This window comes from Serinicoccus sediminis (assembly GCF_004153545.1).
Lineage (GTDB): Bacteria > Actinomycetota > Actinomycetes > Actinomycetales > Dermatophilaceae > Ornithinicoccus > Ornithinicoccus sediminis_A.
Window position 1 is genome coordinate 1 of the sequence record NZ_SDVA01000020.1, and the last position, 53,369, is coordinate 53,369.

Annotated in this window: 52 protein-coding genes and 1 pseudogene; 19 read left to right on the plus strand and 34 right to left on the minus strand. The window is 74.7% G+C overall.

The window, feature by feature from the left end:
• A pseudogene (locus EUS26_RS17595) lies at positions 1–973 on the plus strand (hypothetical protein); the annotation flags it as partial.
• 14 nt (positions 974–987) lie between these two features.
• On the opposite strand, the gene EUS26_RS14705 reads toward EUS26_RS17595, so the two are convergent.
• From EUS26_RS14705 to EUS26_RS14720, 4 genes are read right to left on the minus strand one after another with little or no spacing between them, the layout of a single operon-like run.
• Positions 988–2,151: an acyl-CoA dehydrogenase family protein gene (locus EUS26_RS14705; RefSeq protein WP_130014584.1), complete on the minus strand. Its 1,164-nt coding sequence runs from the start codon at positions 2,149–2,151 to the stop codon at positions 988–990.
• 44 nt (positions 2,152–2,195) lie between these two features.
• Positions 2,196–3,221: an LLM class F420-dependent oxidoreductase gene (locus EUS26_RS14710; RefSeq protein WP_130014585.1), complete on the minus strand. Its 1,026-nt coding sequence runs from the start codon at positions 3,219–3,221 to the stop codon at positions 2,196–2,198.
• Positions 3,222–3,241: 20 nt separating this feature from the next.
• Entirely contained in the window at positions 3,242–3,739 is a 498-nt protein-coding gene (purE, locus tag EUS26_RS14715; protein ID WP_130014632.1) for a 5-(carboxyamino)imidazole ribonucleotide mutase, read from the minus strand.
• 41 nt (positions 3,740–3,780) lie between these two features.
• Positions 3,781–4,998, minus strand: coding sequence for a 5-(carboxyamino)imidazole ribonucleotide synthase (locus EUS26_RS14720; protein WP_130014586.1), 1,218 nt, complete (start codon positions 4,996–4,998; stop codon positions 3,781–3,783).
• 42 nt (positions 4,999–5,040) lie between these two features.
• On the opposite strand from EUS26_RS14720, the gene EUS26_RS14725 reads away from it, so the two are divergent.
• Positions 5,041–5,562, plus strand: a complete 522-nt coding sequence (locus EUS26_RS14725) for a GtrA family protein (protein ID WP_130014587.1) — start codon at positions 5,041–5,043, stop codon at positions 5,560–5,562.
• Here the strand turns inward: EUS26_RS14725 and EUS26_RS14730 are convergent.
• From EUS26_RS14730 to EUS26_RS14745, 4 genes are read right to left on the minus strand one after another with little or no spacing between them, the layout of a single operon-like run.
• On the minus strand, positions 5,535–6,599 hold the full coding sequence (locus EUS26_RS14730) for a sensor histidine kinase (RefSeq protein WP_130014588.1): 1,065 nt from the start codon (positions 6,597–6,599) through the stop codon (positions 5,535–5,537). The two genes, EUS26_RS14725 and EUS26_RS14730, sit on opposite strands and share 28 nt — an antisense overlap.
• A gap of 5 nt (positions 6,600–6,604) precedes the next feature.
• Positions 6,605–7,309: a response regulator transcription factor gene (locus tag EUS26_RS14735; RefSeq protein ID WP_130014589.1), complete on the minus strand. Its 705-nt coding sequence runs from the start codon at positions 7,307–7,309 to the stop codon at positions 6,605–6,607.
• A 43-nt stretch (positions 7,310–7,352) separates the two neighbouring features.
• Positions 7,353–8,171: an enoyl-CoA hydratase/isomerase family protein gene (locus tag EUS26_RS14740; protein WP_130014590.1), complete on the minus strand. Its 819-nt coding sequence runs from the start codon at positions 8,169–8,171 to the stop codon at positions 7,353–7,355.
• The gene (locus EUS26_RS14745; RefSeq protein WP_130014591.1) at positions 8,119–8,934 is read right to left on the minus strand and encodes a biotin--[acetyl-CoA-carboxylase] ligase; all 816 of its coding nucleotides are present in this window, start codon (positions 8,932–8,934) and stop codon (positions 8,119–8,121) included. Before EUS26_RS14745 ends, EUS26_RS14740 begins: the two co-directional genes overlap by 53 nt.
• Positions 8,935–8,956: 22 nt before the next feature.
• Here EUS26_RS14745 and EUS26_RS14750 point away from each other — a divergent pair, with 22 nt between their 5' ends.
• Complete coding sequence (locus EUS26_RS14750; RefSeq protein ID WP_130014592.1) at positions 8,957–10,576, plus strand: acyl-CoA carboxylase subunit beta; 1,620 nt, start codon at positions 8,957–8,959, stop codon at positions 10,574–10,576.
• Positions 10,573–10,806: an acyl-CoA carboxylase subunit epsilon gene (locus EUS26_RS14755; RefSeq protein ID WP_130014593.1), complete on the plus strand. Its 234-nt coding sequence runs from the start codon at positions 10,573–10,575 to the stop codon at positions 10,804–10,806. The genes EUS26_RS14750 and EUS26_RS14755 overlap by 4 nt, the downstream gene beginning before the upstream one ends.
• Here EUS26_RS14755 and EUS26_RS14760 read toward each other — a convergent pair.
• The 4 genes from EUS26_RS14760 to EUS26_RS14775 all read right to left on the minus strand — a co-directional run bounded on the left by EUS26_RS14760 (position 10,803) and on the right by EUS26_RS14775 (position 14,835).
• Entirely contained in the window at positions 10,803–11,468 is a 666-nt protein-coding gene (locus tag EUS26_RS14760) for an MOSC domain-containing protein (protein ID WP_130014594.1), read from the minus strand. The genes EUS26_RS14755 and EUS26_RS14760 overlap by 4 nt on opposite strands.
• On the minus strand, positions 11,465–12,934 hold the full coding sequence (locus EUS26_RS14765) for a sodium/glutamate symporter (protein WP_130014595.1): 1,470 nt from the start codon (positions 12,932–12,934) through the stop codon (positions 11,465–11,467). The genes EUS26_RS14760 and EUS26_RS14765 overlap by 4 nt, the downstream gene beginning before the upstream one ends.
• Before the next feature lie 76 nt (positions 12,935–13,010).
• Positions 13,011–13,814, minus strand: coding sequence for a methyltransferase domain-containing protein (locus tag EUS26_RS14770; RefSeq protein WP_130014596.1), 804 nt, complete (start codon positions 13,812–13,814; stop codon positions 13,011–13,013).
• Positions 13,804–14,835: a hypothetical protein gene (locus EUS26_RS14775; protein ID WP_130014597.1), complete on the minus strand. Its 1,032-nt coding sequence runs from the start codon at positions 14,833–14,835 to the stop codon at positions 13,804–13,806. The genes EUS26_RS14770 and EUS26_RS14775 overlap by 11 nt, the downstream gene beginning before the upstream one ends.
• Positions 14,836–14,888: 53 nt before the next feature.
• Here EUS26_RS14775 and EUS26_RS14780 point away from each other — a divergent pair, with 53 nt between their 5' ends.
• The 3 genes from EUS26_RS14780 (at position 14,889) to EUS26_RS14790 (ending at position 18,581) form a co-directional block, all read left to right on the plus strand.
• Positions 14,889–16,574, plus strand: a complete 1,686-nt coding sequence (locus EUS26_RS14780) for a DUF885 domain-containing protein (RefSeq protein WP_130014598.1) — start codon at positions 14,889–14,891, stop codon at positions 16,572–16,574.
• On the plus strand, positions 16,571–17,278 hold the full coding sequence (locus EUS26_RS14785; RefSeq protein ID WP_238149015.1) for a GNAT family N-acetyltransferase: 708 nt from the start codon (positions 16,571–16,573) through the stop codon (positions 17,276–17,278). Before EUS26_RS14780 ends, EUS26_RS14785 begins: the two co-directional genes overlap by 4 nt.
• 661 nt (positions 17,279–17,939) lie before the next feature.
• On the plus strand, positions 17,940–18,581 hold the full coding sequence (locus EUS26_RS14790) for a Maf family protein (protein WP_130014599.1): 642 nt from the start codon (positions 17,940–17,942) through the stop codon (positions 18,579–18,581).
• Positions 18,582–18,662: 81 nt separating this feature from the next.
• Here EUS26_RS14790 and paaE read toward each other — a convergent pair whose 3' ends face one another.
• The 5 genes from paaE to paaA all read right to left on the minus strand — a co-directional run bounded on the left by paaE (position 18,663) and on the right by paaA (position 22,505).
• On the minus strand, positions 18,663–19,790 hold the full coding sequence (gene paaE / locus EUS26_RS14795) for a 1,2-phenylacetyl-CoA epoxidase subunit PaaE (RefSeq protein ID WP_130014600.1): 1,128 nt from the start codon (positions 19,788–19,790) through the stop codon (positions 18,663–18,665).
• Positions 19,791–19,880: 90 nt separating this feature from the next.
• Positions 19,881–20,414, minus strand: a complete 534-nt coding sequence (gene paaD / locus EUS26_RS14800; protein WP_420330021.1) for a 1,2-phenylacetyl-CoA epoxidase subunit PaaD — start codon at positions 20,412–20,414, stop codon at positions 19,881–19,883.
• The gene (gene paaC, locus EUS26_RS14805; protein ID WP_130014601.1) at positions 20,408–21,178 is read right to left on the minus strand and encodes a 1,2-phenylacetyl-CoA epoxidase subunit PaaC; all 771 of its coding nucleotides are present in this window, start codon (positions 21,176–21,178) and stop codon (positions 20,408–20,410) included. Before paaC ends, paaD begins: the two co-directional genes overlap by 7 nt.
• Positions 21,175–21,462: a 1,2-phenylacetyl-CoA epoxidase subunit PaaB gene (gene paaB / locus EUS26_RS14810; protein ID WP_130014602.1), complete on the minus strand. Its 288-nt coding sequence runs from the start codon at positions 21,460–21,462 to the stop codon at positions 21,175–21,177. Before paaB ends, paaC begins: the two co-directional genes overlap by 4 nt.
• Positions 21,459–22,505, minus strand: a complete 1,047-nt coding sequence (gene paaA / locus EUS26_RS14815) for a 1,2-phenylacetyl-CoA epoxidase subunit PaaA (protein ID WP_130014603.1) — start codon at positions 22,503–22,505, stop codon at positions 21,459–21,461. Before paaA ends, paaB begins: the two co-directional genes overlap by 4 nt.
• A 96-nt stretch (positions 22,506–22,601) precedes the next feature.
• Between paaA and EUS26_RS14820 the strand changes: the two genes are divergently transcribed.
• Both EUS26_RS14820 and EUS26_RS14825 read left to right on the plus strand, forming a co-directional pair.
• Positions 22,602–23,168: a GNAT family N-acetyltransferase gene (locus EUS26_RS14820; protein WP_130014604.1), complete on the plus strand. Its 567-nt coding sequence runs from the start codon at positions 22,602–22,604 to the stop codon at positions 23,166–23,168.
• Positions 23,169–23,175: 7 nt separating this feature from the next.
• A complete protein-coding gene (locus tag EUS26_RS14825) occupies positions 23,176–24,369 on the plus strand; it encodes a heparan-alpha-glucosaminide N-acetyltransferase domain-containing protein (RefSeq protein ID WP_130014605.1) in 1,194 nt (397 codons plus the stop codon).
• Positions 24,370–24,846: 477 nt separating this feature from the next.
• Here EUS26_RS14825 and EUS26_RS14830 read toward each other — a convergent pair whose 3' ends face one another.
• The gene (locus tag EUS26_RS14830) at positions 24,847–27,339 is read right to left on the minus strand and encodes a polyribonucleotide nucleotidyltransferase (protein WP_130014606.1); all 2,493 of its coding nucleotides are present in this window, start codon (positions 27,337–27,339) and stop codon (positions 24,847–24,849) included.
• Positions 27,340–27,478: 139 nt separating this feature from the next.
• Complete coding sequence (rpsO, locus tag EUS26_RS14835) at positions 27,479–27,748, minus strand: 30S ribosomal protein S15 (RefSeq protein ID WP_130014607.1); 270 nt, start codon at positions 27,746–27,748, stop codon at positions 27,479–27,481.
• On the opposite strand from rpsO, the gene EUS26_RS17600 reads away from it, so the two are divergent.
• The 3 genes from EUS26_RS17600 to EUS26_RS14845 are packed head-to-tail and all read left to right on the plus strand — an operon-like array spanning position 27,747 to position 29,603.
• Complete coding sequence (locus tag EUS26_RS17600; protein WP_272947974.1) at positions 27,747–27,872, plus strand: hypothetical protein; 126 nt, start codon at positions 27,747–27,749, stop codon at positions 27,870–27,872. The genes rpsO and EUS26_RS17600 overlap by 2 nt on opposite strands.
• A gap of 4 nt (positions 27,873–27,876) precedes the next feature.
• A complete protein-coding gene (locus EUS26_RS14840) occupies positions 27,877–28,872 on the plus strand; it encodes a DNA topoisomerase IB (protein ID WP_130014608.1) in 996 nt (331 codons plus the stop codon).
• The gene (locus EUS26_RS14845; protein WP_130014609.1) at positions 28,869–29,603 is read left to right on the plus strand and encodes a PIG-L deacetylase family protein; all 735 of its coding nucleotides are present in this window, start codon (positions 28,869–28,871) and stop codon (positions 29,601–29,603) included. Before EUS26_RS14840 ends, EUS26_RS14845 begins: the two co-directional genes overlap by 4 nt.
• A 307-nt stretch (positions 29,604–29,910) precedes the next feature.
• Here the strand turns inward: EUS26_RS14845 and EUS26_RS14850 are convergent, their stop codons facing one another.
• The 12 genes from EUS26_RS14850 to EUS26_RS14905 all read right to left on the minus strand — a co-directional run bounded on the left by EUS26_RS14850 (position 29,911) and on the right by EUS26_RS14905 (position 45,211).
• Complete coding sequence (locus EUS26_RS14850; RefSeq protein WP_130014610.1) at positions 29,911–30,870, minus strand: type IV toxin-antitoxin system AbiEi family antitoxin domain-containing protein; 960 nt, start codon at positions 30,868–30,870, stop codon at positions 29,911–29,913.
• A gap of 261 nt (positions 30,871–31,131) precedes the next feature.
• Positions 31,132–31,968: an Fpg/Nei family DNA glycosylase gene (locus EUS26_RS14855; RefSeq protein WP_130014611.1), complete on the minus strand. Its 837-nt coding sequence runs from the start codon at positions 31,966–31,968 to the stop codon at positions 31,132–31,134.
• A gap of 122 nt (positions 31,969–32,090) precedes the next feature.
• Entirely contained in the window at positions 32,091–34,874 is a 2,784-nt protein-coding gene (gene ppc / locus EUS26_RS14860) for a phosphoenolpyruvate carboxylase (RefSeq protein WP_130014612.1), read from the minus strand.
• Between the two features lie 9 nt (positions 34,875–34,883).
• The gene (locus EUS26_RS14865; RefSeq protein WP_130014613.1) at positions 34,884–35,420 is read right to left on the minus strand and encodes a GNAT family N-acetyltransferase; all 537 of its coding nucleotides are present in this window, start codon (positions 35,418–35,420) and stop codon (positions 34,884–34,886) included.
• Entirely contained in the window at positions 35,417–37,411 is a 1,995-nt protein-coding gene (gene mrdA, locus EUS26_RS14870) for a penicillin-binding protein 2 (protein WP_238149016.1), read from the minus strand. Before mrdA ends, EUS26_RS14865 begins: the two co-directional genes overlap by 4 nt.
• A gap of 71 nt (positions 37,412–37,482) precedes the next feature.
• Complete coding sequence (gene mreD, locus EUS26_RS14875; protein ID WP_130014615.1) at positions 37,483–37,968, minus strand: rod shape-determining protein MreD; 486 nt, start codon at positions 37,966–37,968, stop codon at positions 37,483–37,485.
• A complete protein-coding gene (gene mreC / locus EUS26_RS14880; protein WP_130014616.1) occupies positions 37,965–38,774 on the minus strand; it encodes a rod shape-determining protein MreC in 810 nt (269 codons plus the stop codon). Before mreC ends, mreD begins: the two co-directional genes overlap by 4 nt.
• On the minus strand, positions 38,771–39,820 hold the full coding sequence (mreB, locus tag EUS26_RS14885; protein ID WP_130014617.1) for a rod shape-determining protein: 1,050 nt from the start codon (positions 39,818–39,820) through the stop codon (positions 38,771–38,773). The genes mreC and mreB overlap by 4 nt, the downstream gene beginning before the upstream one ends.
• Positions 39,821–39,839: 19 nt before the next feature.
• A complete protein-coding gene (locus EUS26_RS14890; protein WP_130014618.1) occupies positions 39,840–42,407 on the minus strand; it encodes a CHAT domain-containing protein in 2,568 nt (855 codons plus the stop codon).
• 7 nt (positions 42,408–42,414) lie between these two features.
• Positions 42,415–42,915, minus strand: a complete 501-nt coding sequence (locus EUS26_RS14895; protein ID WP_165368641.1) for a hypothetical protein — start codon at positions 42,913–42,915, stop codon at positions 42,415–42,417.
• On the minus strand, positions 42,915–43,523 hold the full coding sequence (locus EUS26_RS14900) for an RNA polymerase sigma factor (RefSeq protein WP_165368642.1): 609 nt from the start codon (positions 43,521–43,523) through the stop codon (positions 42,915–42,917). The genes EUS26_RS14895 and EUS26_RS14900 overlap by 1 nt, the downstream gene beginning before the upstream one ends.
• Entirely contained in the window at positions 43,523–45,211 is a 1,689-nt protein-coding gene (locus tag EUS26_RS14905; RefSeq protein ID WP_130014621.1) for a S8 family serine peptidase, read from the minus strand. The genes EUS26_RS14900 and EUS26_RS14905 overlap by 1 nt, the downstream gene beginning before the upstream one ends.
• A gap of 173 nt (positions 45,212–45,384) precedes the next feature.
• Here EUS26_RS14905 and EUS26_RS14910 point away from each other — a divergent pair, with 173 nt between their 5' ends.
• Genes EUS26_RS14910 through EUS26_RS14925 form a run of 4 tightly spaced genes read left to right on the plus strand, consistent with a single transcriptional unit; the run spans position 45,385 to position 49,752 of the window.
• Positions 45,385–46,710 (plus strand): chymotrypsin family serine protease, encoded by a 1,326-nt coding sequence (locus EUS26_RS14910; protein ID WP_130014622.1) that lies wholly within the window; start codon positions 45,385–45,387, stop codon positions 46,708–46,710.
• Positions 46,707–47,609: a phosphotransferase family protein gene (locus tag EUS26_RS14915; protein WP_130014623.1), complete on the plus strand. Its 903-nt coding sequence runs from the start codon at positions 46,707–46,709 to the stop codon at positions 47,607–47,609. Before EUS26_RS14910 ends, EUS26_RS14915 begins: the two co-directional genes overlap by 4 nt.
• Positions 47,606–48,502, plus strand: coding sequence for a T3SS effector HopA1 family protein (locus EUS26_RS14920; RefSeq protein ID WP_130014624.1), 897 nt, complete (start codon positions 47,606–47,608; stop codon positions 48,500–48,502). The genes EUS26_RS14915 and EUS26_RS14920 overlap by 4 nt, the downstream gene beginning before the upstream one ends.
• Positions 48,499–49,752, plus strand: a complete 1,254-nt coding sequence (locus EUS26_RS14925; RefSeq protein WP_130014625.1) for a lanthionine synthetase LanC family protein — start codon at positions 48,499–48,501, stop codon at positions 49,750–49,752. The genes EUS26_RS14920 and EUS26_RS14925 overlap by 4 nt, the downstream gene beginning before the upstream one ends.
• A 51-nt stretch (positions 49,753–49,803) precedes the next feature.
• Here the strand turns inward: EUS26_RS14925 and ndk are convergent, their stop codons facing one another.
• Genes ndk through EUS26_RS14940 form a run of 3 tightly spaced genes read right to left on the minus strand, consistent with a single transcriptional unit; the run spans position 49,804 to position 51,498 of the window.
• Complete coding sequence (ndk, locus tag EUS26_RS14930; RefSeq protein ID WP_130014626.1) at positions 49,804–50,247, minus strand: nucleoside-diphosphate kinase; 444 nt, start codon at positions 50,245–50,247, stop codon at positions 49,804–49,806.
• A 36-nt stretch (positions 50,248–50,283) separates the two neighbouring features.
• Complete coding sequence (locus EUS26_RS14935; protein ID WP_130014627.1) at positions 50,284–51,114, minus strand: undecaprenyl-diphosphate phosphatase; 831 nt, start codon at positions 51,112–51,114, stop codon at positions 50,284–50,286.
• A 3-nt stretch (positions 51,115–51,117) separates the two neighbouring features.
• Positions 51,118–51,498 (minus strand): DUF4233 domain-containing protein, encoded by a 381-nt coding sequence (locus EUS26_RS14940; protein WP_165368643.1) that lies wholly within the window; start codon positions 51,496–51,498, stop codon positions 51,118–51,120.
• Positions 51,499–51,606: 108 nt separating this feature from the next.
• Between EUS26_RS14940 and EUS26_RS14945 the strand changes: the two genes are divergently transcribed.
• The 3 genes from EUS26_RS14945 to EUS26_RS14955 all read left to right on the plus strand — a co-directional run.
• Positions 51,607–52,239 carry a DUF3105 domain-containing protein gene (locus EUS26_RS14945; protein ID WP_130014629.1) on the plus strand — a complete coding sequence of 211 codons (633 nt, stop codon included), beginning with the start codon at positions 51,607–51,609 and terminating at the stop codon, positions 52,237–52,239.
• Positions 52,236–53,024, plus strand: a complete 789-nt coding sequence (locus EUS26_RS14950) for a DUF305 domain-containing protein (RefSeq protein ID WP_130014630.1) — start codon at positions 52,236–52,238, stop codon at positions 53,022–53,024. The genes EUS26_RS14945 and EUS26_RS14950 overlap by 4 nt, the downstream gene beginning before the upstream one ends.
• Positions 53,025–53,129: 105 nt before the next feature.
• Positions 53,130–53,369, plus strand: a 240-nt coding sequence (locus EUS26_RS14955; protein WP_130014631.1) for a BatC protein, incomplete at its 3' end; no start/stop codon positions are given.

Genomic DNA, 53,369 nt, shown 5'->3' on the forward strand with positions numbered 1-53,369 from the left:
GGGTGCGGCGGGCGCGGCGGGGGCCCGCGCCTGGGCCGCGGCGGCGTCCGCCCGGGGCGGGGACGACACCCAGGCGGTCCCGCACGCCGACCCCACCCGGACCTTCGCCCGGGCCACGCCCACCCCCGCGGCGGACCGTTCCCCCGAGCCGGCCCCTCCGCCGAGCTACCACCGTGAGCGCCCGTCGGGCACGCTGGGCCAGCGTGCCGGACGAGGTGGCACGGCGCCGCGCCGCGGCACGTGGCTGGGCTGGCTGGTCGCCGTACCCCTGGTGCTGCTGCTGGGGTGGCTGGTCTGGACCATCGCGACCGGCTCGGACGGCGGCGGTGCCTCGTCGGACGCCGGTGCGTCGTCACAGCCCGCCGGGACACCGGTCAGCGCCCAGGAGGCACGGGCCCTGGCCTCGGACTTCTACACCGCCCTCGAGCAGGAGGGGCTCTCGGCGGCCCGGGAGCTGACGACGCCCTCGGCCTTCATCGCGGACGACATCGCGGACGGGCTCGACTCCGTCGACGTGGCCGACCTGGAAGCCCAGGCGCGGGAAGACGGCACCGCGGTGGTGGACGCCGTGGTGACCTACACCTACGGCCCGGTGGTCATCGTGCAGGAGGAGACCCTGGGGGTCGAGCGCGAGGACGGGGTGCCCCGTATCTCGGTGCGCCAGGCGGTCGACCGCAGCCGGTCCGGTGCGCCGACCGACGGCCCCGGCCAGGGCGAGGGCACCGGGGACGGCGGCACGCAGGAGGGCGCCACCGAGGACGACCCGGTCGAGGAGCCCGCCGAGGGGTCGGGAGACGGCGGCACGGACGGCGCGGACCCGGGCGACGGTGCGGGGGACGGGGGGACCGGCGACGGCCAGGACGATGACGGCAACGGCAACGGCAACGGCCAGAGCAACAACGACGGCGACGGCCAGGACGACAACGGCAACAACGGTGGAAACGGGAACGGCCAGGACGACGGGGGCCGCTGAACCCGTGCCCCAGCTCAGCCCTTGAGCAGCTGGCGTGCCATGACGACGCGCTGGATCTGGTTGGTGCCCTCGTAGATCTGGGTGATCTTGGCGTCGCGCATCATCCGCTCCACCGGGAAGTCCCGGGTGTAGCCGTAGCCCCCGAGCAGCTGCACCGCGTCGGTGGTGATCTCCATGGCGACGTCGGAGGCGAAGCACTTGGCGGCCGCGCCGAAGAACGGCAGGTCGTCGTCCCCCCGCTCGGACTTGCTCGCGGCGACGTAGACCATCTGCCGGGCCGCCTCGAGCTTCATCCCCATGTCGGCGAGCATGAACTGCACGCCCTGGAAGTCGGCGACCGACCGGCCGAACTGCTGGCGCTCCTTGACGTAGCCGAGGGCGAAGTCCAAGGCGCCCTGGGCGATGCCCACGGCCTGCGCCCCGATGGTGACCCGGGTGTGGTCGAGCGTGCGCAGCGCGATCTTCAGCCCCTCCCCCAGGCCGCCCACCATGCGGTCGCCCGGGATCCGGCAGCCGTCGAAGAGCAGCTCGCGGGTGGGGCTGCCCTTGATGCCGAGCTTCTTCTCCGGCGTCCCGAAGGTGAAGCCCTCGTCGCCCTTCTCCACCACGAAGGCGGTGACGTTGCGACCGCGCGGGCCGTCCGGGTCGGTCACGGCCATGACGGTGTAGTACTCGCTGACCCCCGCGTTGGTGATCCACGACTTCTGCCCGGTCAGGACGAAGTCGTCCCCGTCGGCGACGGCCTTGCAGGTCATGCCTGCGGTGTCCGACCCGGCACCGGCCTCGGAGAGCCCGTAGGAGAACATCGCCTGCCCGGACGCCACGGCCGGGAGGTAGCGGGCCTTGACCTCGTCGCTGGCGGCCAGGATGAGCGGCATCGTCCCCAGCTTGTTGACCGCCGGGATGAGCGAGCTGCTGGCGCAGGCCCGGGCGACCTCCTCGATGACGATGCAGGTCGCCAGGGCGTCGGCGCCCACCCCGTCGTAGTCCTCGGCGATGTGCGGGGCGTGGAAGTCGGTCGCCACGAGGGCCTTCAGCGCCTCGTCGGGGAAGCGGCCCTCCTCGTCGACGGCGGCGGCGTGCGGCGCGATCTGCTCGTCCGCGACCTCGCGGACCGCCCCCCGCAGCGCCTCGTGATCCTCGTTGATCCGGAACAGGTCGAACTCGCTCGTGCTCATGGGAGGCAGCGTACCGGCCCGCCCAGGTGCACCTGACGTGCGCGTCAGCCGCCCAGGGCGGGGATGACCTCGCTCTCGAAGAGCTCGATGCCGGAGGTGTCGAAGGCGGCCTCGGGGAAGTAGGTGATGGCGTAGGTCATGCCGAGCCGTTCCAGGCCCTGCAGGGCCTCGACGACCTGCTCCGGGGTGCCCACGAGGGGTTGCGTGCGCAGGCTCTCGGCCTGGCCCCGGGCCGCCTCCTCGGACAACCCGGCCTGCCGGTACCGCTCGGCGACGTCGGTGAGGCGCTGCTCCACCTCGCCGGCGTCCCGGCCGATGACCACGTTGTAGTTGGCGCTGCGGACGATCTCCTCGGGGTCACGCCCCACCGCGGCGCAGTGCTCGGCCAGCACTGCGGACTTGTGCTCGAACCCCTCCGGGCTGCCGTCGAAGTTGGTGGCGTCGGCATACTCCGCGGCGATGCGCAGCGTCTTGCGCTCGCCGCCGCCGGCGACCCACACCGGTATGCCGTTGCGCGGGCTGCCGCCGAACCCCTCGGTGCTGCCCTGCAGCGGCCGGGGGAAGCACAGAGCACCGTCGACCTGGTAGTGCTCGCCGTCCAGCGTCGCCGACCCGGTGGTCCACATCTGCCGGAAGACGTCGACGCCCTCGCGCAGGCGCGCCAGCCGGTCGCCCGCGCCGGGGAAGCCGTAGCCGTAGGCCCGCCACTCGTGCTCGTACCAGCCCGCGCCGATACCCATGTCCACCCGGCCGCCCGAGATGACGTCCACGGTCGCGGCGACCTTGGCGAGGTAGGTCGGCTCGCGGTAGCTCATGCAGGTGCACATCTGGCCCAGCCGCACGCGTCCGGTGGTCGCGGCCAGCGCGGCCATGAGCGTCCAGGCCTCGTGGCAGGCCTCCTCGCTGGGCTCCGGCACGGTGTGCATGTGGTCGTAGACCCACACCGAGGTCCAGCCCTCCTCGGCGTCGGCGTGCTGCGCGACGTCGAGCATGGCGCCCCACTGCCGCTCCGGCGGGATCCCGACGAGGTCCATCCGCCAGCCCTGGGGTACGAAGAGTCCGAAGCGCATGACCCGACCCTACGCCGCGCTCAGGACGTCGGTCGGTCGGACCGTCGGGCGCGCAGCCGCTCGCCCTTGGCGTGCGCCTGGTCCCGGAGGTCGGCGGCGAAGGTGGCGAGCTGTCCCCGCAGCCGCTCGGCCCGCTCACCCTCGCCGGCGGCGAGCGTGCGGACGGCCAGCAGACCGGCGTTGCGGGCCCCGGCCACCGAGACGGTGGCGACCGGGATCCCGGCCGGCATCTGCACGATGGAGAGCAGGCTGTCCAGGCCGTCGAGGTGCCGGAGCGGCACCGGGACCCCGATGACGGGCAGCACGGTGACCGAGGCCAGCATCCCCGGAAGGTGGGCGGCGCCGCCGGCGCCCGCGACGATGACCCGCAGCCCCCGGTCGGCGGCGTCCCGGCCGTAGTCGACCATCTCGGTCGGCATGCGGTGGGCCGAGACGACGTCGGCCTCGTAGGGCACGTCGAACTCCTCCAGCACCTGCGCGGCGGCCTCCATGACGGGCCAGTCGCTGTCGCTGCCCATGACGACGCCGACGAGGGGCTGCCCGGGGCGGTCCGCGGTGCTCACTCGGTCACCACCCCCTGGAGGTAGTCGGCCGCGTGCCGGCTGCGCTCGCGCAGCTCCTCCAGCGTCACGAGGTCCCCGGGCTCGCCGCCGTAGACCGTGACGTGGCCCAGCTTGCGCCCCGGCCGCACGCCCTTGCCGTAGAGGTGCACCTTGAGCCCCGGGTCGCGCGCCAGCAGGTGCCGGTAGGTGGCGTAGAGCTCGGGGTAGTCGCCACCGAGCACGTTCGCCGAGGCCGTCCACGGCGCCCGCGCGGACGGGTCGCCGAGCGGCAGGTCGAGGACCGCGCGCAGGTGCTGCTCGAACTGGCTGGTCACCGAGCCGTCGATGCTCCAGTGGCCGCTGTTGTGCGGCCGCATGGCCAGCTCGTTGACGAGGTATGCCGGTGCCCCGGTCCGCGGGTCCCGCACCTCGAACGCCTCCACCGCCATGACGCCGGTCACGCCCAGCTCGCCGGCGAGGCGCAGCGCGCCCTCGCTCAGCGCGGCGGCGAGGTCCGGGTCCAGCGAGGGCGCCGGGGCCAGCACCTCGGTGTTGATGCCGCCCTCCTGCACCGTCTCCACCACCGGCCAGACCGCCGCCTGGCCCGAGGGGCTGCGGCCCACCATGACCGACAGCTCCCGGGAGAAGTCGACCGCCTCCTCGAGCAGGATGCCGTCCGCGAGCCCGCCCTCGCCGACACCGTCGAGCCAGGGGTCGAGGTCGGCCGGCTCCCGGCACACCAGGACCCCCTTGCCGTCGTAGCCGCCGCGCGGCGCCTTGGCGACCAGCGGCCAGCCCACCTCAGCACCGAACTCCTCGACGTCGGCCGCGGTGCGCGCCTGCGCCCAGCGCGGGCACGGCAGCCCCAGCTCGGTGAGGCGCCGCCGCATGGCCAGCTTGTCCTGCGCGAAGACGAGCGCCTGCGGGCCGGGGTGCAGGGCGACACCGGCGTCCTGCAGGGCCCTCAGCACCTCCTGGGGCACGTGCTCGTGGTCGAAGGTCACCACGTCGCACGCGCGCGCGAAGTCCAGCACCGCCTCGGTGTCGGTGTGCTCCCCGACCGGGCTGTGCGGCACCACGAGGGCCGCGCTGGAGGTCGGGCTCTCGGCGAGCACGGACAGGGTGACGGCGAGGTTGGTCGCCGGCGGCTGGCACATGCGGGCGAGCTGGCCGCCGCCGACGATGCCGACCACCGGGAAGCCGCCCTCGGCACGGACGGGGCTGGGTGAGGTCACGCCGGCCAGCCTACCCAGCCGACCCGCCTAGACTGCCGCCCCGTGACCCCTTCGACCGCCCCCGGGCTGGTGGCGCGCGCCCGCGCGACCTACCAGCTCCTCGTCGCCGAGCTCGCGAAGTTCGGCACCGTCGGGGCGGTCGTCTTCGTCCTCGACACGGTGCTCTACAACGTCCTCGTCTTCGGCGTGCCGGGGCTGGCCGAGGGGCCCATGGCGGGTTCGCCGCTGTGGGCCAAGGCGGTGGCGACCAGCGTGGCGACGGTCTGCTCGTGGGTCGGCAACCGCTGGTGGACCTTCCGGCACCGCCGCAGCGAGCCGGTCGCGCACGAGTTCGCCCTCTTCGTCGTCCTCAACGCGGTCGGGCTGCTCATCGCGGTCGGCTGCCTGGGTGTGTCCCGCTACGTCCTGGGGCTGGACAGCCAGCTCGCCGACAACGTCTCGGGCAACGGCATCGGTCTGGTGCTCGGCACGACGTTCCGGTTCTGGGCCTACCGGACGTTCGTGTTCCGCGGCGCGCTGCCGGGCGAGGAGACGGGTCAGGGCGTGTTCGCCAGGGGCAGGTAGCAGGCGAAGGTCGGCGGGAAGGCGCGGACGAGCTCGATCCGGCCCCCGATCGACTCGGCCGTCTCCCGGGCGACGGCGAGCCCCAGCCCGGTGCCCTGGCCGCTGGTGATGCCCCGGTCGAAGATGGTCCGGGCGAGGTCGCGCGGGATGCCCGGCCCCTGGTCGGAGACGGTGAAGACCGCGGAGGGGCCGGACCGGGCCACGTGCACCCGCACGTCGCCCCGGCCGTGCACGAGGGAGTTCTCCACGAGGGTGTTGAGCACCTGGGAGAGCACGGAGGCGCTGGCCTCCACGATGACGCCCCGCTCGCAGGTCAGCTCGATCGTCCGGCCCCGTCCCTCGAAGGCCGGGGTCCACTCCTCGTCGAGCCCGGCCAGCACCGCGTCCGCGGCGCTCACCGCGCCCCCGCTGGCGTGGCCGGCCCGGGTGCGCTGGAGCAGCTCGTCCACGACCCCGGTGAGCCGCCCCACCTGGCTGATGGCGATCTCGGCCTCGGCCCGCGCCACCGTGGCGTCGTCGGACTGGGCGATCTCCTCCAGCCGCAGCAGCAGGGCCGCGAGCGGGGTGCGGAGCTGGTGCGAGGCGTCCGCGGCGAAGGACCGCTCGAAGACCAGCGCCCGCGCGAAGGTGTGGTGGTGCCGGTCGACCTCGCGGGCCACGGCGTCGATCTCGGCGATGCCGGAGCGGAAGGGCTCCTGCTCGACGAGCCGGCCGGGCCGCGCCTGGGGGTCGAGGACGAAGCCGCCGGAGGCGAGCTCGTCGACCCGGTGGGCCAGCTGCCGCAGCGGCCGGGCGGTGGACTCGGCGGCCCGGTCCGCCAGGGAGCGGGCCACCGGGATGCCGATGGCCACGAGCACGGCGGCGGTGAGGACCAGCGTGCCGAGCAGCCACCAGTCGGGCAGGATCCCGTCACCGCTGCGCCAGCGGGTGGCCTGCGCCTCCCGCAGCAGCCACGCCACGAGCGTGCTGAGCAGCAGGGACACGCCGACGACGGTCAGCACGATGCGCGCCGCCAGCTCGCGCAGCACCTGGCGCACGGCGCTCAGTCCGCGGCGTCGGAGTCGGCGCCGTCGGGGTCGTTCTGGAAGCGGAAGCCCACCCCGCGGACCGTGACGATGTGCCGGGGGTCGTGGGCGTCGTCACCGATCTTGCGCCGCAGCACGGACACGTGCATGTCGAGGGTCTTGGTGGACCCGAACCAGGTGTCCCACACCTCGCGCATGAGCACCTCGCGGGAGACGACGCGCCCCTCCTCGCGCATGAGGACGCGCAGCAGGTCGAACTCCTTGGTCGTGAGCCGGACCTCGCGGTCGTGCAGGAAGACCCGCCGCGCCTCGATGTCCATCCGCAGCGCCGACCCCCCGGGTGACTGGGCGGAGGCGGGTCCGCGCCGCAGCAGGGCCCGCACCCGGGCGAGCAGCTCGCCCAGCCGGAACGGCTTGGTGACGTAGTCGTCGGCGCCGGCGTCCAGCCCGACGACGGTGTCCACCTCCTCGCTGCGGGCGGTGAGCATGAGGACCGGCATGCGCACGCCGGAGTCGCGCAGCGAACGGCATACCTCGACGCCGTCGAGCTGGGGCAGCCCGAGGTCGAGCACGAGGACGTCGTGCCCGACGTCACCGGTCGCCTCGGCCAGCGCCGAACGGCCGTTGGCCGCGACGGTGACCTCGTAGCCCTCACGCCGCAAGGCCCGGGCGAGCGGCTCGGAGATGGTCGGGTCGTCCTCGGCCAGCAGGACTCTGGTCACAGCGTCTCCCTCCACGTTGCTACCTGACAGTATGCGCTCTCATTCACCGGCCGGGCCACCGCGGGGCCCGCTTCTCGGCGAACGCCGCCACACCTTCGGCCCGGTCGCCGCTGAAGGCCGTGGCCCTCCAGGCGCCGTCCTCGATCTCCAGCCCGGCGGCCAGGTCGGTGCCCATCCCCAGCCGCATCGCGCGCTTGGCGTTGCGGACCGCGACCGGGGAGTTGGCCGCGATCGTGCCCGCCAGCTCCAGCGCCCGCTGCCGGGCCGAGCCCGCCTCGACGAGCTCGTCGACGACGCCGAGGTCGCGGCCCTCCTGCGCACCGAGCCGGCGGGCGGTGAAGATCATCGAGGCCGCCCGCGACCAGCCCACCCGCCGGGTGAGCAGCTGAGTGCCGCCGCCACCGGGGATGACGCCGACGCCCACCTCCGGCAGCGCGAGGGTGGCGCCTGCCCCGGCGACGATGAGGTCGCAGGACAGCGCGAGCTCCATCCCGCCGCCGAGGGCGTACCCCTCGACCGCGGCGACGGCCGGCACGGGGAGGTCGAGGACGCCCCGGTAGGCGAGCTTGGACACGAGGCGGTGGTCCATCATCTGCGCGTCGGTGAAGCCGTTGCGCTCCTTGAGGTCGGCGCCCACGCAGAAGGCCCGCTCGTGCGCGCTCGTCAGCACCACGGCACGGACGGAGGGGTCCGCGGCGAGGGCCGCGGTGGTGGCGGTGATCTCCCGGGCGAAGTCCGTGGAGATGGCGTTCATCGCCTCCGGGCGGTCGAGGGTCAGCTCGACCACCGACGGCTCCCCCTGCGCCGCCTCACCCCCCGCGGGTGCGTGGCGGGTCACCTGCAGCATCGTCGGTGCGTCCATGCGGGCGAGGGTACTGGTCGCGCAGGTGCTCGACGTCCCCGGCGTGGTGCGCGACGACGGCCCCGCCCACCTGCCGGACGAGCAGCGCGCCACCCTCGTCCAGGCCGACCGCCTCCCCGCGGACGGCGGCGCCGTCCGGGCGGTGCACGACGACAGGACGCCCCAGGGTCGCGCAGCGCTGGAGGTATGCCGTGCGCACCGGCCCCGCGTCACCGCGGGCGAGCGCGTCGTGCAGCTCCCGCAGCCGGTGCAGGTAGTCCTCCAGGAACCCCTCGCGCGCACCGTCGGGCAGCGGCGCCCCGCCCCGGGCCAGCCGCCAGGAGGTCGCCGTGGGCACCGGCAGCTGGTCGTCCTGGTGGTCCACGTTGACGCCCACCCCCACGACGAGGTCGCCCGTGTCGGCGACCTGGACGAGCACGCCGCAGAGCTTGCCGGAGGCCCGCCCGGTCTCCAGGAGGACGTCGTTGGGCCACTTCAGCACCGCGTCCACCGGCCAGCGGCTGGCCGCCAGGGCGTCCACCACCGCGACGCCCGCGGCCAGCGGGACCCAGCCGGCCGCAGCGGCGGGGACGGCCGACACCACGGCGCTGACCGCGAGGCAGGTCCCCGGTGGTGAGGACCAGCGGCGGCCGCGCCGGCCCTGCCCCGCGCTCTGGTGGTCGGCGACCACGACCCGACCCGGTCGGGGGTCGGCCATCGCCTCGACGTTGGTGGAGCCCACGCTCTCGTGCCGCTCCGGCGTGGCCCAGCGCAGTCGTGTCATGGCGCAAGGCTAAGTTGGGGGCATGACCGACCAGCTCAGCGCCGACAGCCAGGACGACGACGGTCCGGACCTGCGCACGACCGCCGGGCGGCTCGAGGACTACCGCGCGCGGGTGGACGAGGCCGTCCACGCCGGGTCCGAGAAGGCCGTCGAGAAGCAGCACGCCAAGGGCAAGCTCACCGCGCGGGAGCGCATCGACGCGCTGCTGGACGAGGGCAGCTTCACCGAGCTGGACGCCCTGGCGCGGCACCGGTCGACCGCGTTCGGGCAGGATCGCAACCGTCCCTACGGCGACGGCGTGGTGACCGGCTACGGCACCGTGGACGGTCGGCCCATCGCGGTCTTCGCCCAGGACTTCACCGTCTTCGGGGGCTCGCTGGGCGAGGTCTACGGCGAGAAGATCGTCAAGGTCATGGACCTCGCGATGAAGATCGGGTGCCCGGTCGTCGGCATCAACGACTCCGGCGGGGCGCGCATCCAGGAGGGTGTCGTGGCCCTCGGCCTCTACGCCGAGATCTTCCGCCGCAACGTGGACGCCTCGGGGGTCATCCCGCAGATCTCCCTGGTCATGGGGCCCTGTGCGGGCGGGGCCGTCTACTCCCCCGCCATCACCGACTTCGTGGTGATGGTGGACCAGACCTCCCACATGTTCATCACCGGTCCGGACGTCATCAAGACGGTCACCGGCGAGGACGTCACCTTCGAGGAGCTGGGCGGGGCGCGCACCCACAACTCCACGAGCGGCGTGGCCCACTACATGGCCAGCGACGAGGACGACGCCGTCGAGTACGTCAAGGAGCTGCTCGGCTACCTGCCCCAGAACAACCTCGAGGACCCCCCGGTCTACGACGAGGAGCCGGACGAGGAGGTCGGCGCGGCCGACGAGGAGCTCGACGTCCTCATCCCCGACTCCCCCGGTGTCCCCTACGACATCACCGAGGCCGTGCGGGCCGTGCTGGACGACGGCGACTTCCTGCAGGTCCAGGAGCTCTTCGCGCCCAACATCGTCGTGGGCTTCGGGCGGGTGGAGGGCCGCTCGGTCGGCGTCGTCGCCAACCAGCCGATGCAGCTGGCCGGGACCCTCGACATCGACGCCTCGGAGAAGGCCGCGCGCTTCGTGCGGACCTGCGACGCCTTCAACATCCCCATCCTCACCTTCGTCGACGTGCCGGGCTTCCTGCCGGGCACCGACCAGGAGTTCGGCGGCATCATCCGCCGCGGCGCCAAGCTGCTCTACGCCTACGCCGAGGCCACCGTGCCGCTGGTCACGGTCATCACCCGCAAGGCCTACGGCGGCGCCTACGACGTCATGGGGTCCAAGCACCTCGGCGCCGACATCAACCTGGCCTGGCCGACCGCGCAGATCGCCGTCATGGGAGCCCAGGGCGCCGCCAACATCCTCTACCGCCGCGAGCTCGCCCAGGTGCAGGCCGAGGGCGGCGACGTCGAGGCCGAGCGCGCCCGCCGCATCCGGGAGTACGAGGACACCCTGGCCAACCCCTACGTCGCGGCCGAGCGCGGCTACGTCGACGCGGTCATCGAGCCCTCGCACACCCGGGTCGAGGTGGCCCGGGCGCTGCGCCACCTGCGCACCAAGCGGTCCCACCGGGCGCCGCGCAAGCACGGGAACATCCCGCTGTGAGCACCGCCGACACCGACCAGCCGCAGCCCCCCGTCCTGCGCGTCGTGCGCGGTCGCCCGACGCCGGCGCAGCTGGCCGCGCTCACCGTGGTCCTCACTGCGGCCGGCGACGGGGAGCGGAGCGAGGGGGCCGACCCCCGCCGCACCCTGTGGACCGCCCGGGCGAGGTATGCCCGCCCGCGTCCCTCCGTGGGTCCGGGCGGGTGGCGCGCCTCCGCCCTCCCCCGCTAGACCGCCTCCCGCCGACCCACGCGCCGGGCCATGGCGTCGTGGTACCGCTCCGGCAGGCAGCCGGCGTCCAGCACCGCGCGCGCCGCGTCGAGGTCGCCCATGACCGCGGCGGAGGCCACCCGCAGGTCCACCCCGTGGCCGGGGGCGACGCCCAGCCCGACCGGGTCACCGGGCGAGATGCGGCCGGGGACGACGACCCGCAGGTAGGCGCCGCAGTCGCCGCGCTCGGTGAACCGGCGCACCCAGTGCCGCTCGCCCAGGTGCCGGGCGAAGGTGGCGCACGGCTGCCGGGGAAGGCTGACCTGCAGCGTGGCCGACCCGACCTGCAGGAGACGCCCGAGCTCGAGGGCCCCGAGGTCGATGCCGACCGTGGTGAGGTTCTCGCCGAAGCTGCCGTCGCGCAGCTCCCGGCCGAGCTCGGCCTCCCACCAGTCCAGCTCCTCGCGCGCCACGGCATACACCGCCTTGTCCGCGCCCCCGTGGTGCCGGGCGTCCCCGACGTGGTCCCCCACGGCCCCGGACCCGTCCCCGTGGGCGGGACCGGGCACGACCACGTCGATCCCCGCTACCGGGTGCTTGTCGATGCCGGTCGTCCGGGGGGTGCCGGGGTCGGGTCGGGGTCGGGCGAGGTTGGTGGAGCGGACGCGCGCCGCCCCGCTCATGTCGTGACGGCGTCGACGCCGTCGGCGCCCTTCTCCTGCAGCTCGCGCCGTTCGGCGTCGGCGCGGGGCCGGAAGTAGAACCACCCGGTGCCGAGCGCCACGAGGAAGAGCGCGAACATCACCGAGAAGAGCGGCCACGGCCCGGTGAGGGCGATGACGGGCACCGCCAGCGCCGTGACCAGCCCGCCACCGAAGAACGGCTCGAAGACGAGCTGCTTGTAGCCGAACGCCTCGAAGGCCGGGCTCTCGGCGTCCGGGTCGGTGATCCGCATGAGGATGAGGCCGGTGGCCGTGACGCCCATCGACTGGCCGAAGTCGCCGATGCCGCGCTCGAACCAGTAGCGGCCGATGATCCGCGGGGCGAACCACAAGAACAGCCCCACGTTGAGCGCGATGCCGGCCACCGCCAGCAGCAGGAACGAGCCGATGTTGGAGCCGATGGCCTCCAGCGACAGGGTGCCGATCGCGGCGACGATGAGGAAGTCGAGGGCCCAGCCCTGGATGCGCAGCATGATCTGGTGGTCGATGAGGTGGTCGACACCGAGCGCCGCCGCCGCGGCCTGGATCGCCACGCCGCCGAGCAGCGCCAGCGGGAAGAGCGGCACGAAGGCGAAGACCTCGAGCGGGGTGTCACCGTTGATGAGCACGCTGGAGTAGGTCTGGGCCTCGACCCACCGCAACGCCTCGAGGAAGCACCAGCCGATGAGGATCGCCACCGCCACCAGCGCCATGTGCAGCGACAGCGGCTCCACCGAGGAGGGCCGGCTGGTCATGGTGCCGGCGGGGTAGTACTCGTCCTTGCGGAACAGCCCCTTCTGCTCCTCGACCGAGGCCTGGACGTCGCCCTTGAGGATCTCGGTGCGTCCGGTCCGGACCCCCCAGTTGATGAGGGCGATGCCGATGACGACGCCGGCGACGATGCCGACGGTGGCCAGGCCGACCGCCAGGTCGGCCCCCTCGCCGTAGCCGAGGTCCTCCAGCACCGGCCGCATGCCGGCCGCGGTGCCGTGCCCGCCCTCGAAGCCCATCTCGATGAGGGCGCCGACCATCGGCTCGGCGGCGAGCAGCGGGACCAGCACGAGCGCCGCGAGCAGCAGCCCCACGACGTACTGGCCGGAGCCCATCGCCACGCCCAGGGCCAGCTGCGGACCGACGAGCTTGCCGGCGCGGCGGGGCGTGGGCAGGTCCTGGCCGAGGAACATCGTCGCGAAGACCACGCTGATGAGCAGGCCCGGCAGGGCGGTCCAGACGTCCAGCATCGGCTGGGTGAACAGCCCGTTCTCGCCGACCGGGCCACCGACGCGCCCGAGCACCTGCGGACCGAGCAGCAGGATGAGGAAGCCCCCGATGATCGAGCTGGGGAGGAAGAGCTTCTGCACCCACCCGACGTTGACCCTCACCACCTTGCCGAGGAGCAGGAAGAGCCCCAGCACGATGAGCGCGAATCCGATCTGGTCTGCGGACATGGCCGCCCTCCCTCAGTCTCGTGGTGCGGTCACCCTGGCACAGGTCCGTCCGCCGCCGCCAGCGACAGGCCGAGGGTCAGCCGGGGGTGTCCACCCGGGTGGCGACCGCGAAGACCCGCCGGAACGGCAGCACCACCCCCACGTCGGTGCGCGGGTATGCCGTGCGCAGGGCCGCGCGGAGCTCGTCGGCGAAGGTCTCGCGCAGGTCGGCGGGCAGCGCCTCGAGGGTGGGCCGGGCGCCGGTCGCGCTGACCCAGGTGAACACCGGGTCCGGGTCCTGGCCCGTGGGGTCGAGGACGTGCAGGTAGGTGCTCTCCCAGGCGTCCACGGTGCACCCCGCACCGGCCAGGACCCGCAGGTAGTCGCCCGGGTCGTGCGCGTGGGGCGTGGGCACCCCGGCCAGGTGGGCGGCATACCGGGGTCGTGCGGCCAGCTCCCGTCGCAGGGTGTGGCTGGGCTCGCCCATGTTGCCCGGCACCGTCATCGCGAGCACCCCGCCGGGGCGCAGCCGCGCCACCAGCTCCGGCAGCAGGTCGAGGTGCCCGGGCACCCACTGCAGGGTCGCCGTGGTGACGATCAGGTCGACCGGGTCCGGGTCCTCGCGGGCCCAGTCGACGAGGTCACCGACCTCGGCCCGGGCTGCGGTGCCGGCGACCGTCTCACGCGCGGTGCGCACCATCTCCGGCGAGGAGTCCAGGCCCAGCACCTCGGCGTCAGGCCACCGCTGCGCGAGCCGCCGCACCCCGTGCCCCGGCCCGCACCCCAGGTCGACGACGCGGCGCGGCGGCGTCGCCGGCACCCGGGCCAGGAGCTCGGCGAAGGGCCGGTCCCGCTCGTCGGCGTACCGCCGGTAGAGGTCGGGGTCCCAGTCAGCGCTCACCGGGGCCCCGCTCCCGCGCGGTGCGCTCCTGCACCCGCAGCGCCCGGTAGACCGCCCGCACGCCGACGGCGCGCTCCAGCTCGTGGGTGACGACCGAGAAGAACTGGTGGCGGTAGGTGTCGTCGGTCACCGCGCTGACGATGAAGTAGAGACCGGAGAAGGAGGCGAGGAAGAGCGAGACCTTGACCAGCTCGACCGAGACGCTCCCGAGGTAGGGCACGTGGCGCGTCTGCTCCAGACCGGTCCAGTTCAGCTGGGTCTGCTGCTGCATGATGATCGACCCGAAGACCAGCAGGAAGACGAAGACGGCCACGATGAGCGCGACCACCTGCACGAGCTGGATGGCCAGCAGCACGATGATGAGGTTCCACCGCTCGAAGCCGGTGACCCGGGCGTAGGACGCGGTGTCCACGGCCGGGTCCGCCGCCAGCCGGGCCTGCGTGGACTCCATGGGCGTGCCCCGGCAGGCGCGCTCCAGGAACGCCTCGTCCACCGCGTCGTCGGCCTTGTCGACCTCTTCCGGCAGCCGGATGAGCTGGAAGACGACGCCCACGCCCAGCAGCAGCAGGACGACGAGCCAGTGGGTGGCGAAGGGCAGGCTGGCGCTCATCTCCCACGCCTCGGCGTTGATGAAGAGGAAGGCCACGAAGAGCAGCAGCAGCGGCAGCGCCCGCATGGCGGTGCCGACCAGCAGCGGCACGCTGCGCACGGTGCGCCGCAGCGCGAAGGTGAGGATCGGGCGCGCGTGCAGGGCGGTTGAGGCATACCAGAGCACGGCGACGATGAGCAGCGTCAGCCACACCGCCGGGGCCGCGCTGACCTGCTGCGAGACCCACCCGAGCGCGCCGCCGAGCGCCGCCGTGACCACCACCACCAGCAGGAGCACCGGCAGGAGGTGGCGGGGCCGCAGGGCCGCCCGGGCGGCGGCCCGCTCGGCGGGCACGAAGTAGGACAGGCCGTGGGCGAGGAACCAGCGCTCGGTCTCCCGGCGCGGGTCGTCGGGTCGGGGTCGGCGGGCCACGAGCACAGGGTATGCGCGACCGGCCGGGACCCCGTGCACGGTAGGTTGCCGTGGTGACCACGCAGAGCCGCGAGCTGACCGACATCGACCGCATCGCCGAGGACCACCTGGACGCCATGGTGGCGCTGAGCCCGCTCGAGGCGACCTACCTGGGGGTGCCCGGCCGGGACGCCGAGATCGACGACCTGTCCCTCGAGGGGCTGCGGGCCCACCGCGAGCAGTGCGCGCGCACGCTGGCCGCCCTCGAGGGCGCCCGCCCCGTCGACGAGACCGACCGGGTGACCGTGGCCGCACTGCGTGAGCGGCTCGGGCTGGAGGTCGAGCAGCTCGACCTGGTCCTGGGCGGCCGGGCCCCGGTGGAGCTCAACGTCATCGCCTCCCCGCCCCAGGCGGTGCGCGACATCTTCGACCTCATGGCCAAGGACACCGAGGCGCACTGGGAGACGGTCGTCGCCCGGCTCCGGGCGGTGCCGGAGGCCCTGCGGCAGTACGCCTCCGCCCTCGCCTGGTCCGCCGGGCAGGGTCAGGTCGCGCCCGCGCGGCAGGTCCGCGCCGTGGCCGAGCAGTGCCGCGACCAGGCGGGCGACACCGCGAGCAGCTTCGACGCCCTCGCCGGGGAGGCGGCCGGTCAGCCGGAGGCGGTCCGCGCCGACCTCGCAGACGCGGTCACCGGCGCCAAGACCGCCTTCGGCGAGCTCGCGGCATACCTCGAGGACGAGCTGGCCGCGCTCGCGCCGGAGTCCGACGCCTGCGGCCAGGAGCGCTACCGGCTGCACTCGCGCGGCTTCCTCGGGGCCGACATCGACCTGGAGGAGACCTACCGCTGGGGGCAGGAGGAGCTGGCCCGCATCACCCGGCTCATGGAGGAGACCGCCGAGCAGATCCGCCCCGGCGCGAGCGTCGCGGAGGCGGTCGCGGTGCTCGACGAGGACCCGGCCTACGCCCTGGAGGGCACCGACGCCCTGCGCGAGTGGATGCAGGTCAAGGCCGACGAGGCGGTGGCCGAGCTGTCGGGCACCCAGTTCGACGTGCCCGAGCCGGTGCGGCGGATCGAGTGCATGATCGCGCCCAGCCAGACCGGTGGCATCTACTACACCGGGCCCAGCGAGGACTTCAGCCGGCCCGGCCGGATGTGGTGGTCGGTGCCCAAGGGGGTCACCCGCTTCTCCACCTGGCGCGAGCTCACCACCGTCTACCACGAGGGCGTGCCGGGCCACCACCTGCAGATCGGGCAGACGGTCTACCGCTCCGAGCTGCTGAACCGCTGGCGCCGCCTGGCGTCCTGGACCTCGGGCCACGGCGAGGGCTGGGCGCTCTACGCGGAGTGGCTCATGGCCGACCTGGGCCACATGGACGACCCGGGCAACCGGATGGGTCTGCTCGGCGGCCAGTCGCTGCGGGCGGCCCGGGTGGTCATCGACATCGGGGTGCACTGCGGCTTCGAGGCACCCGAGGAGGTCGGCGGCGGGGACTGGACCTACGACAAGGCGTGGCGCTTCCTCACGGCGCACGCGCACGAGAACGAGGAGTCGCTGCGCTTCGAGCTGGACCGTTACCTCGGCTGGCCCGGGCAGGCCCCGAGCTACAAGATCGGCGAGCGGCTGTGGCTGGAGCTGCGGGAGGAGTGCCGCCGCCGGGAGGGCGACGACTTCGACCTCAAGGCCTTCCACCGGCGCGCCCTGGACATCGGCGGTGTCGGCCTCGACACCCTGCGCGCGGCGGTGCTCGGGGAGCTGTGAGCGGCCGCCCCGGGCGGGCCGACGGCGCCGGGACCGCGCGGGGGGAGGACGGCGCTGCCCCACGACCCGCGGGTGCTCCTGCTCCACGACCCGAGGACGCCGCTGTCCCACGACCCGCCCGCGCCGCGCGGCCGGTCCCCGAGCGGGTCACGCGCCGGCTGGTCCTGCGCGCCTTCACCGAGGCCGACCGCGAGCCGTTCGCCGCGCTCAACGCCGACCCCGAGGTGACCCGCCACCTGCAGGGGCCGCTCAGCCGCGAGCGCTCGGACGCCTTCGTCGACCGGATCGCCGCGTGCTGGTCCGAGCGGGGCTACGGGTTGTGGGCGCTGGAGCGGCGCGACACCGGCGAGTTCCTCGGCTACACCGGGCTCTGGCCGGCGGACTTCCTGCCTGGCGGGCCTGGGGTCGAGGTGGGGTGGCGGCTCGCCCGCCCGGCGTGGGGTCAGGGCTACGCCCCCGAGGCGGCCCGGGAGGCGCTGCGCTTCGGATTCTCCGAGGTGGGGCTGGCGGAGATCGTGTCCTTCACGCCCGCCGTCAACACCGCCTCGCTGCGGGTCATGGCCAAGATCGGTCTGGTGCGCGACGCCAGCCGGGACTTCGACCACCCCCGGGTGGACCGCGCGGCATACCCCGATCTCGTCCGGCACCTCGTCCACGCCCTCGACGCCCCGACGTGGCGGGCCGGCGCCGACGACTCCGGCTGACCCGTGACACGGGCCCGCCCTGGGGGGCGGACGGGCGCGCCCGCCCTTCCCACCACGACACCCACGAGTCACACGCGCCCCGTCGTGCGGGGAAAGGCGCAGATGACGGCGTTATAGCCCCGGCGACGATCAACGTCCCCGCAGGGCGTTGCTGCCGTGACGGGTGCGGCGCGTGTGACGACTCCTGGCACAGCACGGCAGACCCCGATCTCGTCCGGCACCTCGTCCACGCCCTCGACGCCCCGACGTGGCGGGCCGGCGCCGGCGGCTCCGGCTGACCCGTGACACGGGCCCGCCCTGGGGCGCGGACGGGGCGCGCCCGCCCTCACCACCACGACACCCACGAGTCACACGCGCCCCGTCGTGCGGGGAAAGGCGCAGATGACAGCGTTATATCCCCGCCGACGATCAACGTCCCCGCAGGGCGTTGCTGCCGTGACGTCTGCGGCGCGTGTGACGACTCCTGGCACAGCACGGCGGGGTATGCCGCAGCACGAGCCAGCGGGCGACCGGACCCGCGGCAGCTGACCCGGCCGGCAGCGAGATCGGCGTCAGGTATGCGGTCGGGACACGCCACCCGGAGGGCCGCCGCTGCCGCGGGTGCGCCGCTCAGCGACGCGCCACCCGGGGGCTGGTGACGTCCGCGGGTAGGCTCTCGTCCGTGATCCCCCTCGTGCTCGCCTCGGCGTCCCCTGCCCGGCTCACCACCCTCACCCGCGCCGGTGTCACCCCGGAGGTCATCGTGTCCGGGGTGGACGAGGACGCCGCCCTAGCCGCGGCGCAGGAGCGGCACGGCGAGCTGGACCCGTCTGACGTCGCGCTCACCCTGGCCCGGGCCAAGGCCGAGCAGGTGAGCCGCGACCACGGGGTCGACGCGCTGGTCCTCGGCTGCGACTCGGTCCTGGAGCTCGACGGGCAGGTCTTCGGCAAGCCGCACTCCTCCCAGGTCGCCGTCGAGCGCTGGCAGGCCATGCGCGGCCGGTCGGGCATCCTGCACACCGGCCACTGGCTCATCGACGACCGTGAGGGCGCCGACGACTCCACGGGCACCGGTGCCACGCTGGGCGCCACCGCGTCGACCGTGGTGCACTTCGCCGACCTGACCGACGCCGAGATCGCGCACTACGTCGGCACCGGCGAGCCGCTGCACGTCGCCGGCGGCTTCACCGTCGACGGGCTGGGCGGCCCCTACGTCAGCGGCATCGAGGGCGACTACCACGGCGTGGTGGGGGTGAGCCTCCCGCTCCTGCGCGAGCTCCTGGGTCAGCTCGGTGTGGCCTGGCACGACCTACTCGGCGGCTGACCTCCGCCGAGACGTCCCCGGCACCGCACAGACCGCGAGCGGTGGGGGCACAGCCCCCGTGCCTCCTGGTGGGGCCTCCGGTCAGGCGTCGTAGTCGATGGTGACCTGCTCGGTCACCGGGTGCGACTGGCACATCAGCCGGTAGCCGCGCTCGACCTCGTCCGGCTCCAGGGCGTAGTTGCGCTCCATCCGCACCTCGCCGTCGACGACCTTGGCCCGGCAGGTGCCGCAGACGCCGCCGGTGCACGAGAAGGGCGCGTCCGGGCGCTCCCGCAGGGTGGCCGCGAGGATCGTCTCGGCGGCACTGGCCATCGGCACCGTGGTCGTGCGCCCGTCGAGGGTGACCGTGGCCACCGCCTCGGGCGGGGCGCCGGGGTCGCGGGGTGCCGCATCCTCCTCCGGCGCGGTGACGGGTGCACCGTCGCTGTCGACGTGGAAGATCTCCTGATGCACGTGCGCGGGGTCCACGTCGCGCTCGGCGAGCACCTGCTGCACCGTCTCGACCATGCCGAACGGCCCGCAGAGGTACCACTCGTCCACCTGGTCCTCGGGGACGAAGGTGGCCAGGAGCTGCTCGACCTTGGCCCGGTCGATGCGGCCGGTGAGCAGCTCGGCCTCCTGCGGCTCGCGGGAGAGCACGTTGAGCAGGGTGAACCGTCCCGGGAAGCGGTTCTTGAGGTCCATGAGCTCCTCGAGGAACATCACCGAGTCGGTCCGGCGGTTGCCGAAGACGAGGGTCACCCGCGAGAGCGGCTCCTCCTCGAGCACGGTGGTGAGCAGGGAGAGCACCGGGGTGATGCCGGACCCGGCGGCGATCCCGACGTGGTGCTTGGTGGCCGTCGGCTCGGTCGGGCAGACGAAGGACCCCATGGGGGTCATGACCTGCAGGGTGTCGCCGGGGTGCACGTGCTCGTTGAGCCACGTGGACATGAGGCCGCCGGGCACGGTCGCGGCCGCCACCCGGACCTCGCCGGTCTCCCGCGACCGGCCCCGGGAGATGCAGCAGGAGTAGGAGCGGCGCACGTCCTCGCCGTCGATGGTCGCCCGCACGGTGAGGTGCTGGCCGGGCTCGAAGGCGAACTCCTCGCGGAGCTCCTCGGGGACGACGAAGCTGAGGGCGATCGCCTGGTCGGTCAGGCGGTCGACCCGGCTCACCGTCAGGTCGTGGAACCTCGCGCGGCGCCGCGTCGGCTGCTGGATCAGGCTCATCGGTCTCCTCGCGCCCCAGCTGCGGGGGTGGTGGTCGGGGTCTGGGGCCGAGCCGCAGCTCGGGGGTGTCCGGGGGCGGGGCCCCGGGGTCTAGATCGTCTTGAACTCGTCGAACGGCTCGCGGCACGCGAGGCACCGGCGCAGGGCCTTGCAGGCGGTCGACCCGAACCGGGCCACCTCCTCGGTGTCGTCCGACCCGCACTGAGGGCAGGTCACGACCCGCAGCTGCAGCCCGACCGGCACCGGGCCGGGAGGCCCGGCGTGCGCCCGCTCACCCGTGGGCGGCGCGATCCCGAAGCGGCGCAGCTTGTCGCGGCCCTCCTCGCTCATCCAGTCGGTCGTCCACGCCGGAGACAGCCGGGTGACGACCTCGACCGGTATGCCGTGTGCCCGACCGGCCTCGGCGAGGGCGTCGGCCATGGCGTGCATCGCGGGGCAGCCGGAGTAGGTGGGCGTGATGGTGACGCGCATCCCGGGCCGGCCGTCGACGTCGGCGGTCTCGACCTGCCGGATGACGCCCAGGTCGTCGATGGTGATGACCGGGATCTCGGGATCGGGGACCGCGCGCATGTCCTGCTCCACCTGCGCGGCCAGGTCGGCGTCGAGCACGGCGGACCTCACCACGTGGCCCCGGGGTGGCTGCGGTGGAGGTGCTGCATCTCCGCGAGCAGGTAGCCCATGACCTCCGAGTGCACGCCCTCGCGTCCGCCCCGGGCGTGCCACCGCGGTGGGTCGGGCGGGGTGAGCGTGGCCTGCTCCAGGACGCCGGCGACGTAGCCGTTGACCGCGTCGGTCAGGCTCGAGGGCAGCACCCCGACGCCCTGCTCGGCGGCCCAGCGGGCGGCCTCGTGGTCCTCCCCCAGCTCGGCGACGTAGGGGTGGACCGCGACCAGCGCGGCCTGCATGCGCTCGTGGCTCTCCGGTGTGCCGTCCCCCAGCCGCAGGACCCACTGCGTCGCGTGGTCACGGTGGTAGTCGACCTCCTTGACCGCCTTGGCGGCGATCCCGGCGAGCGTCTCGTCGGTGGAGTCGAGCAGGGCGGCGTAGAGCTCGCGCTGGTAGGTCGAGAACCACAGCAGCCGCGCCATCTCGTGCGCGAAGTCGGCCCGCGGCTGCTCCACGAGCTGCACGTTGCGGAACTCGCGCTCGTCGCGCAGCATCGCCAGGTCGTCCTCGTCGCGGAGCGGGTCCGCGCCCTCGACCTCACCGGCCCGGGTGAGCAGGGACCGGGCCTGGCCGACGAGGTCGAGCCCGACGTTGCCGAGGGCCATGTCCTCCTCGATCTGCGGGGCGTGGGTCAGCCACTCCCCCAGGCGCTGGGCATACACGAGGGCGTCGTCGCCGAGCCCCAGCAGGTAGTGGACGTGGCGGACGTCGGTGCTGCTCACAGGTACTCCACGTCCTCCGGCACGTCGTAGAACGTGGGGTGCCGGTACACCTTGTCGGCCGCCGGGTCGAAGAAGCTGTCCCGCTCGTCCGGGCTGGAGGCGGTGATGTCCTCGGAGGCCACGACCCAGATCGAGACACCCTCCTGCCGCCGGGTGTAGAGGTCGCGGGCGTTGCGCAGCGCCATCTCACGGTCCGGCGCGTGCAGCGAGCCCGCGTGGACGTGCGACAGACCCCGCTTGGCCCGCACGAAGACCTCCCACAGGGGCCAGGTGGCCGAGCTCATGCGACCGCCTCGGACTGCTGGCGCGCGGCCTGCTTCGCGGCATACGCCGCCGCCGCCTCACGCACCCAGGCGCCGTCCTCGTGCGCCTGCACGCGGGTGCGGATCCGCTGCTCGTTGCACGGCCCGTCGCCCTTGAGCACCCGCCAGAACTCGTCCCAGTCGATGGGCCCGAAGTCCCAGTGGCCGCGCTCCTCGTTCCAGGCGAGGTCGGGGTCGGGCAGGGTGATGCCGAGCTTCTGCGCCTGCGGCACGGTCATGTCGACGAACTTCTGCCGCAGGTCGTCGTTGGAGAAGCGCTTGATGCCCCAGGCCATGCTCTGCGCGGTATGCCCGCCGCTGGCCTGCTCGCCGGTGTCCGGCGGGCCGAACATCTGCAGCGCCGGCCACCACCACCGGTCCGCGGCGTCCTGGGCCATCGCCTTCTGCTCCTCGGTCCCGCGCGACAGCGTCCACAGGATCTCGAAGCCCTGCCGCTGGTGGAACGACTCCTCCTTGCACACCCGGATCATCGCCCGGGCGTAGGGGCCGTAGGAGCATCGGCACAGCGGCACCTGGTTCATGATGGCGGCACCGTCCACCAGCCACCCGATGGCGCCGGCGTCGGCCCAGGTCAGGGTGGGGTAGTTGAAGATCGAGGAGTACTTCTGCTGGCCGGAGTGCAGCTTGTCGAGCAGCTCGGACCGGTCCACCCCGAGGGTCTCGGCCGCGGAGTAGAGGTAGAGCCCGTGCCCCGCCTCGTCCTGCACCTTGGCCATGAGGATCGCCTTGCGCCGCAGCGAGGGGGCGCGGGTGATCCAGTTGGCCTCGGGCTGCATCCCGATGATCTCCGAGTGCGCGTGCTGGGCCATCTGACGGATCAGCGTCTTGCGGTATGCCTCCGGCATGGCGTCGCGCGGCTCGACCCGCTGGTCCTCCTCGATGAGGCCGTCGAAGTAGGCGGCGAGCGCGTCGGTGTAGTCCGGCGTCTCGGCCGCGTTGAGGGGGTGCGGCGTGGTGGCGCGGCCGCCCGGGGCGTCCGCCTGGCCGAAGTCGTTGCCGTACATCTCTCCAGTGTGCCAGAGAACAGCCCGTCTGTATAACGGAACCGCCGTCATATGACGGTGAATCTGTAACATGCGGGTCGGTGCGAGACTGGGTCGGTGAGCCATCAGCACGAGCAGCCCCCGGCCGCCGACGCCAGCGTGCGCACCGCGCGACCCAACGACGCCCCCGCCGTGGGCCTCGTCCAGGCCTTCGTCTGGCAGCACGAGCTCGCCGACGTGCTGGACCAGGACGTCCTGGACGCGCTGACCGGACCCCGGTTCGCCGCCGCGTGGAGGCAGTCGCTGGAACACCCCCCGACGCCGCGCCACCGCCTGCTCGTGGCGTGCGCGGGCCCCCAGGTGACGGGGTATGTCGCGGTCGGCCCGGCCGACGACGAGCCGGGGCTCCCCGCGGACACCAGCGCCCTGCTGCTCGACGGCGGGGTCCACCCCGAGGCCCGGGCCGCCGGCCACGGATCGCGCCTGCTCAACGCGGCGGTGGACACCCTGCGCGCCGCCTACGACGAGCTCGAGGCCGTCGCGACGTGGGTGCTCGCCGAGGCCGGGCACACCCGGGCGTTCCTGCAGGAGGCCGGGTTCGAGCCGGACGGCGCGTGGCGGGACCGGATCGTCGGTGACGACGGGCGGACCGTCCGCGAGGTGCGCCTGGTCACATGGGCCTGAGCCGTCCATGACGACGACCCGCAGGCTGGTGGGGATCGACCTGGCGCGCACGCTCGCGCTGCTGGGCATGTTCGCTGCGCACCTGGCCACGCACGAGGGCGACGGCCCGGGCGGGGTGAGCTGGCTGTTCCAGCTCGTCGCGGGCCGGTCCTCGGCCCTCTTCGCGGTCCTGGCGGGCGTGAGCATCGCGCTGGCGGCCCCGCTCTCGGCGGTCCGGGCCGACCCGCGCCTGCACCGGCGGCGGCTGCTGGTGCGCTCGGCGCTCATCGCCGGGCTGGGCCTGCTCGTCGGCCTCCCCGGCTCGGGGATCGCGGTCATCCTCACCTACTACGGGCTGCTCTTCTGCTGCGCGCTGCCGGTGCTGCAGTGGCGGGCACGGCCGCTGGCCTGGCTCGCCCTGGGCTGGGGGCTGCTCAGCCCGCTCGTCAGCCTGCTCGTGCGCCAGGCGTTGCCTGGCCCCACCCTCGCCGTGCCCTCGGTGGCGTCCCTCCTCGTCGTCGGCCCGGTCCAGCTCCTCACCGAGCTGCTCGTCACCGGGTACTACCCGGTGCTGACCTGGGCGACGTACCTCTTCGCCGGGCTGGCAGTCGGGAGGTGGCTGCAGGCCCGCGACGGCGCGGACCGCACTGTCACGGGCTCACTGGTCCTGGGTGGTGCGGGCCTCGCCGCCCTCGCGCTCGGCGTCTCGGGGCTGCTCCTGCGCTCGGAGCAGGTGCGGGCGGCGCTGCTCGAGAGCGCGGGCCTCGCTGCCGATGCCTGGCCGGTGCTCGACGCCGACCGGCGGACGGGGTTCTACGGCACCCACCCGGAGGGGAGCGCCTGGTGGCTGGGGGTCTGGGCCCCGCACAGCGGCAGCGTGGTCGACCTCGCGCACACCACGGGCACCGCGCTGCTGGTGCTCGGCGGCTGTCTCGCCCTCGTCCGGGCCACCGCCGCGCTGCCGTGGTCGGTGCTGGCGGGGGCGGGTCGCGCGACGCTGACCCTCTACGTCGCCCACGTGCTCGTGCTGGCGACCCCGCTGGGCGACCAGGGGCCCCTGGCCCGGGAGACGAGCACCGGGCTCGTGCTGCACGGCCTGCTGGCCCTGGTCGCGGGCGCCCTGCTGGCGGCCAGCGGTCGACGCGGACCGCTGGAGGAGTTCGTGCACCGGAGCACGCACGGCCCCGCCGTGCCGTCGTCGCCGACCCGTCCACCCGGCTGACCTCAGCCGGACCGCGCCTCGCCGGGTCGCGAGCACCCTGCGCCAGCCAGCCGGCCGCACCGTCGGCACCTCGCCGTGCCCCGTCACGCCACGCCCGTTCACCTACCGTTCACTTTCGCGTCGGCTTGGGGTACTCTTGGTGAACAGAAGATGAACGACATACCCCGAAGACCTCGAAGGAGGTGGCCCCCATGGCGACTGTTCGCCCACTCCGGACCACGCGACCGACCCGGGCGCTCACCTGGGTCCCGGTGACCGATGCGACCGGCCGCACCCGCATGGAGATGCGCTGGCACGTCGGCGCCCCGGCGCCGCAGATCCGGCGCCGCGCCTCGGTCGCCTGACCAGGCGCACAGCCTCGGTCGCCTGACCAGGCGCACAGCCTCGGTCGCCTGACCAGGCGCACACCGGACATGACGAAGGGCGGGCCCGACCGGGCCCGCCCTTCGTCATGCGGTGCGTCTCGCGAGGTGCGGGTCAGCCCTCGTCGGAGCCGCTGTCGCCACCCTCGGAGCCGTTGCCGTTGCTCCCGCGGCCACGGCCGCCACGACGGCGACGCTGACGACGGGGCCGGTCGCCGCCCTCCTGGGCGTCACCGGACTCCTCGGTGCTGGTCGCCTCCTCGTCGGCCGGCTCGGCGGCCGTCTCCACCACCGGAGCGTCGGCGACGGGCTCGGCGACCGGGGCGTCGGCCACGGGCTCGGCCACGGGCTCGGCGACCGGCGCGGCGGACTCCGCCGCCGGTGCGGACGCGGCGGCCTGCTCCTCGGCGACGACCGCGGCGAGCGAGAGCTTGCCGCGCGGGTCGATCTCCTTGAGCTCGACCTGGACCTTCTGGCCCACGCCGAGCACGTCCTCGACCGCGTCGATGCGCTTGCCACCGACGAGCTTGCGGATCTCGGAGATGTGCAGCAGCCCGTCCTTGCCGGGGAGCAGCGAGATGAACGCCCCGAAGGTCGTCGTCTTCACCACGGTCCCGAGGAAGCGCTCGCCGACCTCCGGCATCTGCGGGTTGGCGATCGCGTTGATCGCCGCCCGCGCGGCCTCGGCCGACGGGCCGTCGGTCGCGCCGATGTAGACCGTGCCGTCGTCCTCGATGGAGATGTCGGCGCCGGTGTCCTCCTGGATCTGGTTGATCATCTTGCCCTTCGGGCCGATGACCTCACCGATCTTGTCCACCGGCACGCGCACCGAGATGACGCGCGGGGCGTAGGGGCTCATCTCGTCCGGGGCGTCGATGGCCTCGTTCATGACGTCGAGGATGTGCATCCGGGCGTCCCGGGCCTGGGTGAGCGCCCCGGCGAGCACGTCGGCGGGGATGCCGTCGAGCTTGGTGTCCAGCTGGATGGCGGTGACGAACTCCCGCGTCCCGGCGACCTTGAAGTCCATGTCGCCGAAGGCGTCCTCGGCACCGAGGATGTCGGTCAGCGCGGCATACCGCGTCGAGCCCTCGACCTCGGCCGAGACCAGGCCCATGGCAATGCCCGCGACCGGCGCGCGCAGCGGCACACCGGCGTTGAGCAGGGACATCGTGGACGCGCAGACCGAGCCCATCGAGGTGGAGCCGTTGGAGCCCAGCGCCTCGGAGACCTGCCGGATGGCGTAGGGGAACTCCTCGCGCGTCGGCAGCACCGGCATGAGCGCCCGCTCGGCGAGCGCGCCGTGGCCGATCTCGCGGCGCTTCGGGGAGCCGACGCGACCGGTCTCACCGGTGGAGAACGGCGGGAAGTTGTAGTTGTGCATGTAGCGCTTGCGGGACACCGGGGAGAGGGTGTCCAGCTGCTGCTCCATGCGCAGCATGTTGAGCGTGGTGACACCCATGATCTGGGTCTCGCCGCGCTCGAAGATGGCCGAGCCGTGGGCCCGGGGGATGACCTCGACCTCGGCGGACAGCGCGCGGATGTCCTTGAGGCCGCGGCCGTCGATGCGGACCTCGTCGCGCAGGATGCGCTCACGGATGAGCTTCTTCTGCACGGCGCGGTAGGCCGCGGACAGCTCCTTCTCACGACCGGCGAAGGCGGCGTCCGACGCGGCGTCATCGCCGGCCAGCCGGGTCATCATGGCGGCCTTGATCTCGTCGACGCGGTCGTCGCGCTCGGCCTTGCCCGCGATCTGCAGCGCCGTGGCGAGGTCACCGCTGGTGGCCTCCTCGACGGCGGCGTAGGCGTCGTCCTCGTAGTCGAGGAAGCGCGGGAACTCCTGGACCTCCTTGGCGGAGCCCTGGGCGAGCTGGGCCTGCGCCTCGCAGAGGGCCTTGATGAACTTCTTGGACTCCTCGAGGCCCTGGGCCACGACCTCCTCGGTCGGGGCCTGCTTGCCCTCGGACTTCACCAGGTCCCAGGTCGCCTCGGTGGACTCGGCCTCGACCATCATGATGGCCACGTCGTCACCGTCGACGACCCGCCCGGCGACGACCATGTCGAAGGTCGAGCGCTCGGCGTCGGAGAAGTTCGGGAACGCGACCCACTGGCCGTCGATGAGGGAGATGCGCACGCCACCGATGGGGCCGCTGAACGGCAGGCCCGAGATCTGGGTGGACGCGGACGCGGCGTTGATGGCGAGCACGTCGTACTGGTGCTCGGGGTCGAGGGACAGCACCGTGATGACGACCTGGACCTCGTTGCGCAGCCCCTTGGCGAAGGTCGGGCGCAGCGGGCGGTCGATGAGCCGGCAGGTGAGGACGGCGTCCGTCGACGGACGACCCTCACGCCGGAAGAAGCTGCCGGGGATCTTGCCCAGGGCATACATCTTCTCCTCGACGTCCACCGTGAGCGGGAAGAAGTCGAAGTGGTCCTTGGGGTGCTTGCCGGCCGTGGTGGTCGACAGCAGCATGGTCTCGTCGTCGAGGTAGGCGGTGACGGAGCCGCCGGCCTGCCTGGCCAGGCGCCCGGTCTCGAACCGGACGGTGCGGGTGCCGAAGCTGCCGTTGTCGATCGTGGCTTCGGCGAACGTGATCTCTGGACCCTCCATGGGCCCTCCTTTTCTCTTCACTCTCAGCGCGACGGGCATCGTCGTTGTGCCCGTCGGTCCTGCAGGCGGGGGACGCGGGTGGGCGCCCCCCTGACGCACGAAAGCGGCTCCCTCACGGGAACCGCTCTCGGTGCGAGACTCAGCGGCGCAGGCCGAGCCGCTTGATCAGCGACCGGTAGCGCTCGATGTCGATGTCCTCGAGGTAGCGCAGCAGACGCTTGCGCTTGCCGACCAGGAGCAGCAGCCCGCGGCGGCTGTGGTGGTCGTGCTTGTGCTCGCGGGCGTGCTCGGTGAGCTCGCGGATGCGGGCGGTCAGGAGCGCGACCTGCACCTCGGGCGAACCGGTGTCGCCCTCGGTCGTGGCGTACTCCTTGATGATGTCCTGCTTCGTGGCAGTCTCGATCGCCATGGGCGACTCCTTCGTGTTGTTGCGCGGCGCCAACCCGGGCCTGTTCACCGGGGCACTCTCGATCCGCGGCCGTCATGACGGCACGTTCCAGGTTATCAGCGCGCGCCGGAGCACCCTAATCTGAGCAGATGCCCCGGCTGCGCACCGTCTCCCCCGCCACCCCAGGCTGGACCCGCCGGCGCTCCGGGAAGGGGTTCTCCTACCTCGATGCGCAGGGCCGGCGGCTCGGCGCCGAGGAGGTCGCGCGGGTCAAGGCGCTGGTCATCCCGCCGGCGTGGAAGGACGTGTGGATCTGCCCGCACCCGTCCGGGCACCTGCAGGCGGTCGGCACCGACGACGCGGGTCGGCGTCAGTACCTCTACCACCCGGCCTGGCGCGAGCAGCGGGACAAGCTCAAGTTCGAGCGGGTCCTCAAGGCCGCCGCCCGGCTGCCGGCGGCGCGCAGGCGGATCACCCGCGACCTCGCGCTGGAGGGTATGCCGGTGCAGCGCGCCGAGGCGGTCGCGGTGCGCCTGCTCGACCTGGGCTACTTCCGCATCGGCAGCGACGTCTACACCGACGCCCACGGCAGCTTCGGACTGACCACGCTGGAGCGCCGGCACGTGCGGGCCCGGGGCGAGGTGCTGCTCTTCTCCTTCGTCGGCAAGTCGGGGGTGGAGCACCGGGTGCAGATCGACGACCGGGACGTCATCGCCGCGCTGGACCGGATGCGCCGGCGCCGCTCGGGGGCACGGCTGCTGGCCTACCAGGACGGGCGGCGCTGGGTCGACCTGGACGCCGCGGCGGTGAACGCCTACCTCGACGAGCTGCTGGGCGGGGAGCTGACGGCCAAGGACTTCCGCACCTGGCACGCGACCGTGCTCGCCGCGACCTCCCTGGCGCTGACCGAGGAGCAGGGTGACACGAGCGCCTCGCGACGCCGGGCGGTGCGGTCGGCGGTGGAGGAGGTGTCGGCATACCTCGGGAACACCCCCACGATCGCCCGGAACTCCTACATCGACCCGCGGGTCATCGACCTCTACGAGGAAGGCACCACCATCGCCGAGGCGGCACGCCGGCGGCACCGCTCCCCGGCGGCGAGGACGCGCGACCTGGAGCGCGCCGTGCTAGAGATGCTGTCATGAGCCTCACGACCTTCCCGGACGACTGGCAGCGAGCGCTGTGCGTCGTCGCGCACCCCGACGACCTGGAGTACGGCACCGCCGCCGCGGTGGCCCGGTGGACCGAGGAGGGCAAGGACGTCACCTACCTCCTCGTCACCCGCGGCGAGGCGGGGATCGCCACCATGGCCCCCTCCGAGGCCGGCCCGCTGCGCGAGCAGGAGGAGCGCGACGGCGCCCGCGAGGTCGGCGTCGAGGAGGTGCTGTTCCTCGAGGGGTTCTCCGACGGCGTCCTCGAGGCCGACCTCAGGCTGCGCCGTGAGCTGGCACGGGTCATCCGCGACGTCCGCCCCGAGGTCGTGACGACCCTCACCCACGCGGAGACCTTCCCGGGCGGCGGCCTCAACCAGGCCGACCACCGCGCGGTCGGGCTGAGCACCATCGACGCCGTCGCGGCCGCCGGCAACCGGTGGATCTTCCCCGAGCTGGTCACCGAGGGCCACGAGCCGTGGGACGGCGTGCGCTGGATCGCCTCGTCCGCGGGCCACACCCCCACCCACGAGGTCGACGTGACCAGCACGTTCGAGCGGGGGGTGGCCTCGCTGGAGGCCCATCGGGAGTACCTCGCCGCGCTCGGCGACGACTACCCCTCCCCCCGGGAGCTGCTCGGGATGATCCTGGGCGATCCGGACAGCACCCGCGAGGACGGGTCGCCCACCCGCTACCGCTGGGCCGCCCAGGTCTTCGAGCGCTGAGCCACCCCGCTGGTGGGCCGCTGCCTGCTCCGCCCGGCCCGGCCCCGGCTCTGCCCGGCCCGGCTCGTCGGCCGGCTCCCCCGGCCCAGCCTCACCCCTCGGACCTGAGCAGAGAAAAGTGCCCGACACCTGAGCTACTACCCATGCCTGGGCCACCTTTCTCTGCTCAGGAATGACGCCGCTCCCCATGGGCCACCTGAGCAGAGAAATGTGCCCGGCACGCAGGTTGCTGCACCTGTCTGGGCCACTCTTCTCTGCTCAGGTCCCTGCGGGGCGGGAGGCTCAGGTCTGGGCAGGGTGCCGGGGCTCAGGCCGGATGGCGGAGGGACGCGCGCTGGAGGGCCTCGCGGATCTTGGCCCGCACGAGCCCCGGCTTGGCCAGGTCTGCCCACGTGAGCCGCACGACCTCGTAGCCCAGCTCCCTGAGCCGGTCCTCGCGCAGCTTCTCAGCCACGAGCACGTCGCGGTCGTCGTACTTCACCCGGCCGTCGAACTCGATCAGGACGTTCGTGCCCCGGACCCGGAAGTCCGAGCGCGCCACCAGCCAGCCGGCGGGGTCGTGGATCTCGACCTGGCACTCCACCGCGATGTCCAGCAGGTGCAGCAGCCAGGCCGTGCGTGACTCCCCGGCGCTCTCCCGGCTGCCGTCGGCCAGGTCGGCCACCAGACGCGCTGCCGGCCGGTCACGCCGCAGGCACGACAGGTCGACCGCGGAGCTGAGCTCGTCCCGGGTGGCCGCGCCGACCCGCAGGGCCGAGTCCGCCGCGACCAGCCCGCACTCGGCGCCGTGGACGACGGCCTCCTGGAGACAGGCGAGGGCGGGCCGGACCACCGGCATACCGTCCTCCTCGGTGACCTGCTCCGCCGGCACCGGGGCGTGCACCCACAGGCCTCCGGAGCGATGCCCACGGCCGCAGCCCACGCGGCTCGCGTGGACCTCGTCGTCGCGTCCGTGCACGTCCAGACCCTGCACCACCAGCGCGCTGCGGTGGCTGAGAGCGACCCGCCCAGGGTCGGTGCCCAGAGAGGTCAGCGAGCCGGCGACCGCGAGCGCCCGCAGGCGGTGCCGCTCCCACGGGGGCGAGGCCTCCCACACCTGCCGGTCGACGAGGACCTCCCGGCGCAGGCGCAGGAGCACCCCCGCGGCGACCTGGCTCCTGATGACCGTGTCAGACACGCCGGCACGGTGCAGGTCAGCCGTGGTGAGCCCGTCCGGGTGCGCCTCCAGCAGCCGACGCACCCGCTCGTCCATCCTGTCCTCCCCCATGGGCCCAGCCTGCCGTGCCGCGACGGCTCGGGCCGGACTTGTCCACAGGCACCAGAACCGGACGGGAACCTGGGCAGAGAACGGTGCACCGGCGAGAACCTGAGCAGAGAAGGGCGTGCCAGGCAGGGGTTGCAGCACCTGCTCCGAGCACTCTTCTCTGCTCAGGTGCGCTCGGACGGGTGGGCACCCGGGCACTCGGGGCAGGGCGCCGCCGGGGGCGGGGGCGGGGCCCGGGGGCGGGGGGCGGGGGGCCGGGGGCTGTCAGGTGCGGCGCTGGCAGTTGCCGCACCAGAAGAGGTTGCGGCCGGCGAGCACCTTGTGCCGGACGGTGGATCCGCAGCGCAGGCAGGGCTGGCCGGTGCGCTTGTAGACCGCGAACTCGCGGGGCACCACGGGCTCCTCACCCCGGTGGAGGGCCGCGGCGGTGTCCTCCAGCACGTCGTCGAGCGTGATGATGGTGCCCGTGCGCACCCCGAGCGGCATGAGCCGCACGAGGTCGTCCCAGATGAGCTGCCACGACGCGCGCTTGAGCGTCTTCCCCGGCCGCAGCGGGTGCAGCCGGTGGCGCCACAGCACCTCGCAGCGGTAGATGTTGCCGACCCCCGCGAGCACGGTCTGGTCCATGAGCAGCTCGGCCACGGTCTTGCCCGAGCGCGTGATCGTGGGGTATGCCGCGTCCGGGTCGTTGAGGTCGCTCACCGGCTGCAGCGGGTCGGGTCCCTGCCGCAGGACCAGCCGGTCGACCTCCGCCTCGTCCACGACCTGGCAGGCCATGGGGCCGCGCAGGTCCGCGACGCGCGTCTCGGAGAGCAGGCGCAGGCGCACCTGCCCGGTCGCCGGGGGCTCCTGCCCCGCCGGCTCCACGGGCAGGACGAACCACTTGCCGATGAGGCCGAGGTGCACGTAGAGCGTCCGGCCACCGGCGAAGTCGACGAAGAGCAGCTTGCCGTGCGCCCACGAGCGCTCCAGCACGGACCCGTCCAGCTGCGCGGCCCCCTCGGCGAACCGCCCCTGGGGGCTGGTGACCGCGGGCGCGGTGCCGCCGAAAGCGTCGTCGAGCGAGCGAGCCAGGCGGTGCAGCGTGTGACCCTCGGGCATGGGCTGATGCTCTCAGGTGCCCGCCGGCCCCCGCCACGCAGCCCCGACGACCGGGACCGCTCAGAGCACCTCGCACGGTGCTGCGCAGGCCCCGTCAGCCGACGCCGGGTGGGACTCGAGCCTCAGCCGGTGTTGCGCAGGCCGGCGGCCACCCCGTTGACGGTGACGAGCAGCGCCCGCTGCAGCTCGTCCACCTCTTCCGCGGCCGCGCCCGCGTCGCCCTCCTCCGCCGGGCGCTCACGCAGCCGGCGCAGCAGCTCGACCTGCAGGTAGGAGATGGGGTCGAGGTAGTTGTCCCGCACCGCCAGCGTGCGCTTGAGCACCGGCTGGTCGTCGAGCAGGTGCTCCTCACCGGTGAGCCGCTTGAGCTCGGTCACGGTCAGCTCGAACTCGGCCCGGATGGTCTCGAAGATGTGCCGCAGCTCCTGCGGGACCAGCGTGTCGACGTAGTGCGCCGCGATCTCGAGGTCGGTCTTGGCCAGCGTCATCTCGACGTTGGAGAGGACCGAGCGGAAGAAGTGCCAGTGGGCCAGCATCTCGCCGAGCTCGGCCTCGTGGCCCGCCTCCCGCGCCGCCCGCAGCCCCGACCCGACCCCGAACCAGCCCGGGATGATCTGCCGCGTCTGGGTCCAGCCGAACACCCACGGGATGGCCCGCAGCCCGTCCAGCCCCTTCCCGGTGTCCGGGCGCTTGCTCGGGCGCGACCCGATGTTCAGCGCGCCGAGCTGGTCGACCGGGGTGGCCGCGACGAAGTAGTCCGGCAGATCCTCGTCGTCGATGAGCCGGCGGTATGCCGCGAAGGCGGCGTCGCTCGCGATGTCCATCACCGCGCCGTACCGGGTCCGCTCCTCGGCGGTGGTCCGCGGGTCCCGGTGCAGGGCGGAGGCGCGGAGCACCGCGGCCATCGACAGCTCGAGGTTCTCCTGCGCCAGCGCCGGCAGGGAGTACTTGTCGGAGATGACCTCGCCCTGCTCGGTGAACTTGATCTCGCCCTCGAGCACGCCGTTCGGCTGGGCCAGGATCGCGTCGTAGGTCGGGCCGCCGCCGCGACCGACCGAGCCCCCGCGACCGTGGAACAGCCGCAGCCGCACCCCGTGCCGGGCGGCGACGTCGCGCAGCGCCCGCTGCGCCCGGTGGATGCCCCACTGGCTGGTCAGCACCCCGGCCTGCTTGTTGGAGTCGGAGTAGCCGAGCATGACCTCCTGCACGTCCCCGCGCAGCCGGACCAGCTCCCGGTATGCCGGCGTGGACAGCATGGCGTCCACCAGCTCGGCCGCGCCGCGCAGCTCGTCGATGGTCTCCAGCAGCGGCGCGAAGCCGATGAGCGCGAAGGCACCCTCCCCACCGGTGTCGCCGTGCAGGTCGACCAGCCCGGCCTCACGAGCCAGCACCGCGGCCGCGAGGACGTCGTCCGGCCCCTGGGTCATCGAGATGATGTAGGTCTCCACGACGTCCGGGCCGTAGGTGGCCAGGGCCTCCCTGATCTCGTCGAAGACCGCCAGCGTCTGCACCCGCGGGGCGGCGCGGGTGAGCAACGGGCGGCGCGAGCCGAGCTCCTCCCCGAGCAGCTCGAGGCGCTGCTGCCGCTCGAGCGAGGCATACCCCTGCTCACCCGCGGCCCCGGCCGCGTCGAGCATGGGCGCGAGCGTCTCGTGATGCTTCTCGGAGTGCTCACGCACGTCCAGGGTCGCGAGGTGCAGCCCGGTGGACGCGATGGTGCGGGTGGCATGAGCCAGCCGCCCGTCGGCGACGAGGTCCCCCCCGTGCCGGCGCAGCGAGTCGGCCACCACCCGCAGGTCGGCCACGATCTCCTCGACGGAGGCGTAGTCGCGACCCTCCTCGTGCGCGGTCCCCGCGTCGAAGCGGCGGCGCGTGTTGAGCAGCTTGGCCCGCACGCAGGTCAGCTTGAGGCGGTACGGCTCCTGGGCGTTGAGCTCCAGCACCCGTTTGTCCAGCCCGGGCAGGTGCGCGAGGTCCTCGCGCACCGAGGCCATGAGCTCCTCCTCCACGTCGACGACCACGGTCGAGGACGAGATCTGCGAGATGAGCAGGTCGACGAGGGTGAGCGCCACCGTGATGGCGTGGGTGCCCTGCAGCCGCAGCACCTCCCGGGTGACGGCCGGGGTGACGTAGGGGTTGCCGTCGCGGTCGCCGCCGATCCAGCTCCCGAACCGGACGGGCGCGCGGCCGGGGTCCAGGCTCACGTCGTGCTCGGCCAGCAGGTCGGCGAGGTGCCCCAGCAGGGCGGGCATCGTCGTGGTCAGCACCTCGTCGAGGTAGTACATCGCGTTGCGGGCCTCGTCCATGGGCGTCGGACGGTTCTGCCGCAGCTCGTCGGTCTGCCAGATGAGGTCGACCAGCTCGCCGAGGTCGCGGTCCTGGCGGCGGCGCGCCAGGGTGTCCGGCTCGGTCGGGGTCGCGAGCAGGTCCGACAGGTGCCGGATCTTGGTGAGGACGCTGCGCCGGGAGGCCTCGGTGGGGTGCGCGGTGAAGACCGGGCGCACGTCGAGCTCGGTGACGCTGTCGGCCAGCAGCTCGCGCCCTCCGGCGTCGACGATGTCGCGCACCGCCGAGGTCAGCCACCCCTCCCGCTCCGGTCGGGCGGCGTGCGTCCGCACCCGGTGCACCTGCTCGGCGGCATTCGCCAGGTGGAAGTATGCCGAGAACGCGCGGACCAGGTCGGTCGCCTCGTCCAGCGGCAGCTCGGCCAGCACCTGGCGGACCTGGGCGGCGGCCTCCTCGTCACCCTCCTTGCTGGCCTTGGTCGCGAGCCGGACCTGCTCGACCGCGTCGAGCAGGTCCGGCCCGTGGTGGCGCACGAGGGACTGGCCCAGGAGGGTCGAGACGCGTCGGACGTCGGCGCGCAACTCGGGGCTGATCGGGTCGGTGGAGGTCGGTTCGCTCACGGGTCGACCCTACGGCAACCGCTGGCCCCCCTGCCCGGCGCTCCCGGGCTCCTCGACGTCCTCCTGCAGGGCCAGCTCCCACCAGTCGCACCCGTGCCACCGGCCGAACTTGCGGCCCACCCGGGTGAAGGCCCCGACCTGACGGAAGCCCAGCGCCCGGTGCAGGGCCGCGCTCCCGGGGTTCGGCGGGGTGGAGCCGGCGACCGCCGTGCCGTAGCCCAGCTCGCGCAGCCGGTCGAGCAGCGCCGTGTAGAGCGGGCGGCCGAGGCCCTGCCCGGCGGCGTGCGGCGCGAGGTAGATGCTCGTCTCGGCCGTGCGCGCGTAGGCGCTGCGGGCGCGGTAGCTGCCGGCGTAGGCATACCCGAGCACCTGACCGTCCCTCTCGGTGACGAGCCACGCGTGGGCCCGCTGCGCGGCGGCGATGCGCCGTTCGAGCTCCTCCGCGCCGGGCGGCTCGGTCTCGAAGGTGACGGCGGTGCCGGTGACGTAGGGCGCGTAGATCGCCGCGCAGGCACCGGCGTCGGTGGGTCGGGCGTCGCGGATCACGGCTCCACCTCCCGGAGGGTCTCCCAGATCTGTCGCACCGCCGGGGCGGCGACGTCGGACCCGATGCCGCCCTCCTCGACGACGACGAGCACGACGTACTCCGGCTCGTCGGCCGGGCCGTAGGAGGCGAACCACGAGGTGGCCTGCCGGCCGAAGGACTCCGCCGACCCGGTCTTGCCAGCCAGGGGGTAGTCCTCGGACGGCCAGCCGGCGAAGGCCGCCGCGCCCGTGCCCTCGGTGACGACGCCCTCGAGCCCCTCCCGCACGATGCGCCACGTGTCGTCGTCCAGCGAGACCCGGCCCTGCTCCGGCGCGGCGAGCTCCTCCACCACGGTGCCGTCCGGGCGCACCAGCGCGTCGGCCACCTGGGGCGTGACCAGGCGTCCCCCGTTGGCGACCGCGGCGTAGACCACGGCCATCTGCAGCGGGGTCGTCGCGACGTCGCCCTGGCCGATGGAGAAGTTCACCGCGTCGCCGGGGCGCCACCGGGCGCCGTCGACGCAGTTCTCCTGCGCCAGCTGCTCGAGGAACTCCCGTCGCTCCTCGTCCTCCACCTCCGGGTAGCCCTCGTCGGCACGTCGGCAGACGTCCTCCCGGGTGCTCTCCCAGTAGTCCTGCTTCCACTGCCGCGACGGCAGCGTGCCGGCCTCCTCACCGGGCACGTCCACCCCCGTCCGCCGCCCGAGCCCGAACCCCCGTGCCACGGCGAGGAAGCGGTCCCGCGCGTCGGCGTCCGCGCCGGCGTCCTGCAGGTCGCGCCAGTGGTCGTAGGCCCAGCGGTAGAAGGTCGTGTCGCACGAGACCTCGAGGACGCGACGCAGGCCGATCTCGCCGTAGGCCTCGGACTCGTAGTTGGTGAACCGCTGGCCGGCGATGGAGACGGCGCCGGGGCAGGCGTACTCCCCCTCGGGGTCGATGCCGGTCTGCAGGGCGGCGGGCAGGGTGACGACCTTGAACGTCGACGCCGGGGGGTAGGTCTCCCCGACCACCCGGTTGACCAGGGGCGCGCCCCGGTCGGGGTCCAGCAGCCGGGCGTACTCGCCGGCGCTGACGCCGCGGCTCCACACGCCCGGGTCGTAGGTGGGGAAGCTGGCCGCGGCGAGCACGGCCCCGGTGTCGGGACGGAGCACGACGGCGGCCCCGCTCGTCGCCGGCGCGCCGGCCCGGCGTGCGGCCCGCACCGCCTCGACGAGGGCCTGCTCGCTGGCCGCCTGGACGCGGACGTCGAGGTGGGTGCGCAGGTCGGACCCCTGGACGGGGTCGGTGTCCTCCAGGGTGCCGGTGACCACCCCACGCGGGTCGACGGTGAGGGTGGTGCGACCCGGTATGCCGCGCAGCCCCGCGTCGTAGACCGCCTCCAGCCCGGCCCGGCCCAGCCACGCCTGGGCGTCGAGGGCGCCCTCGGAGGCGTCGACCTCCTCCTGGGTCGGCCGGCCGAGGTAGCCGACGAGATGGGCCGCGTTGACCCCCTCCGGGGCGGGGTAGTCGCGCACGGGGAGGCTCTGCACCTCGATGCCGGGGTAGCTCTCCGGTCGTTCCAGCAGGGCCAGCGCGTCCACCGGGTCGACGTCGTAGACGAGGGGGACCGGCAGGTAGGGCGAGCCGGAGAAGCAGAACGGCACGGGCGGCGCGTCCTGCGTGCCGCACAGCCGGGTGCGGCCCCACAGCTCCTCCTGCGGCCGGCGCAGGGCCGCGGCCACCGAGGACACCAGGGCGGCGCCCCCGTCGTCGGACTCCAGCAGCACCTGGGGGTCCACCGTGACGACCGAGCTCGCCGCGTTGGCCACCACGGGGGTGCCGTCGGCGGCCAGCACCCGCCCGCGCAGGGCCGGGGTGAGGATCTCCCGCGTGCTCACCTCGGCGGCCTGCACCGCGAGCTCCTCGTGCTGGCCCAGCTGCATCTGCCCGAGCCGCCCCACGAGCACGCCACCGAGGGCCAGCACGGCCACCAGCGCGGCCCAGAGGGCGCGGGTGGAGCGACGGCGGCGCACCCGACGGGGGCTGAGGGCGGGACGCGGGACACGGGTGACGGCCCGACCGCGGCCCGGGACCGGGCCGGTGCTCACGCCCACCCCCGCCGGGTCATCCACCGCTCCAGCCCCATCACCAGCGGGAGGACGACGACGGCCACGAGCATCGTCACGCCCAGGGTCCAGGCCAGCTCTCCCGGCAGGGCGCGGCCCACGCCGGCCGCGGCGCTGACCCCGCGCGCGCCGAGGACCAGGGCGGCCGCGGCCGCGGTCGCGAGCCAGGGCAGCACCGGGGAGAGCACGAGCTGCCGGCGAACCGCGCCCAGCCCCAGGCCGACGGCGGCGTAGGCGAGCGCGCTGGCCCCCAGCGGCGCGGCACCGGGGGGCACGACGTCGACGAGCCACCCACCGGCCAGCCCGACGAGCAGACCGACCCGGGGCGGGTGGAGCAGCGCCACGCCCGCCACGACGAGGAGCACGAGGTCGGGCCGGGCCAGACCGGCCGGCCAGGCGCTCGGGAGCAGCGCGGCGGCCAGCAGCAGCACCGCGCGGACCAGCGGACCCAGGACCCGGATCACGGCTCCTCCCGCAGCACGACCGCCACCAGGTCGAGGGTGTCGGTGTCCACGAAGGGCTCCACGACCGCCGTGCGGCCGAGCTGGCCGCGGTCCGGGTCGACGGACACGACCCGGCCCAGGGGTATGCCGGCCGCGTAGGGGACGTCGTCCGGGCTGCCCAGCGTCTCCACCCGGGCTCCGGTCTCGACGGCCGTGTCGCCGAGCGCGGTCAGGGTGAGCTGCCCGTGCCCGCGCGCCGGCAGCCCGGGGGCGGCGTCGGCCTGCACGTCGCCGAGCGCACCCTCCTCGCCGAAGCGCACCCCGACGACCACCTGGGGATCGCCCAGGAGCAGGACGTCGGCGCTGGTCGGCGCCACCCGCAGCACCCGGCCGACGAGCCCGTCGACGGCCACGACGGTCTGGTCGGGCAGGACGCCGTCCGTGCTCCCCACGTCGATGGTCACCGTCCGGCCGCCCACCGGGGAGGACCCGGGCGCGAAGGCGACCACCCGGGCGGGCAGGAGGGTCCGGTCCACCGCGGCGACGGTGCTCGAGCGGGCCAGCTGCTGCAGCTCGGCGGCGTCCTGGGCCTGCTCGCGCAGCCGGTCGACCTCCGCGGCGAGGGCGTCGCGCTCGGCGGTGAGCTCGGCCACCCGGCCGTCGTCCCAGCCGGCGAGGGCCTCCTGCACCGGCGCGAGCGCCGCGGCGGCACCCGCCCGCACCGGAGCCGCGAGACCGGGCCGGGCGAGGTCGACCACGAGGACGGCGGCGCTCGCCCCGGTGAGGAGCACGGCGAGCAGGGTGGTGCGACGCGGCATACCGCTCATGCCTGGAGCGCGGGCTGGCGGGTCAGCACCTGCCGCAGCGCCCCCATGTCGTCGACGCAGATGCCGGCGCCCCGGATGACCGCGTGCTGGGGGTCCTCGGCGAGCCGGACCGGCACCCCGAGCTCGTGCCGCAGCCGCTCGGTCCAGCCCCGGAGCAGGGCGCCGCCGCCGGTCAGGGTGACGCCGGTGTCGAGCAGGTCACCGGACAGCTCCGGCGGGCAGACGTCCAGCACGGCCCGCACCGCCTCGACGACCTGCGCGGTCACCGGCTCGATCATGCGGCGCACCTCCTCGCTGCCCAGCTCGACGGTGCGCGGCAGCCCCGAGGCCAGGTCGCGCCCCCGCACCCGGGTGGTGCGCTCGGTCGCCAGCGGCCAGACCGCGCCCACCTGCTGCTTGATCTGCTCCGCGGACCGCTCCCCCAGCAGCAGGTCGTGCTCCTGGCGCACCCCGTGCGCGACCGCCTCGTCCACCTCGTCCCCCCCGACCCGCAGGCTGCGCGCGTTGACCACCCCGCCCAGGCTGATGACGGCGACGTCGGTGGTCCCGCCGCCCAGGTCGACCACCATGCTCGCGGCTGCGCTGTCGACGGGCAGGCCGGCCCCGATCGCCGCGGCCATCGCCTCCTCGACGACGAAGACCCGGCGCGCGCCGCAACGCATGGCGGCGTCCTCGAGCGCCCGCCGCTCGACCGCGGTGACCCCGCTGGGCACGCAGACCACGGTGCGGGGGCGGACCAGCCGGGTGGGCCGCACCCGCTCGACGAAGTGGCGCAGCAGCTGCTCGGTGACCTCCGCGTCGGTGATGACGCCGTCGGAGAGGGGCCGCAGGGTGAGGACCCGCTCCGGGGTCCGCCCCAGCATCTCGTGGGCGCCGGCCCCGGCCGCGACCAGCCGGCCGGTGGAGGTGTCGACGGCCACCAGCGTCGGCTCGTCGAGGACGACCCCGCGCCCCTGCACGTGCACCTGCGTCGTGGTCGTGCCCAGGTCGATCGCGAGGTCCCGCCCCAGCAGGGTGGACCCTCGGGGGACGCGCGCGGTGCTCACCCCGGCATCGTACGCAGCGTCACCGACCGACCGGCGTGGCACGCCACGGCGCCCCCCACGCCACGAAGGCGCCCGCGAGCGGGTGCGCGTCGACCGCGGCCCGGCCGAGCGCCTCGTCCGCGGCCAGGCCCCGGGCGAGCAGCTCGTGGTAGCGGGGCAGGTGGTCGGCGGCCACCTCGTCGGGGATCCGGCAGGGGGCGGCGACCACGCTCGCGACCCCCAGCCAGAGCAGCCCCGCCGCCAGCCCGAGGGCCGCCGAGCCACCGCGGTGGCGGGACCGGCCGGAGTCGCAGGCCGACAGGACGACGTGGGAGGCGTGCCGGGGCTGGCGCTCCAGGTCGGCGAGGAAGTAGGGCCCGTCGGTGAGCCAGAGCGAGGAGAACAGCGGGCTGTCGTCACGGTGCCGTCCGTGGGCGGCGACGTGGACGAGGTCGTGCTGCCCCAGCGCGCCCGCGAGGTCCGAGGCACTGGTGTCGTGGACCGACCGGCCCCGGGGCCACACCGCCGCCACCCGGTCGACCTCCTCGGCCCCCCGGCCCAGCCCGGGCCCGGCCAGGGCGGCCACCAGGGGATCGGCCACCTCGGTGCTCCCCCTGGCCCAGCCCGTGACGCTGGGCGAGACCGGGGTCGGCTGGCCGCGGCGGCTGGGCAGCAGCCCCCACGGCACCGACGCCAGCCCGGGCGTGGGCACGACGAGCACCCGGCCCTCGAGGCGCAGCGGGCGCAGCACCCGCTCGTCCAGGGCCAGCGAGGACCGCTGCAGCGAGCGCTGCAGCGTCTCCTCCATCGGTCCGCCGCAGGCCCGGGCGCCGGTCTCGAGGTCGGCGGCGAGGACCCGGGCCTCCTCGAGCACCGGCGCCAGCGGACCGAGGTCGACGTCGCGCAGGCGGCGGGCCGGGCCGGCCACGGCGCGGAGCCGACCCTCGGACTCGAGGAGGCACACGAGGGAGGTGTCCCGCTCGGCCAGCCGCCCCAGGGACCGGGCGAGGTCGTCCCGGGTGACCATGCCCCGTGGGGCGCCCTGGCCGGGGGCGGACCAGGACAGTGTGGCGACCGACCGCTCCAGCTCGCGGACCCGGGCCCGCAGCCGGTGGGCCCGCCCCAGGTCGTCCCGCACCTGCTGCCGCAGGTGGCGCAGCACCGTCGTCCGCCGGGCCAGCTCGGGGTCGTCCGGCGGCAGGACGGCCGGGGACCTGCTCGCGGCCTCGCGCCAGCGCTCGACCGCCAGCAGCGTCTCGCGAGGCGCGGGTGGGGCGACGGCCAGGTCGAGCCGGGCCAGGTCCTGCGCGTAGAGGTGGGTCGCGGCGCGCAGCTCCAGGCTCGAGCTGCCGGCGACCGTCTCGGTCAGGTCGGCCAGCGCGGCCCGCAGGTGGCGACGGGCCGTCGGGGGGTCCTGCGCGTCCCGCGCGGCCCCGGCCAGCACCCCGCGCGCCCGCAGCCGGGTGCTCAGCGAGCCGACGTGCGTGAGGTCCGCGGTGGCGCGCAGCAGCCGCACCGCCTCCTCCGTCCGGCCGCGCTCCACCTCGGTCTCGGCCACGACGAGCCGGGCCAGGTCCGCGGCGACGTGGTCGCCCTCGGCGTCGAACGCCTCGACGAGCACCCGCCCCCGGCGGGCGACGTCGGCGGAGCGGCCGCCACGCCGCCGACGGGCGTCGAGCAGCACCAGCTCGGCGCGCCGGTGCAGGCCGGGCGCACGGTGCTGCAGCAGGCGTCGGGCCCGCAGGGCCACCTCGGCCGCGGCGTCGTGCCGGCCCTCGACCAGCTCGGCCATCGCCAGGTCGCCCTCGATCTCCCCGGCGACCAGACGCTGCCCGGTGCGCTCGGCCTCCGCGGACGCCCGCAGGAGCAGCTCGCGGGCCTCGTCGACGAGACCGGCGTCGAGCAGCGTCCGGGACCGGCCGTGCAGCGCCACCGCCGCCGAGGCCCCCTGCCCCAGCCGCTCGATGTCCCGGTAGAGCCGCAGGGCCCGCGGCAGGTCCCCCGAGAGGGCGACCGTCTGCGCCAGGTTGTGCCGAGCCATGAACTCCTGCACCCGCAGGTCGTGCTCGTGGGCGATGCGCGCCGCCTCGGCGAAGTCGTCCTCCGCGCGCGCCGGGTCCGGCCCCTCGGCCCGCACCGCGCCGCGCGACAGCAGCAGCTCGAACCGGTCGGCCGGTCCCAGCCGGTCCACGGACGCCAGGGCGTGCTCGAGGTGCGCCAGGGCCGCGCCCGGGTGGCCCGTCCGCCCGTTGATCATGGCCAGCTGCAGGCGGCACTTCGCGACCAGGACGACACTCAGGTCGGGCTCCAGCCCCTCGGCCAGCTCCAACGCCCGGCCCGCCACCTCCAGAGCGCTGGCGGTGCCGTGCCGCTGCACGAGCGAGGTGCTCAACGACAGCAGCAGCCGCACCTCGGCCTCGTCGGCGGCGGCGTCACCCGCGCCCATGGACGCCAGCCCGGCCACCCGCGCCGGCCACTCCTCCCGGAGCAGGGCCAGGGCGCGGCGGAGCAGTCGCTCCCCCTCCGCAGGCCGACCCTCCACGTTGGCCGCCCGGCCCTGGACGAACAGCTCCCCGACGGTGGCCGGGGTGGCCGTGGCTCGCGGCATACCGACCTCAGAGGGCGAAGGTCGGGGTGAGGACGGGCCGGCCGCCGGGCGGGCGCACGACGAGGTAGGCCGGTCCGCGCTCGACGGACCCCAGGACGAACCGCCCGTCGCGCACCGGGACCACCTCCGAGCGGCCGTCCGGGCGGGCCAGCTCGATCTCCTCGACGTCGCAGGTGATCCACCCGTCGACCCTGGCCGTCCCGTCGGTCTCGCCGCTCACCGTGACCATGACGCTGACGCTGTCGGTGCTGAAGGTCACCGTCATGGCCTGGTCCGGCTCGTCGTCGTCGGCCCGGGTGAGAACCAGGGGTGCCCGGGTGAGCTCGGCCACCTCGGCCTGCAGGGCCTGCACGGTGAGTGCGAAGGCGATGCGCTCGGTCAGCCCCGCCGGGCACGGGTCCAGCCGGGTGACGGTCTCCCGGAGCTCGGTCAGCAGGGCGACGTCGCCCTGATCCATCGGCAGCCCCCCGCCGTCGTGGTCGGGACGCTGGTCGCGGTCGTCGTCCATCACGGTCCCGCCCACCTCTCGTCGGCGGCGAGCGAGCGCCGCAGCTTGTCCAGGCAACGGCCCCGCGTGGGACCGATGCTCCCCCGGGGCATGTCGAGTGCCGCCGAGATCTCGTCGTAGTCGGGCCGGTCGCAGAAGGCGACGATGCGCAGCAGCCGCCGGCACCGCTCGGAGAGCCGCTGCACGGCCGACCACAGGGTCTGCTGGCGCTCGGTGAGCACCGCGAGGGCCTCCGGGCCGGGGTCGGCCTCCCCGGGGTCGACGGTGCCGGTGGGGTCGTGCTGGGTCCGTCGGGCCACCTTGGCCGTGCGCCAGCTCTCCCGCTTCACCGACACGACGAGCCAGCCCAGCACCGCCTCGTCCTCCCGGATGTCCTGGGCGTGCTCCACCAGCCGCATCCAGACGTCCTGCACGACGTCCTCCGCGCCGTCGCGGGCGCAGCCGTGGGCCCGGGCCACCTGCCACAGCAGGGGGGTGACCAGCTCGACGAGCTCGCCGAGGGCCTGCGCCTGCCCCTCCCGGTAGCGGCGGAAGCAGGCACCGGCCTGCTCGCCGAGGGACGGCGGGTCCTGGTGGGTCCGCAGGTCCGGGTCGTCGTCGGTCAGCATCATTCCTCCTTCAGCAGCCGCCGCAGGGCTGCGGCGGCCCGGCGGCGCAGGTCCGGCGCCGCGTCCTTCGCGTCGTCGGGGGACCGCTTCCCCGACAGGGCCGCGGCGAGCTCGCCGGACAGCCACGGCGCGGCGAAGCTGGTGCCGCTCCAGACGCCGAACCCGCCGCGCAGGTCGTCCGGGTCGGGAGTGGCGCGGTCCGCGCCGCCGTGCGGACCGGGGGTCCGGCGGTCGGCCTGCGCCGAGGCGTCGAAGGTCACCGGGAAGGTGCTCACCACGTTGACGCCCGGGCGGTGGGTGGTCACCCACGGCCCGGCGTTGCTGAACATCGCCACGGTGCGCCGGTCGGGGTTGAGGGCGCCCACGCAGACCATGGGCACCGGCTGCCCGGGGTCCGGCACGGTGCCGGGGCCGGCCGCCCAGCCCCCGGGGTACATGGGGGTGGTGGTCGCCTGGTTGCCGGCCGCGGCGACCACGGCCACACCCACCTGTCCGTAGAGCTCCAGCAGCCGGCGCACCGGGTGCTGCGCCACCTCCCCGTCCTGGTGGTAGAACCCGAGCGAGAGGTTGAGCACGTCGACGACCCCTCCGGCCTCGTCGAACTCCGCCCGCCCCCGGTCCTGGTGGATGAGGTGCAGCACCAGCAGCACGGACAGCGTGCGGGTCACGTCCTGCTCGGCGGCCAGCCCGGCCGAGTCCAGCACCGGCAGGGCCACGATGCGGGCCCCGGGGGCGGCCTGCCGGACGACCCCGGCCACGAAGGTGCCGTGCCCGGAGAGCACGTCCAGGGCCCCGGTGAGCTCGTCGTCGACGCCGGTGCCCTCCGGCCACGGGGTCGGGCGGCCGCCGGGCAGGATCGGCCACCCGAGCAGCGAGCGCCGCTGCAGGGCGAGGTCGGACCCGGTGAACCACGGGTGCTCGCCGAGGCCGGTGTCCGGCACCACGACCACGGGAGGCCGGCGGCCGGGCGCGCGGCGGGTCGGGTCCGGCAGGGCCAGCTGCACCGGGGCCCGGTCCGGGGCGACGCCGGGCACCCCGGTCTGGCCGCCCCAGTAGAGGCCGCCGCCCTGGCCGCCCCAGTACAGGCCGCCGCCCTGGCCGCCCCAGTAGAACCCGCCGCCCCCGGGCAGCACGAGGTGCTCGAGGTCGACCCCCTCCAGACCAGCGGCCCGCGCGGCGAGGAGCAGCGACCACGGGTCGGGCTCCTCGACCCGCGCGTCCGGCACGACGTAGACGCGCGAGGCGTAGCCCTCGTCCAGCTCCGCCACGGTCACCGCGCCGACCTGCAGCCCGGGGTCGAGGCGGGTCACCTCGTCGTCGGGGTCCATCGGCCCGCTGACCACCTGCTCGACGTCCTTCCCCGCCCCGGGCTCCGCACCGGACTCGACGGCCTGCAGGAGCCAGCGCCCGAACGCCTCGTCGGCGGTGTCGGTGCGCAGGGACACGGCATACCCCGCCTCCCGCAGGACCCGCTGCAGCTCGCCGACCCGGTCGGCGGCCGAGACGCCCAGCAGCCCGGCCACGAGCAGCCGGGTGTTGAGGTATGCCGTCGCCGAGGGCGCGGGCAGCCGCGTGCCGCTGCGCGGGTCCTCCTCGCGGGGGGCGGTGGCCGGGTCCAGCACCCGGGCGTCGTGGCGCCGCAGGAGGGACGAGGGCAGGTGCAGGTCGACGGGCTCGACGTGGGGCATGAGGCCTCCTTGTGCCGGCTCGGTCCCTGCGGGACCAGCCTAGGGGTCAGGTGTCGTCCAGAGAACCCCGCTGAGGCACAGATACACCGGATCGTGACGTATCTGCGGTGGAGGGCACCCGCTCTGGGTCCGCGGAGGTGCCGCCCGGCACCGCTGGACAGCAGGAGGTAGTCATGGAGCACGACGCGGTCGCCGCGGCACGCATCCGCCCCACCAAGGAGCAGGTCGAGGACGAGCTGCTCGCCCTGGACGGGGTCGTGGGCGTCGACATCGGCGAGAAGATCAGCGACGGCAGACCCACCGGCGAGCTGAGCATCGTCGTCTACGTCGAGGCCAAGAAGGCGCCCTCGCGCGTCCCCAAGGGCCAGCAGGTGCCGGCGGAGGTGGCGGGCGTCCCCACCGACGTGCAGGAGCTCGTCATCGAGCTGCAGGGGGGCCCCGGCCTCTACGCCGGCGACCCGCTGAGCGACACGAGCAAGCACACGACCATCAGGGGCGGGATCAGCATCGGTCCCGCCCGGCACCAGAACGCCGGGACCGGCGGGGCCCTGGTGCGGGACACCACCACCGGGGCGCTCGCCCTGCTCACCAACTACCACGTCGCCTGCGTGGACACCTCCTGGACGGCCGGCGAGGACGTGCTGCAGCCGGGCCGCTTCGACAGCGGCGACCCGGCGACCGACCGGGTCGGCACGCTGACCCGCGGCGTCATCTCCGAGCAGGTCGACGGGGCGGTGGTCCGCCTGGACCCGGACGAGGCGTGGGCCGACGAGGTCGTCGACATCGGCGCCGTCAACGGCAGCACGGCCGCGGTGGTCGGCATGGCGGTCCAGAAGCGCGGGCGCACCACGGAGCACACGCACGGCGAGGTGGTGTCGGTCGACGCGACCGTGACGCTCGACTACGGCGACGGCGTCGGGATGCGGACGCTGCGGCACCAGGTCTCCATCCGCCCCGCCGCCGGGGGGCCGCGGTTCTCCGACCGGGGCGACTCGGGCTCGGTCGTCATGAACGGCGGCCGCCAGGTCGTCGGGCTGCTCTTCGCCGGTGCCCGGGACGGCAGCCTCACCTTCGCCAACCCGGTCGCCTCGGTGCTCTCCGAGCTCGAGGTGACCCTCAACCCGCCCCGCGTGGTGCTCCCGCCCCCGCTGCGGTCGCGGATCACCGTGCTGTGCCCGACCCGCACCGAGCCGTGGTGCCCGGGCGCACGCACCCGGCCCTACGTGACCTGCCCGCCGGTGCTGCGGACCCGGCCCTTCGTCGACTGCCCCCCGGTGCGGCTCACCCGGATCCCGGACTGCCTGCCCCCGGACAGCCGCCTGTGCCCGCCCCCGGTGAGCCGGGTGTGCGGCGGGTGGCAGAACCCGTACGAGCAGGGGTGGGACGGCGGTGGCGACGCCGGGCCCGACGACGCCTCCTGGTGGGCGGGCTACCACGCCGCGCTGGACCAGGTCGCCCAGGAGCTCGACGAGCTGGAGCAGGACGGTCCACCGGCATGAGGAGCGCCCCGGCCCTGCTGGCGCAGGCGATCACGCAGGGGGTGGTCGCCTGCGTCGGCGTGCTCGACGGCGAGGTGAGGCTGGTCGCGTGCTCGCGCAGCAACCTGGTGCACCGGCTCGACGTCGGCGGCGTCCCGGTGGCGTTCGTCAAGCAGCAGGGCGAGGCCACGGCCACCGACGGGCTGGCGACGGTGGCCCGGGAGGCGGCCGTCCTCGCCGGCCTGCGCGGGGCGCCGGTGCCGGAGCTGCTGCACGCGGACGAGGAGTCGGTGTGGACCGCCGCGGTGCCCGGGGCGCCGCTGCACGAGACGCTGCCCCACGAGCCCGTGCCCGTCGCCCGCGCGCTGGGCGGGATGCTGGCCGAGCTGCACCGGCACCCGGTGCCGCCGACGACCGACGTGCCCCGCGCCACCCGCCCGTGGCCGCTCACCGGACAGGCTCCGGCCAGCGTCCGCAGCGCGCCCGAGGGGTCCTGGGCCGCGCAGCTGGCGGGGCAGGTGCTGGACGGGGAGGGCGAGGAGGCGCGCACCCTGCGCAGGGCAGGGCGGGCGTGGCGCCGGCGACGCTGGGTCCACGGCGACCTGTCGGCCGACAACGTGCTGGTGAGGTGGGGCGAGGGCCGCGGCGGCCCGGAGGCCCACCTCGTCGACCTCGAGGACGGTGGCCTCGGGGAGCCCTCCTGGGACCTGGTGTGCGCCCTGCGAGTCCTCGACGAGTGTCTCGCCGTGGCCCAGGTCGAGCACGCACGGCGGGCCCTGCTGGAGGCCTACGCGGCCGGTTCCGGACCGGGGGCCGAGGACCCGGCGCTGCGCCTCGCGCACGACGTCATGGCCGACACCCGCACCGCCCTGAGCGACCTCGCGTCGTGGGGTCACCTCCACCGGGTGCTCGCCTCGTGAGCGGGGTCGCCGCGGCGCTGCAGGACGCCGCCCGGGTCGCCGCCGCCGGACCGGCCGGCGAGGACCCCCGCGAGCTCGCGGACCGGCTCTACGCCCAGTGGTATGCCGCACCCGTCACCCCCGCCGTCGCCGAGGCCCCGGGCCCGCCCCTGGCCGGCCTGCTGGACGCGCGCACCCTCACCCTCGACGGCTGGACCTCCGCCACGGTCCGCCGGGTCGACGCGGCCGGCGGCCTCGTCGTGCGGGACCCCCAGGGCCGCCACCACGCCGTGCTCCCCGGCCGGTGGGCCCGGCCGTCGGGTGGGGCGGGGGGCGGGACGTCCCTGCCGCCGCGCGACGGGCAGCAGGTCCTGGTGCCACCGGTCGGTGGGCCGGTCGTCGCCGAGTCGTGGTGGCGGACCTGGTCCCCGGGCTGGGTGCACCCCGCCCCGGCGGAGCCGCTCACCCGGGTCTACCTGTGCGTCCGGCGGGACGCCCTGGTGCACGTCGTCGGTCGCGTGGTCGAGGTGCTCGTCGGGCTCGGCGGACCGTGGCTGCTCAAGTGCGCCGTCGACGCCGGCGCCCTCGTCCGGCCGGACCGGGTCGTGGCCTACCTCCCAGACCGGGACGCCCCCGCCGCGGTCTCCGCGCTGGCCGGAGCCACCCGGGGGTGGCTCGAACCCCGTACGCCGCCGCTGACCGAGGCGCCGGTGCCCGGCCTGGCCTGGGCGCAGGACGACGGGGACGGCGCGAGCTTCGGGGAGAACCGCTGCGCCGCCCTGGCCCCGGCGCTCGCGGCCTGGCACAGCTCCGGTCAGCGCGCGGACGGGGAGCACGCGGCCCGGCGCGGCCTGCGCGAGGCCGGCCTCGACGACCGTCGACCGCACCTGCGCCGGGTAGGGGTGGCGGGATGAGCACGGCACCGACGGAGGCGGGGGCCGCGGTGGACCAGCTGGCCCGGGCCGCGACGGGGGCGGTGGTCGAGGCGGCGCTGCGCGACGGCGGGCGCGTCGGGTGGGTCACCTGGTCCCGGACCGAGGCCGACCCGCCGTCCCTGGAGGCCGCCGGACCCGAGGTCTACGACGGCGCGGCGGGTGTCGCCTGGGCGCTCACGCTGCTGGCCCCGCTGCACGACCGGCCCGAGGAGCTGAGCGCACTGGCCCGTGCGGCCCTCCCGGCCCGGACGCCTGCCGCGGCCGGTCTCCTGGACGGCGCGACGGGTGTGGCCGTGGCGCGCGCCACGGTCACCGGTTCGCCCGGCGCGCTCCCGCCGCCCGACGTCCTCGCCGGCTCGAGCGACCACCTCGACGGGCTGTCCGGCCTGCTGCTGGCCGCCGTGTCCCTGGGGGCTTCCCCGGCGGAGCAGGCCGATGTCGTCAGGGCGCTCCTCGCCTGCGGCCGCGCCGACGGGGAGGGCTGGGCCCACCCCGGGCCGGTGGACGAGCACGGGGAGCCGGCCCGACCGCTCACCGGCCTCGCGCACGGCAGCAGCGGGGTGCTGCTGGCCCTGGCCCACTGGCTGGCCACCGACCCGGCAGGGCCGCTGGCCGACGAGGCCCGGGAGCGCCTCTACCGGACCTGGTTGTGGGAGAGCGCCTGGGCCGACCGGGTGCTGGGCTGGCCGGACCTGCGGGACGCGCCGCCGGCCTACCCGGTCCTGTGGTGCCACGGCGCCGCCGGGGTCACCGCCACCCGTCTCGAGCTCGGCCGGCTCGCCGACACGGGCGTCGACCTGGGCGTGCCCGCGCCGGCGCTGCGCAGCCAGGCCGGCACCGGACTGCTGCTGTGCCGCGAGGCGGTGGAGCAGGCCGGGGAGGCGGCGCGACGGCAGCTCGCGGACTCCGGGCCGACCTCGGTCCGGGTCGACCCGCAGGACGCCGGGCTGACCCTCTGCCACGGCCTGGGTGGTCCGCTCGACGTCCTGGCCTCGGCGGCGGCCCAGGGTGACACCGCGCACCTCGACGCCGCCCGCGCGGCGCTGGTGCCCGTGGCCGCACTGCTGGGCGACGACCCGCACCTGTGGCCGACCGGCCAGCGCACCCGCGGCGGCTACGGCCTGTTCCAGGGGCTCAGCGGGACGGCGCTCGTCCTGGCCCGGCTGGCGCACCCCGAGCTGGGGCTGCCCTCCCCCGGGCTGTTCGGCGCGCCCGTCCCGGGGGGCTGACGGCCGACCCCGGGAGGAGTCAGCCGCAGCCCGTGCCCCGGCTCCGGCCCGTCAGCCCTGCCCCGGGAACCAGATGGCGATCTCGCGCTCGGCGGACTCGGGGCTGTCCGACCCGTGCACGATGTTCTGCTGGACCTTCAGGCCCCAGTCGCGGCCGTGGTCGCCGCGGATGGTGCCCGGCGCGGCCGCGGTCGGGTCGGTCGCCCCCGCGAGGGACCGGAAGCCGGGGATGCAGCCGTGGCCCTCGATGATGGCCGCGGTGACCGGGCCCGAGGACATGAACTCCAGCAGCGGCTCGTAGAACGGCTTGCCCTCGTGCTCGGCGTAGTGCGCCTCGAGCTGCTCGCGCGAGGGGCTCACGACGGCGAGGGCGGCGAGGGTGTAGCCCTTGGCCTCGATGCGGCGCAGCACCTCCCCCGACAGGCCGCGACGGTAGCCGTCCGGCTTGACGAGGACGAGGGAGCGTTCGGTCTGGGGCGGGGTCGTGTCGGTCACGGGGACCAGGGTATGCCGTGCCCGGTGCCCCCCGGGTCAGGGCTGCAGGACCCCGGCGCCCAGCAGCCCGAAGAGCACGAGCGCCAGGACGATCCGGTAGACCATGAACGGGGTGAAGGTGTGGGTCGTGATGTAGCGCATGAACCAGGCGATCACGGCATACCCCACCGCGAACGCGAGCACCGTGGCCACGCCAATCGCGCCCCAGCCGGTGCCGGAGCCGATCGCGTCGCCGGTGACGACCTTGACCAGCTGCAGCCCGCCCGAGGCGAGCACCGCCGGAATGGCGAGCAGGAAGGAGTAGCGCGCCGCCGCCTCCCGGGTGAAGCCCATGAACAGACCACCGGCGATGGTGCCGCCGCTGCGCGAGACCCCCGGGACGAGGGCGAGCGCCTGCCAGAGCCCGAAGCCGAGGCCCTGGCGCCACGTCAGCTCGGAGAGCTGGCGCTCCTGCCGCCCGACGCGCTCGGCGGCCAGGATGACCAGGGCGAAGACGAGCAGCATCGTGGCGGTCAGCCACAGGCTGCGCAGGTCGGTCTCGATCCAGTCCTGCAGCAGCAGCCCGAGGATGCCGATGGGCAGGGTGCCGAGGATGACCCACCACCCCAGGACGGCGTCGGGGTCGTCGCGCGGGATGCGGCCGGCCAGGGAGGCGAACCAGGAGCGGATGATCCGCACGATGTCGCGCCAGAAGTAGAGCAGGACCGCGGCCTCGGTGCCGAGCTGGGTGATCGCGGTGAACGCGGCGCCCGGGTCCTCCTGCCCGAGCAGCCGGCCGACGATCGAGACGTGGGCGCTGGAGGAGATGGGCAGGAACTCGGTGAGGCCCTGGACGATCCCCAGGACGACGGCGCTCAGGAGGTCCATCGGTCAGCTCCCCTCCTGGTCGCGCTCCGCGGCCGCCCGCTGGGCGGTCAGCCGGTCCATCCGGATGCCCTGGGTGAGGCAGAGCCACCAGAGGAAGCCGAAGAGCCCGGCGACGACGAACATGGCCGGGAGCACGACCCCCGCGGCGAGGGTGAGGAACTGGACGACCCAGCCCAGGAGGATCCCCCGGCGGCTGCGCAGGGCCCCCGCTGCCACGACGCACAGGCCGGCCAGGGCCAGCCCGCCCCACAGGAAGGCGCCCGCCCGGGGGTCGTCGGTGGTCTGCGCCAGCCGCCACGCGACAAGCGCGCCGAGGGCGACCGACAGGGCCTGGGCGATCAGCGTCGTGGCGCACAGACGTCGGGTGAGGGTGCCGGGAGTCACGCCGGTCATCCTCCCAGACCACGCCTGGGTGACCTCCCAGCAACCCGCCAGCACCACCGCATACCCTGAGGTCGACACCATGGCCCGTCGCAGACCAGGAGCGCCCTGATGCCCCGACCCGACCGCACCCCCGCGGCCTCCGACCGTGCCGCCAAGGCGGCCAAGATCCAGAAGGCGGGCGCCGCCGCCGAGCGGCGCCGCGGCGCGCTGATCTGGGGCTCGGCGGTCGCCGTCGTGGTCCTCATCATCGGCGCGGTGGTCTTCGCCGTCGTCCGGGACTCCCCCGCCCTGGCCGACCTGTCGGCCGTGGAGGACTTCGACAACACCGCCGCGGACCATCGCAACGAGCAGATCGACTACGACTCGGCCGTGCCCCCGGGCGGCCCGCACCACCCCGCGTGGTGGGACTGCGGGGTCTACGAGGAGCAGCTGCCGACCGAGCACGCGGTGCACTCGCTGGAGCACGGCGCCGTCTGGCTGACCTACCAGCCGGACCTGCCCGCCGAGCAGGTCGAGGTGCTCACCTCGCTGGGCGACGCCGACTACATGCTCGTCAGCCCGGTCGCCGAGCAGGAGTCGCCGGTCATGGCGACCTCCTGGAACCACCAGCTCGAGCTGGACAGCGCGGACGAGAAGATCCTGCAGGCCTTCATCCGGGAGTACAAGCAGGCGCCGGACACGCCCGAGCTCGGCGCGGCGTGCACGGGCGGGACGGTGACCGACCTGGTGGCGCGTCAGTGAGCGACCCCGCCGTCGAGCAGGAGCCCGCCCCGGTCGCCGGCGGCCGGCCCCGGGACCGGTGGCGCAGCTTCGGCGCCCCCGCCCTGGCGGCGGTGACGGTCCTCGCGCTGTGCCTGGGGGCGCTGGTCGGGTGGCTGGCCTTCGGTGAGCGGACCCCGCCGGACGACGGCGCGGACGCCGGCTTCGCCCGCGACATGAGCGAGCACCATGCCCAGGCGGTGCAGATGTCGCAGCTGGTCATGCAGCGCACCGAGGACGAGGACGTGCGCCGGCTGGCGGTCGACATCAGCAACAACCAGGGCTACGAGCGCGGGATGATGGGGACCTGGCTCGACGACTGGGGGCTGCCCCGGGCGCGGGGCGAGGAGCGGATGGCCTGGATGTCCATGGAGGACATGGCCGGTCACGACCACGCGGACATGGAGGACCTGCCCGAGGGCGTGCCGATGCCCGGTATGGCCTCGCCCACCGAGATCCAGGAGCTCACCGACGCCTCCGGCCAGGAGGCCGAGGTGCTCTTCCTCCAGCTCATGACGACCCACCACATCTCTGGCGTGGAGATGGCCGAGGCCGCCGTCGCGCAGGCCACGCAGCCCGAGGTGCTGCTCGCGGCGCAGAAGATGGTGGACGCGCAGGAGGGCGAGATCATCCTCATGCGCGACATGCTCGCCGAGCGCGACGCCGAGCCCCGCGAGGACGTCGAGGCCTGGCTCGCGGCCCAGGAGGAGGCGCAGGCCGATGACGCCCCCGCGCCTGCGCCAGGCACCGGCGGGCACGACCACTGACCTCCGCGCGTCATCCGGTTGCGGTTGCGGGGCGCCCGACCACGGACGATGCTCGACCCGGGGCTGCGGACCCGCAGCCCCCACCACGACTGGAGGGTGGATGCGATGAGCACGCAGGACAACGACCCGTTCGAGGACGTCCCCGAGGCGGGCCCGGCGAGCACCGGTGACGCGGACGGGCACGCCGGCCCCGGTGGCGACGGCGGAGCCGACGGTGGCGCCGACGGACACGCGGGCCCCGGTGGCGACGGCGGAGCCGACGGTGGCGCCGACGGACACGCGGGCCCCGGTGGCGACGGCGGAGCCGACGGTGGCGCCGACGGACACGCGGGCCCGGGCGGCGAC

What these genes read in the sequence shown, in the direction of transcription:
- EUS26_RS14850 (WP_130014610.1), bottom strand. Translation starts at nt 30,870, where the DNA reads ATGGGGGAGGACAGGATGGACGAGCGGGTGCGTCGGCTGCTGGAGGCG.
- EUS26_RS17600 (WP_272947974.1), top strand. Translation starts at nt 27,747, where the DNA reads ATGGGCGACTCCTTCGTGTTGTTGCGCGGCGCCAACCCGGGCCTGTTC.
- paaB (WP_130014602.1), bottom strand. Translation starts at nt 21,462, where the DNA reads ATGAGCTCGGCCACCTGGCCCCTGTGGGAGGTCTTCGTGCGGGCCAAG.
- EUS26_RS14705 (WP_130014584.1), bottom strand. Translation starts at nt 2,151, where the DNA reads ATGAGCACGAGCGAGTTCGACCTGTTCCGGATCAACGAGGATCACGAG.
- paaA (WP_130014603.1), bottom strand. Translation starts at nt 22,505, where the DNA reads ATGTACGGCAACGACTTCGGCCAGGCGGACGCCCCGGGCGGCCGCGCC.
- EUS26_RS14905 (WP_130014621.1), bottom strand. Translation starts at nt 45,211, where the DNA reads ATGCCCCACGTCGAGCCCGTCGACCTGCACCTGCCCTCGTCCCTCCTG.
- EUS26_RS14845 (WP_130014609.1), top strand. Translation starts at nt 28,869, where the DNA reads ATGAGCCTCACGACCTTCCCGGACGACTGGCAGCGAGCGCTGTGCGTC.
- purE (WP_130014632.1), bottom strand. Translation starts at nt 3,739, where the DNA reads ATGGGCAGCGACAGCGACTGGCCCGTCATGGAGGCCGCCGCGCAGGTG.
- EUS26_RS14935 (WP_130014627.1), bottom strand. Translation starts at nt 51,114, where the DNA reads ATGGACCTCCTGAGCGCCGTCGTCCTGGGGATCGTCCAGGGCCTCACC.
- EUS26_RS14945 (WP_130014629.1), top strand. Translation starts at nt 51,607, where the DNA reads ATGCCCCGACCCGACCGCACCCCCGCGGCCTCCGACCGTGCCGCCAAG.
- EUS26_RS14915 (WP_130014623.1), top strand. Translation starts at nt 46,707, where the DNA reads ATGAGGAGCGCCCCGGCCCTGCTGGCGCAGGCGATCACGCAGGGGGTG.
- EUS26_RS14825 (WP_130014605.1), top strand. Translation starts at nt 23,176, where the DNA reads ATGACGACGACCCGCAGGCTGGTGGGGATCGACCTGGCGCGCACGCTC.
- EUS26_RS14765 (WP_130014595.1), bottom strand. Translation starts at nt 12,934, where the DNA reads ATGTCCGCAGACCAGATCGGATTCGCGCTCATCGTGCTGGGGCTCTTC.
- EUS26_RS14910 (WP_130014622.1), top strand. Translation starts at nt 45,385, where the DNA reads ATGGAGCACGACGCGGTCGCCGCGGCACGCATCCGCCCCACCAAGGAG.
- EUS26_RS14925 (WP_130014625.1), top strand. Translation starts at nt 48,499, where the DNA reads ATGAGCACGGCACCGACGGAGGCGGGGGCCGCGGTGGACCAGCTGGCC.
- paaE (WP_130014600.1), bottom strand. Translation starts at nt 19,790, where the DNA reads ATGAGCCTGATCCAGCAGCCGACGCGGCGCCGCGCGAGGTTCCACGAC.
- mreC (WP_130014616.1), bottom strand. Translation starts at nt 38,774, where the DNA reads ATGAGCGGTATGCCGCGTCGCACCACCCTGCTCGCCGTGCTCCTCACC.
- EUS26_RS14745 (WP_130014591.1), bottom strand. Translation starts at nt 8,934, where the DNA reads ATGACACGACTGCGCTGGGCCACGCCGGAGCGGCACGAGAGCGTGGGC.
- EUS26_RS14750 (WP_130014592.1), top strand. Translation starts at nt 8,957, where the DNA reads ATGACCGACCAGCTCAGCGCCGACAGCCAGGACGACGACGGTCCGGAC.
- EUS26_RS14840 (WP_130014608.1), top strand. Translation starts at nt 27,877, where the DNA reads ATGCCCCGGCTGCGCACCGTCTCCCCCGCCACCCCAGGCTGGACCCGC.
- EUS26_RS14830 (WP_130014606.1), bottom strand. Translation starts at nt 27,339, where the DNA reads ATGGAGGGTCCAGAGATCACGTTCGCCGAAGCCACGATCGACAACGGC.
- EUS26_RS14855 (WP_130014611.1), bottom strand. Translation starts at nt 31,968, where the DNA reads ATGCCCGAGGGTCACACGCTGCACCGCCTGGCTCGCTCGCTCGACGAC.
- EUS26_RS14895 (WP_165368641.1), bottom strand. Translation starts at nt 42,915, where the DNA reads ATGGACGACGACCGCGACCAGCGTCCCGACCACGACGGCGGGGGGCTG.
- rpsO (WP_130014607.1), bottom strand. Translation starts at nt 27,748, where the DNA reads ATGGCGATCGAGACTGCCACGAAGCAGGACATCATCAAGGAGTACGCC.
- EUS26_RS14740 (WP_130014590.1), bottom strand. Translation starts at nt 8,171, where the DNA reads ATGGACGCACCGACGATGCTGCAGGTGACCCGCCACGCACCCGCGGGG.
- EUS26_RS14890 (WP_130014618.1), bottom strand. Translation starts at nt 42,407, where the DNA reads ATGCCGCGAGCCACGGCCACCCCGGCCACCGTCGGGGAGCTGTTCGTC.
- EUS26_RS14710 (WP_130014585.1), bottom strand. Translation starts at nt 3,221, where the DNA reads ATGCGCTTCGGACTCTTCGTACCCCAGGGCTGGCGGATGGACCTCGTC.
- EUS26_RS14760 (WP_130014594.1), bottom strand. Translation starts at nt 11,468, where the DNA reads ATGAGCGGGGCGGCGCGCGTCCGCTCCACCAACCTCGCCCGACCCCGA.
- EUS26_RS14900 (WP_165368642.1), bottom strand. Translation starts at nt 43,523, where the DNA reads ATGCTGACCGACGACGACCCGGACCTGCGGACCCACCAGGACCCGCCG.